We start from the raw sequence: 57,671 nt of genomic DNA, 5'->3' as shown, positions 1-57,671 counted from the left end.
ACGAGACGGCTTGCACTACCTCCTTGACCTGCGGGACCCGCCGACGGCGGTATTCTGCTTCTGTGACCGTACCGCGATCGGGGTTTATGCCGCAGCTGCCGAAGCGGGCCTACGCATTCCCGAAGACCTGTCGATCATCGGCTTCGACAACGAAGACTTCTCGGCCGATCTCGACCCGCCGCTTACCACCATGGAACTTCCGCACGCCGACATGGCACGCCACGCTGTCGAGGAATTGCACAGGCCTGTCAGCCTGCCCAAGTCGCGCCCGAGTCATCAGCGCATGAAGTTCGACTGCCCGCTCGTCAAACGTCGATCCGTGGCCTCTCGCCGTCAGGTGCTGGAACAGTCAGCCGCGGCCGCCGACCCCCGGTCCCGGAGCCAGCTCTAGCCCCCGGGCCCGAATCCGTGCGGCTTGGGCCATTCGACAGGGACATGTTCATGAAGGATCAAGTCTCGGCTGGTAACAACCGGACCGGACAAGGAGGGTACGGATGAACGACTTGCATGGTATAGGCTGCGCAGGCTGTCGCACCCCACTCGATTTCGACTTCACCATGGCGTTCCAGCCGATCCTGGACCTTTCGACCCAGACCGTCTTCGCGCATGAAGCGCTGGTCAGGGGGCTGCAAGGCGAAGGCGCGGCGACGATCCTGGGCCGCGTGGACGAAACCAACCGCTTCGCTTTTGATCAGCTCTGCCGGGTCAAGGCCGTGGAACTGGCCTTTGAACTGGGCCTGCCAGCCGTCAGCATCAATTTCATGCCCAACGCGGTCTATGATCCCGCCAATTGCCTGCGTACCACGCTCGACGCCGCGCGGCGGACGGGGACCCCGCTCAACCGCATCATCCTGGAAGTCACGGAAGGCGAGAAGGTGGAGGACGCCGGTCATCTTCGCCGCATCCTTGAAACCTACAAGCGCTCGGGCCTGGTGACTGCATTGGACGACTTCGGGGCAGGATATTCCGGGTTGAACCTCCTGGCAGATTTCCAGCCCGACATCCTCAAGCTCGACATGGCACTCACACGCGGGATCGACACCCACCGCCCGCGCCAGGCCATCGTGGCCGCCGCGGTAGGCCTCTGCCGCGCCTTGTCCATCACCCCCATAGCCGAAGGTGTTGAAACCGAAGACGAGATGCGGACACTGAGGGATATCGGGATCGATCACATGCAAGGATACCTGTTCGCCAAGCCCCGCATCGGGGCCCCGGCCCCGATTTCCTGGGCGGCGTTGCCCAGCGCCCAGGTGGCTTGAGGTTTGTTCGGCCCGGATGCGAGTTCTCCGGCCCGCAGGGGAGCTTCACGGCGGTGGATTGGCTCAGTGGGACCCGAAGACGGGCCGTCCCTTGCGGGGTGGGGCCGATCATCTGTTTCGACCCGGTCCAAGACCTCGGATCGGGCCCTTACGGGACGGCCATCCTGGTCGGCTTCGCTGTCGGAGAACGAGTAGGAAAGGCCGGGCATGATGTGGCGTACGGACATGAAATGGGCCGGTGTCATGGTCCTCCTGACGGCGCTCGTGATCGGCGCCCTGGTGCTCAGCTATAGGGAGCAGGCCGAGGGCGATCTGCGGGTTCAGGCTCGGGACGCGTCGGAGCAGCGGATCAGTTCGCTGAAAACGCTGCTGTCAATCATGCAGGATATCGAGTCGGGCCAGCGCGGCTTCGTCATCACCGGTCTCGACGAGTACCTTGAGCCCTATGACGCGGCCCTGTTGCGGCTGGCAGGAGCGATCGGGAGCCTGCGCCAGGGTTATGCCGGCCAGCCTCACCTGCGCCTGGAGATGGCCGCCATCTACCGGCTTGCGGACCAGAAGAAGGAAAGGGCTGCCTCGGTCATCGCGGTCCGTCGCACCCAGGGCTTTGAAGCCGCACGAGAGATGATGCTCGACCGTGTCGGCAAGCGGATCATGGACGCGCTGCGGAGCGAGATCGCGTTCATGACCTCGATCGAACATACGCATGTGCTGAAGTCCGAGCAGGACTATGCCGCCACCCTGATCCAGAGCCGAAGGGCGTTCCTCTTTCTGTCTGCCGTGACCTTTGTCAGCATGGGCATCCTTCTTTGGCTGGCCGCGCGGGAGATGCGGGCCTCACAGCAAGCCAACGCCAGGTTGAGCTACTTGGCGGATCATGATCCGTTGACCGGTCTTGCAAACCGCCGGTTCCTGCACGGCACTTTGGAACAGGCGCTGAGTGCCGGACCGCTTCCAGGACAGCGCCACGGCTTGTTCATCCTTGATCTCGACGGGTTCAAGGCGGTCAACGACCAACTCGGTCATGAGGCTGGCGATCGGTTACTGGTGGAGGTCGCCGACCGACTGAAAGCGGTCACCCGCGCCTCGGACGTTCTGGCGCGCCTCGGAGGAGACGAGTTTGCATTGTTCATGCCCGATCTTTCCTTTCAGAGCGAGGATCAAGAGATCACCGCGCGGCTTCGCTGTGCCATCGCCTTGATCGACCCTCCTCACCACGCGGCCCGGATCTCTGCGAGTATCGGCCTTGCCGTCTTCCCGGATGAGGTGCGCTCAAGTTCAGAGCTTCTTCGTCTGGCAGACGAGCGGATGTACCAGGACAAAAGAGGCGCAAAGAACCCGCTCGGTCAAACTGGTCCGCAACGCGCCGTGTCGTAGCGTTCATGAGAGGCCACTGCAGATCCCAGTCAGCCCCGGTGCGCTGGATCGGACCGACCTGATCGCACGCCGCATCAAACCGCCCGATCGACGGATCCACGTTCGGGGGGCACCCCGGATGATTGCCGAGGAGTTAAGCCTCTGACCGGTGTGCGGTGGCACTCAGTCTTCCGCTCCAGTTCGGGCTTGCGCCGATGTACGGCCTCCGCTGGCTGCGATCCGGTCCGATTGCCGCGCGGGGCGCCGGCTTTCTTGGGACGCGGCAATCATATTCGGCCTATGGAGGAACGCATGATCCTGCAGCCGCTACTCCGTTGGGTAGTCCTAAGGTTGGAGTCGTGGAGTTCCTGAGCGATAGCGAAGCGATTCGTGCCCAGCAGTGGCGAACCTGAGGCTGCCGGTTGATCCGTTCACCCATCGACTTCGCTACCCCTGTCCTGTTCCAGCTAGGTTGCCCGAGGCTGGGCAGCGGGAGCTCTGCGAGGCCCGGAGGCACTACGGCCGCAACGAAGATACCGTCAGCGCAGTAGGCCGGCCATTCAGGGGCTTTCATCACAGCACGCCGGCTCGCGGGCAGATTGCCCGAGCCTGGACCGTCGTGGCCAAGCCTTGAAGCAACGGTGAGCGCAGCGACGCGCCTTGCCCAACAGGCTGCTGGGTCAATCCCGGAAGGTTTGGAGGCGAACAGGTCATTGTACCTACAAACAACGGCTCAGGTCGTCGCCATCGCCGAAACCACGAGACCTGTGACGATCAGGGCCAATCCGACCGCGCGACCGAAGTTGACGGTTTCATACTCCATCAACACCCCGACCAGGGTCAGCGCGACCATCGCGGTCGCGGTGATGGCCGTATAGGTGAGGCTTAGCGGAAAGCTCCGGATCGCCGTCACGAAGGTTCCGATAAGGATCGTGCCACTCAGCACCGAGATCCAAACCCAGGGTGAGAGGAGAACGCTGGCCAGCATCTCGCGCGGTTGGCCAGGCGTGAAGGCCTTCGCGGTCTGCCTGAGGCTCAGGTTGAGGACGACATTCGCCGCCGCTGCCATGAGGATGAGGAACCAATGGGTCATCGGCTTAGGCCTCCGAAGGCTCGAAATCGGGTGACGGCCGGCCGAGTGGCCAATTGCGCCAGGGCTAGCCCGGCAAGTAGGGCCATGAACGGGACGGATGGCATATGGTACCGGTCCCCGGCAACAACGATGGCATGAATTGCCGTGAAGTAGGCCCAACCCGCGACAACGGGGTGGAAGAGCCCGCGAACACCCTCCCGGGAGAGCAGCATGACAAAACCCGCCAAGGCAAGGCCCAGGACGACGAACCAGTAGCCGGTCAGCAAGAGCTTGAGGGGCAGGAGAGCCGCCGCGCCGAGCCGGGACGTGATGCCCGGCTCGTTCCAAGCCACGCCGATGCTCTCCCAGGAGTGCATGAGCAACGCCTTCTCGATCGTGCGGCGCACGAAGGTGCCTGGCTCGGAGCGAATGTGGTTCTTGGCCTGTTCCAGCAGGGCGTCGGACCGCTCGACCTCTCCCATCCCCTCCGTCCAGGCCGGGAGCGGCATGTAGTCCCCCTCGCTTTCGGGGTTGTTCCCCATCCAGAAGTTGGCCCCGAAATTGGTGGACATCAGGACCGGCTCCCCGAAAACCTGAAAATTCCGGTATGTCCAAGGCGCCACGAGGGCCAGGATCACCGCCATGGCCACGGCGCAGTTCGCCCCAGCCCGCAGGAACCGCCTCGGTCCACCCGGAATTGCCGAGATCAGGAGCGCCACTGGAAACAGCAGGATGATCGGCCGCATGTAGCAGGCTGCCGCCCAGCAAACCCCAGCCAGAACGATATCCGTCCATCGAGTTTCATCACCTCGGCTCCAGAACCATAGCCCGGCCACGGTGAACAGGATGAAGTAGAGTTCGCTCGACAGGATGGTGGTGAACAGGATCAGGTTCGGCCACAGCGCAATCGTGCAGGCGGCGCAAAGACCCGCGATCCGCCCGAAGTATCGAGTGCCGAGCCGTTCGACGAAAGCCGCGGTGACTAGCGCCGCGACGATGTTCAGCGTCACGATGCCCCAATAGCTGTCGCCCAGGATCGTGTAGGTCGCAGCCGCCAACGCTGACGCGCCGACAGCCCAATAGGCACTTGGCTCGTCGGGACGGAAGCCGAAGACTCCATGCTCCACGATGTTGCGGGCCAGCGTGTCATAAGCGGCGCTGTCGGACACCGGCTCCACTGGGATCAGCAGGGCCCAAGCCAGCCTGAGCAAAAGCCCCAGGACAAGGATCGCCAGAAGAGGATCCTGCAGGCGCTGCGTCACAGCATCGTCCCCAGGACCGCGCAGGCGACGATGATCCCGGCGCAGGCCAGGCTGTTCGGGTCGCGGGCCGCGAATACCACGGGGTCGTCATGCATCCAGCCCCGATGGGTCACCATGACCATGCGGCTCAGCCAGTAGAGGAGGACGAGGCAAACCCCCGAAAGCACGGACGGCGTGGAGTAGAGAACCTGCACGTCATCGGATTCGAGGTAAAAAGCCAGGATGAGGACCGAGACATAGCCCGACGACACGGCCATGTTCGCCACGAATGGCAGGTCGCCGACGGTGTAGCCGCGACCATGCGCCTTGACCTCGCCCGACGCGGCGCCGCTGACGAGTTCGGCCTGCCGCTTCATCGCTGCCAAAGCGAAGAAGAAGAAGATCGAGAAGCCGAGGAGCCACATCGAAAGAGGTATGCCGGTCGCGACGGCCCCCGCGATGATCCGCAACGTGTAGAGACCTGCCAACACGCAGATGTCGATGACGATCCGTCGCTTGAGATCGAAGGAATAAAGGACGGTCGTGACGTAATAGCCCAGCATGACAAGGACGAAGGTCCACCCGAGAACGAGCGAGATCGCCAACCCAGCCACCAGCAACCCCGGAGCGAGGAGCGTTCCGTAGAAGAGCGGCAGCGCTCCCGATGCGAAGGGCCGTGCCCGCTTTCTGGGATGCGCCCGGTCCGAGGCGAGATCCAGAAGATCGTTCAGGATGTATACGCTTGACGCGATCAGGCTGAACGCGACGGCCGCCAGTAGGGCCTGCCCGATCGTGACGAGGTCGAACTGGTGGGCTGCCAGCATGGGCAGAAAGACCAGGACATTCTTGACCCACTGATGCGGCCGTAGAGCCCTGACGAGCGGACGGGCATGGCTACCCCGCGTGCGGAGGTGCTCGGCCTCACAGGTCAGATCCTCGACCCTCCGTCGCAGGGTGTCGGGCGCGTCCACGGTGACGGCGCGCGTGGCCCGTTGCCATATGGCGTAATCGGCATGGGTATCGCCCATGTAGGTGAAGCCCTGAGGAAAGCGCCTCACCAGGAAGTCGGCCTTTTGCGGACCTTTGAGGTTGGTGATCCCATCAGAGCCGTGGACTTCATCGAACAGGCCGAGATGCGCCGCCACCGCCGCCACCACGGCCTGATCCGAAGCCGATACCAGGGCCGTGCGCCCGCCACGCTGGCGCCAGCGTTGGATGTAGGAGACGACATCCTCGTTGTACGGCAAGGATTTGACGCTGAATGCGCTGAGTTCGAACAACTGGCGCTTGAGATGGGCTTTGCCGCCCATCAGGGCGCGGCACACCGGAATCACATTGCCCCAATGCTTTGACAGTGCAGTCCAGAATGTCTCGTAGAGGAGGTCTGATCGAGTCAGAGTGCCGTCCAGATCGACGACCAGAATGCCGGGATCATTGCTTTCGGGCGAACTTAGTGCCGGGGAAACGTCAAAGCCAACCATATACGCCATGTAACTCAACCCTCAGTAGAGAGAGGCAACGCAAAGCTTAATCCAGTGGGACCCCATTTTCAGGGTTGATCATCGCCCAAGCAGGCAAGTCAGGCAACAGCAATCGGCCTGCCGTTGCGGGCGCCAGATCTGCAATCGCGACCTGCTTCGATGACTGCTGGCGCGGTCCTGCTGGCTGCAGTCGTGTCCGATGCTTGCGACCGGGCTGTCGTTTCCATTTTGGGGAAGCTTGGCCCTTGAGCCTTGCCTTGACGTGCCAGGACCATGGATCTTCGTCCCCGTCCGGCTCGAGGCTCCTGACCCTCTGAGGCAGTCAGACGGCAAGGGTGGCCACCGGAAGAGCGCACTGAAGCCCGCGCTCCATGCTCCTTCGCCCGGGGGAGCGGTGAGCCTCCGATGGCCAAGAACAGGATGAAGCGGCCTAAAGCCCGCAAATAACCTCAAATGGAGGGATGAGCCACTTCTTTGCTGTATGGGCCGGGCTGCTTCGCTGCTGCGACTCGAGCGTGTGGAAAGGTTCGACCCGTGCACGGTTCGGCCAAGCCTACGGCACGATCGGACGACACTGACTAGGACGGGTCTGCGTTGCAGCGAGGCTAGAGCCCCATCAATGCGAGCGCCGCGCGGCCGTTCGGGCCATAGGGGTTGCCCAGCGTCTCCCACATGTCCTGGTGAAAGTAGTCACGTCCCACAACGAGCTGCACGGGCTTGCCGGCGGCCTTGAGCGCGTTGGCGAAATCTTGGGCCTGGCGCTGGAACTCGGGCGTTTCCAGGGTGCCGTGGGAGACCACCACCGGCGCGTTGATCCGGTCGAGATGGCGCTGCGGGCTCATGGCGTCCACCATCGCGTCGGTGAAGGCGATGTAGGCCTTTCGCCAGGACAGCCGGACAGGCTCCAGGTCGTAGATCCCGCTCATGAGGAGCCCGCCCTTCACGGCGTCCGAGGGCAATCCGAACTCTCTCCAGTCGGTCGTCATGGCCACGCCTGCCAAGTGCCCGCCCGAGGAGTGCCCCCCGATGAAGATCCGCGACGGGTCGCCTCCGAAGGTTGCGGCGTTCCGCGCCACCCAAGCGATACCGCGCTGCACCTGATCGGCCATCCGGCCCAGGTCACCGCCGAGTTCATTCACGGGCGAGAAGTCGAGCGCGATGAAATGCGCTCCTCGGTCCAGGAACATCTCGGCCGCGAACCCCGCCAGGCTGGCGTCCAGATAGAGCCAGATCCCGCCATGCAAGAAGACGAAGACGGGCCCGCCTGCCTGTGGTGCCTTGTAGATGTCCATGGCCTCGTCCGCGCCCTCGCCATAGGCCACGCGCTCCGGGTAGCCCCGCCGGACGCGCAGATCGAAGCTGAGCGCCGAGAGGCGCGAATTCACCGCCTCGGTATGGGGCTGGTAGAACTCCTGGTTATACGCCGCATCAAGCTCGTCCTGGTCATAGTCTCGCCAGACATGCGGACCCTCCACATGACCGGGCAGACCAAGGTCGCAGACAGGCTGCGCAAGAACCGGAGCCGCAAGGAGGCCTGCGCCAGCCGTGAGAGCGGCGCGACGGGTGATCGACGACTGGGCGGGATGCATCGAATAGTCCCTTTCTAGCTCCGAGGGCTGAGGCGACGGCTGCATCCGCCCCACATGTCCAGATCCGACCTCATCGCAGGCGGTCAGTCCCAACGGTCTAGGAGCCCCTCGCAGGACTGCCCGCCCCTGGCAGAAGGTGAACGCCGGTCGTCACAGCCCAATCCAGCACACCGGGCCAGCCAGCCTGGGGAGCCAACGGCTCCCCTTGCCGCAGCGGCCCGATGACCGTCTATGGATTCCGGGGCTTCTCAGGGCGTTCGAGTCGGCGCCATCCCGGTCCTCTGATCCGAGAGCCCCTCCTGCTGACAGCGGATGGCCAGGCTTGGCGAGGGCCGCGGTCGAGGGCTCAGGAGTCGCGGAACACCCGAACCAGGTAATCCGTGAAGGGCTTCGTGAGATAGCTCAGGGGGCTGCGCGTCTGCGTCGCGATAAAGGCCTCGACGGGCATGCCCGGAAGAATATGCATGTCTGGATCCAGCCGCTGAACCTCGCCGTCGTTCAGGGCGACCTCCGTGCGGTAGTAGGTGGTTCCCGAGGCCTCGTCGGCGAAGGCATCGGCGGACACCTGCACGACATGGCCGAACAACTCGGGCGTGCTGCGCTTGTCGAAGCTCGGAAACCGGAGCACCACCTCCTGGCCGACATGGACCTGATCGACATCGCGGGGCGGCACCTGGGCCGTGATGACCAGGGGGCGATCCTGAGGGACGATGTACAGGACGGCTTCGGCCGGCTGGAGCACCGACCGAGGCGCAAAGACCGTCATGCCATGAACAACGCCAGAGACCGACGCCCGGATCTCGAGATTGTCGAGCCGGGACATGAGCATCGACCGACGCTCGGTCAGCTCGATCTCGTTGAACTGAAGATCCCGCAAATAGGAGATCGCCTCCTCTCGGCGGACCGTCTCCAACCGGCGGACCTCGATGTCGAGCTCGATGATCCGGTTCCTCGTTTCGGCCGTCATGGCGGCCGCCTCGCCGATCCGGCCGGCAAGGCTCGCCTGCTCGCGGCGGAGAGCCAGGACGCGCGCGTTTTGGGTCAGGCCCTGGCTGAGCAGCAACTCCTGATTGGCGACCTCGTCGTCGATAAGGGCCTGCTGGCGCTCCAAGGCGGCCCGCTGCGCCTCGATCCCCTGTATCTGGCTTTCCAGCTGATCCCGCTGACGGTGCAACTGCTCGCGTTGCCAGGTCTCGGATTCCATGCGCGCCTCGTGCAGGCGCCGCTGGCCCTCCATGAGTTCGGCAGCAACCGGGTTGTCGCTCCGCGCCAGAATGTCGGGGAATGCGATCTCGCGGGCCGAGTCCCGTTCGGCCTCGGACCGGGCGCGACGGGCAAGGATCTCGAACAGCTGACCCTCGACGATGGACAGCTCGGAGCGGATCTCGTCGGAGTCGAGTCGGATCAGCAGATCGCCCGCTTCGACCCCGTCGCCTTCGCGAACGGCGATCTCGGCCACGACCCCGCCATCCGGATGCTGCACGACCTGCCGGTTCCGCTCCACCTCCATGCGGCCGCTCGCGACTACCGCGCCACTGATGTCGGCCATCACGGACCAACTGCCGAAGCCGCCCAGCAACAGTCCCAAGGCGAGGAGGCCGGCCAGGGCAGGGCCGCGCACCGGCCAGTCCCGCTTGATCTCGGCTGGCTGGCGCTGCGGCCGGGTGGGCGGCCGGTGAACCGGCAGGGATCGTGGCGGCGCAATCGGGCGAGGGGGCGTAAAGTCGCCCCGGCCTGGATTGGGAACGACGGTCATGAGAGTCCTCCTGTCCCGCTGGCCCGCAGGACGTCGGTGTGGTTGACGACCAGCTCGCGCATCACCTCGTCGCGCGGACCAAAGGCGCGGCGCGCGCCCTTGTCGAGCATCAGGATCAGGTCGCACTCGCGAAGCGCAGCGGGACGATGCGCCATGATGAGGACGCAGGCCCCTTCCGCCTTCATGGTACGGATCGCTCCGTTGAGCGCGGCGGAGCCGTCATTGTCGAGATTGGAATTGGGCTCGTCCAGGATCAGCAGGACAGGGTCGCCGTACAGGGCCCGCGCCAAGCCGATGCGCTGGATCTGCCCCCCCGAAAGGCGGCCGCCGCCAACCGTGATTCGTGTGTCATACCCCTGGGGCAGCCCGAGGATCATCTCGTGGGCCCCAGCCCGCTGCGCCGCCCGCACCACGAGAGCGTCGTCCGGCTCGGGCGAAAGGCGGGCGATGTTCTCCTTGATGGTGCCTTCGAACAGGGTCACCTGCTGGGGCAGGTACCCGACATAGTGGCCAAGCACGTCGGCATCGTACTGGTCCAGCGCAGCCCCATTGAGGCGGATCTTGCCCGCGGCAGGACGCCACGTCCCCGTCAGGGCCCGGGCCAGCGTCGACTTGCCTGCGCCCGAGGTGCCCACCACCCCGACCGCTTGGCCCGGCTCCACCGAGAAGCTGATCATCCGCAGCACCGCCGCCTGCTCCCCCGGGGGGATAACCGTCACCTGCTCGACCTCTAGGCGGCCCTTGGGGCGGGGCAGGGCGGTTCGCAGCGCTTCGGACGGAGCGGCGTCGAACAGCGTGGCCAGGTTGCCCCAGCCCTCGCGGGCCCGCTGGAGGACGGCGGACTGGCTGACGACCAGTTCGATGGGCGCCAACGCCCGCCCGAGCAGGATCGAGCCCGCCATCATCACGCCCGGCGTCAGATTGTCGTGCAACACGAGATAGGCCCCAAGGCCCAGCATGGCGGACTGCAGGAACAGCCGGAACGCCTTGATCAGCGCGTTTATGCTGCTGCTGACCTCGCCTGCCACGGCGCTGGTGCGGAGGGATCGGTCGCGCGCCGCGCGCCAGCGATCCACGGCGGCTCCGCGCATCCCAAGGGAATGCACAAGGTCGGATTCCTGCCGTATCTGGTTGCCTGCAGCCTCGGCCTTCATGGCGGCCGCCGTCGCATCGGCGAGCGGCTTGCGGGACATGGTCTGATTGAGCACGGCGAGCCCGAGGAGCATCACAGCGCCCCCAACGGCCAGAAGGCCCATCCAGGGATGGAACAGCATGATCGCCACGAAGAACAGCGGCGCGAAGGGCAGGTCGAACAGCGCCGATACGACCGGCGAGCCGATGAGGCGACGGACCGCTTCCAAATCCCTGAGCGCGCTGGCGGCTTCCTTTCGGCTGCGACCCATGGAGTTGGCGCGCAACGCGGCCACGAAGGTCCGTTCGGACAGCATGGCCTCGAACCGCGAGGCGATCCGGCTCAGGACGCGTCCGCGCACGACGTCGAGCAGGGCCATGATCCCGTACAGGAATGCTGCGATGCCCGTCAGAGCGACCAGCGTCTCGATCGACCGCGATCCCAGCACCCGGTCATACACGTTCATCATGTAAAGGGGGCCGGTAAGGACGAGCGCGTTGACGAAAACGCTGAACAGGGCAACAAGCCAAAACAGACCGCGGCTTTGCCGGAGCGTGGCGCGCAGTTCCTCGCTGCCGGATAAGACCGTTGACTCTGATTTCCGGAACATTCGAAAAACTCCTGGAATGGGGCGTTCGGGAAATGGAGAGGGATCGATGAATTGCAGTGAGCAGGCGATCAGCCTTGCTGAAGGAAACGCCGGGGCTGATCGCCGCTCATCATCATGGGTTGTTCCATTCCGGTCCTCGCGGTAATTCGCGAGGGTTTAGCCCCATTACAATCGGGCGACTCCGAAAGCGTGGTAGGGGGCGTCAGGGAAAGCGCCATGGCGACCAGCTGGCTTTGCCGCGACGCCCCCGTCTTGTCGAAGATGCTGCGCAGGTAGCTGCGCGCGGTGGACAGCTTCACGTTGATCTGCTCGGCCGCGTCGTCCAGGCAGTCCCCATGGATGAGGCGCGAGGCCAAGCGCTGCTCGGTCGGGGTCAGCCCCAGTTCGGACAGCATCATCTTGAGCGTCGCACCATCCTGGGGCCGGTTCGCGCAGACGACCAACGCCAGATCGCGCAGGGCTGGCACCGGGGTCACCACGACGGCTCTTTGCGGGAGCCGGCTTTCCTCGTCATCGCCGGAAAGCAGCACGACATGTGACCGGCGGGCCCCGCCGTCCGTGGCTGCCCGGACAGCTTGCTGAAGCCGTTTACCCACCTCTGCCGATCGGGCCACGATGCGGCCTTCATGAAGGGTCAGGATGCCACCGGATCCAAACTCCCGGTCGGCCGCGGAGTTGGCATAGACGGATCGGCCGTTCCGATCCACGAGAGCGATGGGGATGGTCAGGCGGTTCAGGATGGCATCGAGGATGTCCCGTTCCGGTGCCGTGCTTTGGGCTCCGGCCATCCGCTCGCTTTCCTGCATCAGCGTCAGGCGGGCCAACTCGCGTTGCCAGCGCGGAAAGGTTGCTCCGACTGCAGGGCCGACCAGGGTCACAAAGGGAGTGGTTCCCAGGAGAGGAAACCACGCGGCGATCAGACAACGGTCGGATTTGAGCCAGGCCAGCGTCCTGTCCGAATCTTCGACAGGCTCCAGTATGATCTCCGGATCGGCGCGGTCCCGCTCCGCTGCGGCCGAGGCGGCGACCAGCCGTTTCACCAAGGCTGCGATCTCGCCCGTGGGGATCTGCGTCGTCCGGTTCTCAAGAGGAAGCCCGATGCCAAACCTAAGCTTGATGTACCCTTGCTGACCGGGTGAAACGGACCCGATGGCGGCGAAGGGAAGCTTGGCCGCTTGGGCCAGGAGTTCTGCGTCCTTGTGCTGAAAAACCTCGTTCGTAGCGGGGATGGCAACCATCAAGAGGTTCCTTGTTGCGTGACCTGAACAGCAAGCGAGCCCAAGGTCGCGCCATGTCGGTCACACTTCTGCCCCTGTTTGGGTACAATTCAGGCAGAATGTTGCCCAAGTCGGGTTTGCCATACGTTGGAGGCCGCAAAGGCCGGGAGGCGCCCCGCCTCGGCTGATCTTTGATAAGTCCTCATTGAACCAGCCCTTATCCACGACCGGTCATCCAAGCACCCACTGGTCGTTAGGGGTTCCCACAGGGCTCGATGCTTCACCCGCTAGGCCAGTGCGCAGACGCTTGCTGCCACTGAATTGCCTTAGTTCTGTCTCTATTGGCCTTGACCGGAAGAGAAAAACGCCGCCCCGTTGCTGGGGCGGCGATGTGGTCGTGTGCGATCAGGGGCAGGCGGCCTGATCAGAGATCGGACTGCAGATCGATGTAAAGGTCGCCATTGCTGATGTAGACGTTGCTGTCGGTGTCGATCGCGGCACCGGCGAAGACGTCCTCTTCCGCAAAGATCAGCGTGTCGCCGAAGCGGCCTTCCAGATCGACCACGCAGACCTCATCGGGCTGCTCGGGCTCCTCGCAGTCCACACTCGGGGTGGGGATCTGCCAGTCGACGGGCGTGACGGCCACGTCCTCGAACTCGATGATGCCCTTGCCTTCGCCGTCGTCGGTCAGGAAGTCGATCAGGCTGGTGCCACCCGAGCTGCCGCCCGGAATGCCGCCACCGGCAAAGATGTCGAGGCCATCCAGTTCGTTGACCAAGTCCTCAATCCGCACGGTGCCGCCGCCGGCCGCCGTGATGACTACATCGTCCCCGTCGATGACGGCGCTCAGCTGTCCCTCGAAGACGGTGTGGAAGACGATGCTGTCGCCATTGTCCACATCGAAGTCGGTGACGGTGTCATCGCCGAAGCTCGGAATGGCCACGCCGTCCAGGACATAGCCGAAGACGAATTCGTCCGCGTCGCCGCCGCCGGTGAGGGTGTCGTCGCCTTGGCCGCCGATCAGGATGTCCGAGTGCTTGTTGCCGAACAGGGCGTCATTCCCGGTGCCACCAACCAGCACGTCCATACCAAGTCCGCCGGTGAGGACGTCGTTGCCCTCGTTCCCCAGCACGAGGTCCGCGCCATCCTGGCCGGCGAGGTTGTCGTTGCCGGCATTGCCTTCGAGCTGGTCGTTGCCGGTGCCGCCACGGACGAGGTCATTGTCATCACCGCCGCGCAAGTAGTCGTCCCCGGCGTCGCCGCAGACCGTGTCGCTGCCCGCGTTGCCTTCGACGTAATCGGTGCCGTCGCCGCCGCGGACCATATCGTCGCCCGTGCCTCCGGTGATCCGGTCCGTGCCCGCATCGCCGTAGACCGAGTCATCGCCCGAGTTGCCGCCGAGCAGGTCGTCGCCCGTGCCGCCCGAGATCACGTCGTTGCCCGCGCCGCCATCCACCTCGTCGGCATCCTCGCCGGCGTAGATGGTGTCGTTCCCGGTTCCGCCGTCGATCTCATCCGACGCGTTCCCTTCGGAGGCCTGCCCGTCGTCGTTGTCGCCCCAGATGGAGTCGTCGCCGGCGCCGCCTTCGATGCAGTCTTCGTTGTCGTTGCCGACGATCCGGTCGTCCCCGCTGTTGCCGAACAGCTCGTCGTCGTCGGCCCCGCCGCGGATGTTGTCGTTGCCGGTCCCGCCCACGATGGCGTCGTCGCCATTGCCGCCCTGCAGGAAGTCAGCCTCGGACCCGCCGAACAGGTCGTCGTTGCCGCTACCGCCATAGAGCGCGTCATGAGCGCCGCCGCCCACGAGGACGTCGTCACCCAAGCCGCCCGAGATGAAGTCCTGACCGGCGTTGCCGGCAATGACGTCGTTGCCGTCTTCGCCCCGAAGGTCGTCGTCGCCCGCGCCGCCGGTGATGTCATCGTCGCCCGTGCCACCGCGGATGGCGTCCTCGCCGGCCTGACCGGCCAGGCAGTCGTTGCCGGACCCACCGGCGATGAAGTCGTCGCCGCTGCCGCCCGCGATCGCGTCGGCCCCTTCGTCACCGGACAGGGAGTCGTCCCCGGATCCGCCGAAGATCAGGTCGTTTCCGAGTCCGCCCTCGACGACATCGTCTCCGGCGCCCCCGCTGGCTGCGTCGTGGCCGCTGCCCAGATCGATCTGGTCATTGCCAAGGCCGCCGTCGATGGCGTCATTGCCGGCGCCGCCGCTCAGCAGGTCGTCGCCGCCCAAGCCAACAATGAAGTCGGCTCCAGCCATGCCGAGAATGGCATTAGCGTTGTTGTTGCCGATAATGGTGTCGTTCTCGGCAAAGCCCTTGGCGCGATCAACGCCCGACCAACGGGGCTTGTTGAGATCGATCAGGTCCGAGTCCGCCGTGCCGGCCGCGATAGGACCGGGAATGGCATTAAAATTGATTGGCATTACTAAACCCCCATTAGAGCACCTGCCCGCCGTCCTGATCTCGGTGGATTTATGGATCCATGTCGTTCAAGCACGGGACAGGCAAAGATTTGCCTGCCGGGTCGGAATGCTGCTACCCTCATTTGGAGGGGATCGTCGAACGTTGAACCAAAGTCCAATTGGCTCGGGCGACCCATGATCGAGCGATGCAACGTGGCCCGATCGACCATCGGGAACCTGAAGGATGGGTTTTCCTGGCCATCTGCCGAGCATCGCGGAGCAGGGGCAGATCGAACGGACGAGTAACCGGGCCGGGCGAACCGGCTGAGGAGACGCCCAATCGATCCGGCCAGGCGCTTTTTGATCGCGCCGTGGCCTAGCGGATGCGCGTCACTGGCGCTCCGAGTTGCCGGAAATCGCGCTCGCGGCAGGTCAGGACCAGCACCTGCAGGTTCTCGGCCGCCTTATGGAGCACGAGATGCATCCGGGCGAGCCGCCCCTCGTCGGTGTTGACCAGCGCGTCGTCCAGGATCACCGCCGATGGCCGGTTCGAGCCGCGCAGGATGTCGGCCAGAGCCAGCCGTGTGATGACGGCAACCTGCTCCCGTGCGCCGATGCTGAGATCGTGGAAGGCTTCCTCGCGATCGCCGCGGCGAAAGCCTTCGATCTCGAGCGTCGTCTCGTTCAACACCACGTCCGCGTCGGGCTGAAGGATACGAAGATACGGCCGCACGCGCTCCCTCACGGGGCCGAGCCAGCGGTCCTTGCTCTCCCGTTGAGCGCCTGTCAGCGCCTCATGCAGCAGGCGCGATGCTTCAGCCTCGTGCCCACGCTCCAGCAGTTGCCTGCGCCTGAGTTCAAGCTTGCCTTCCGCCTCCGCTAGCGCCTCGCCAACGCCTTCCCGTCCCAGGGCGCTCAGTTCGACCTCCAGATCGCGCTTCCCGCGGGTCAGCCGGTCGATGTCGGCGCGGATCGCTTCCTCCGCCTTCTCGGCGCGGCGCAACTCCAAGCGCACGATCTCGGGGTCCGAGGCGTCCAGGGCGGCGCGAGCCCGCGCGACCTCGGCTTGGGCCTCGCGGAGCTCGGCTTCGGCCTGGCCCAAGACCCGGTCCAGCGCCTCGTCAGCCGCCGCGCTTCTGACCTCGATCAGTTCACGAGCCAGCGCCTCGTTGTCCCGCGCAAGTCCGGCTGCACGTCCTTCCAAGGTCGCAAGCTCCCGATCCGTCGCGACCCGTGTGGCTTCGGCTTGCCCCGCTTCGGCTTCTGCCGCTTCGACCGCCTGGGACGCCGACCGCTGCGTTAGCCGGGCCGCGTCCAGCGCCGCTTCGCTGCTTGCCTTTGTCGATAAGTTCGGATCGGCGTTGGGCTGCGCGAGAAGCGCACGCTGGCTTTCCACCTCCTGCCGCAGAGCATCAAGTCCCTGGGGGGCCAAGGCCTCGATAAGGCGCAGCTGGGCTTGGGCCTCCTGCTCGCCGGCAAGCCTGCGCTGAAGTTCGGACCGCGCCTGGGCCAGATCGGCCACGCCGTCGGCATGCAGGCGTTCCATGAGGACGCGCTCGGCTTCTTCGGACTGCTGGACCAGGTCACGCGCCCCACCGCCTGGGTGGACGCGCAGGCGTCCATAGCCCTCAAGCGTCAGGTCACTGTCCTGCGACAGCCAGACAGGTGTCGCCGGATCATGCGCCCTGCCATCGACCTGAGCTCTGCGGCCCTGCTCGGGCGTGAAGTCGATCCGTACGCTGGCGGCCTGCCGCTGCGCCGTCGCGCGGTCGAGCCTCTGCTGCAATCCCTCGATCTCGCGCAGGGTTGCAGGCGTGATGCGGATCGACCGCACCACGTTCAGGGCCTCGCGCCGAAGACGGTCGGCTTCCTCGGCTCCGGACAGCTGCGTTTCCAACCGGCGCAAGTCCTCTCGGGCCCGTCCGCGACGGAGAGCCTGCTCCAGATGGCCCACCTGCGCTCCAGCGCTGACCAGCTCCTCCCGAAGCCCGCGCAAGCGCTGCGCTTGTTTTTCAGACGCGGCTGCCTGCGCGGCAAGGAGGCCAGCCACGCTTCGACTCTCCACCTGGGCGTGGTTCCAGGCGCGGGCTGCCTCCTCGGCGCGGCGGATCAGCGCCAGTCGCGCATTCCGGCGGTCCAGGGCCGCATCGCGCGCCGCACTGGCCAGCTTGCCCCGGGTTTCTGCCTCGCGCAGACCCTGGTCGAGGCGCTCCGCCTCGGCCATGGCCCTCCGCGCCGCGCCCAGATCTCGCTGGGCCTGGCCCAACGAGTCCTCATGGGCATGGCGGGCCAGGGCGTCCTGCCGCGACGCCAGTTCGCTCACCTTGCCGTCATGAGCCTCGAAGCGGCGGACCAACTCAGCCCGTTCGGTCTCCAGCGCCTCCACCTCGTCTCGCAGGTCCTTCCAGGCCCCCCGTGGCTTGTCCAACTTCGTCCAGAAGTCCTGCCGTCGCTTTTCGGCGGCCGACAGTAGCGCGCGTCCGCGTTCCCCGCCAAGCACCTGCCCGACCTCGGTCTCCAGCGCCGAGGCGATGGAGTCGCGCCCCGCACCCACGCCCAGCGACTCGTGCGCGGTGCCCTGCTGGACCCAAAGGAGCCCGTAGGCCCCTTGGTGCTCGGCGGGCTTGGAGCCGCCCGCGCCCGGCGGCGTGAAGCCCAGGAGCTCGGCCAGCCGTTCTTCGACCGCATCGCCGGTCAGGCGCTCGCGCGAGCCTTCCAGCTCGGCTTCCGGCTTCTGGCAGAAGGCCTTGCGGAGCCGCCACCGTTCGCCGCCCAGGTCGAAGTCGAGCCGGATTTCGGGTCGGACGGTCTGGCCGAAGGGCATCATGCCCTGCGCCACCTTGCCGCCGATCCGATGGCGTTCGAACAGCACCGTGCGCAGGGCGGCGAGCAGGGTGGACTTCCCTGCCTCGTTGTCGCCCACCACGACGTTGAGCCCGTCCCGGAGATCCTCCACCACGACATGCTGGAGCTTGCGGAAGTCCCGCACCTCGATCCGCCGCAGCTGCATCGCTCAGCCCTCCCGATTGCGGAGGTGGTCGAGGTAGATCATGCGAAGCGCCATCCGCGCCGCGGCCTGTTCGGGGTCGGCCGGGTCCTGCGCCTTGGCCCGGAGGCGATCCACGGCAAGGCGCACGAACCCCGCCGTGTCCAGGGCGTCCAGGTCATCCGCCGACGGGTCATCCACAAGGCCGCTCATGTCCACGTCGAGGTGATGGAGCCGTGCCTCCCACTGTGCCAGCGCCCGTTCGAGCCGGTTGCGTTCCGACAGGGTCACGCTGCCCCTCAGACTGAGCGCAACCACGCAGGCGCGGGGGTCGGCCTCCAGCGACTCGAGCGCCTGGATCGCCTTGTCGCAGCGGCCCAGGAGTTCCACCGACAGCCGGGTCCAGGCGAAGTGGCCGACGGGAATCGTTTCGATCCGTTCGGGGGCGCCCAAACCGTCGATGGCCACGAGATGCACGTTCCCAGCGTCATTGGCCTTGTGGCGGTCAGGCTCGGGGGCTCCTGCGTACCAGGTGCGCGGCGCAATTCGGAGCGCCCCATGCCAGTCGCCCAAGGCGAGATAACAGAGCCGCGCCCGTTCGGCCCGATCATCGCGGATCTCGTTGGCCGAGTCGCCCTTGTCGGGAAGCCGTCCCGCGACGCTGCCGTGGGCCAGGCCGATCCGGCAGCTCCCGTCGGGCGAGGGGGCGTCGTCGAACCAGTCGGTCTGGTCCACGACCTCGCGGCGCCGGCGGAGAGGCGCGGGCAGCACGGTCGCGCGGCCGTCCCAGCGGTCGATGGGCTCGGGCCGGTCGGCGATCACGATGTTCGACGGCAGGCCCATGGTCCTGGCCCGCGTCCACACGCTGTGTGCCAAGGCCGCATCATGGTTGCCCGGCAGGAAGACCCAAGTGCCGCCAAACGGCTTGAGCGCCTCGACCGTGCGATAGATGGTCTTGTCCGCCACTTCGTTGCTGTCGAAGGCGTCCCCTGCCACAAGCACTGCATCGACGCCTTTGCGGGTCGCGAGTTCGGCGATGCGCTGAACCGTCCTGATCCGCTGGCTCCGCAACTCGGCTCCCGAGTCGCCCGCGACATGGGCGAAGGGTTTGCCGACCTGCCAGTCGGCCGTGTGGATGAAGCGAAAGGACAAGCGCGGCTCCTCGAGACTCGGGGCACGATAGTCGGCTTGGGTCCGTCATGACAGAGTTGGAACAGGGGTGGAACGATCACGGACCCGAGATCGCCCACTCCGCGCTGGGGACGACCAATTCATCCTGCGCCCGTAAACAGGTGGAGGGGAGAGACGACTGCCCCGGCTAGCCCGAGCGTGATGTTGCCTCAGTAAAGCTCGACCCGAGCCACGCGGGAGTAGTAGGACACCAGCGTCGGCGCGCGGACGCCGGGGTTGGCTTCGTCCCAGGCCTCCATGCCCGACCGATAGACGCCGTGCTTCCAATACAGGTAGTCGGCGTCATCCTCGATAAGCGAGATGTTCGTCATCTCTGCCACCAGCACGCCGTTATGCGACAGCCGGAAGGCCGCTGCGTTCTCGCCGGGACGCGGCAGAACATCGAGTGCGTACCAGTTCCAGGCATTCACGACGAACGGCACGGGCAGCCGCACCCCGGCCGGACCGTCCTTGTACTTGGAATTGACCAGGATCTCCTGCACGCCGTTCTCTCGGCGCATGAACAGGATGGGATAGCGGTTCTTCTCGTCGAAGACCTGCCCATGGGTCTGCTTGGGCGACATCTCCGTATATTCGGCGGAGTGGATCAGAATATCCCACGACTGCCGGAACCAGTCTGCCCGGCGCGACACCCGGACCATCGTCTCGTCGCGGAACTCCACCCGTTCGCGGTTCTTCCTCGCATCCGATGAGCGAGGCCCCTGCCAATGGTCGCCGGCGCGCAGTTCGAAGCGCTCGGCCTGCCGCCCGAAGAAGACGCCACGCTGGTACCGGCCCTGCGTGTCGTCGTCCTCGGTCGCGGCGACCTGGATGTAGCCCGCCATGCCGGGATAGGAGATGTCTTTGATCTTCACGGTTCGGGTTCCTTGTCTTTGACGGACGGTCGATGCGGCACCGAAGGGCATGCCGACAAAGGCGGTCGGGCCTTGGGCGACCGTCGCCTGGTTGGACCAGAGGTCTGCTGCGCTGCAGTGGATTTCAAGTCGGGCATCTCCCGCAGGAGCGGGGAACCCTGCCGACAGGCGGCCGTGCCAAGGCTGCAACGGCCCTGACGCCCTGAGTTCGGCGGCACTTGGCTGAGTCCCGGACCGGTTCGGGTAACCGCGATGGCCGGGCCGGTTTCCATCCGGCCCATTCCCGAGGCGTCGGCGCCCCTGTTGCGGCAACCCCGCCCATGACCGCGGCAAGGTGAAGGCCACCCGGACTTGACCCAAGGCAGGCCACCCGCCGACAGTGCCGAAGGCCAGCAGAAGGAGAGCAGGGCATGACGAACGTACTTCAGGTCATCCCGGCCCGGCAAGGGCGGGCGGTTCGTCTGCAGGCGGGGCAGGCGATCCGGATCGTCAACACGCATGGCACGCAGGTCGTGGACACCTGGTGCTTCAATGCCGCGGACATGGGCGAGTTCATGTCGATGGAGCACCTGCATGCTACCTTGGGGAGCATCTTCCCGGTCCGGGGCGAGCCGCTTTTCACCAACCGCCGCCGTCCGATCCTCATTCTGGAGGAGGACACGTCGCCTGGCCGCCACGACACGGTGATCGCCGCTTGCGACGTGCATCGCTACGCTCTTCTGGGCTGTCGGGACTATCACGACAACTGCACGGACAACCTGCATGCCGCCCTGCGCCAGATCGGCCTCCGCTCTGACGAGTGTCCATCGCCGCTGAATTTGTGGATGAACATCCCGGTGGCCCCCGATGGCCGGATCACCTGGGGCGAGCCGCTGAGCAAGCCCGGTGATGCTGTCGTGCTGAGAGCCGTGATGGACTGCGTCGTGGCAATGTCCGCCTGCCCGCAGGACATGATACCCATCAATGGCGCGGACTGCCGCCCGGTCGAGGCGCATTATGAGGTGCTGACCTGACCGCACGGGACAACCTGGCCCGACACGCAGGGTTACTGGCGCCCATCTCGGGTGAACCCTTGAGGTCCGCTGGCGTTGCCGTTCTGATGGAGAGCGCAACGAACCCGGAGACGTGACGATGAGAAAGCTTTGCCTCGCCTCGGCCTTGGCGCTCGCCGCTGGCGGTGCGGTCGCCCAGGACGTGGTCCGCTTGGGGACCGAAGGCGGCTACCCCCCCTACAACTTCATCAATGACCAGGGCGAGGTCGATGGCTTCGAGATCGAGCTTGGGAACGAGCTCTGCGTCCGCGCCCAGCTCACCTGCGAGTGGGTCACGAACGAGTGGGACTCCATCATCCCCAACCTCGCATCGGGCAACTACGACACGATTCTGGCCGGCATGAGCATCACGCCGGAGCGCGACGAGGTCATCGACTTCACACAGGATTACATTCCGCCTACCCCGTCGAGCTATATCGGCCTGTCAGCCGACATCGACGTGACGGCCGCGACGGTCGCGGCGCAATCCACCACGCTCCAGGCGAGCTTTGTGGCTGAATCTGGGGCCACGCTCCTTGAGTTCGCGACTCAGGACGAGACCATCGCCGCCGTCCGCAGCGGCGAGGCGGATGCGGCCTTCGGCGACACCGACTACCTCGCGCCGATTGTCGAGGCCTCCGGGGGCGAGCTCACCTTCATCGGCGAGCCGGTCCCGCTCGGCGGCGGCATCGGCATGGGTGTTCGCGAAAGCGACCAGGAGCTCAAGCAGACCTTCGACGACGCCATCACGGCCATGAAGCAGGACGGCTCGCTGAACGCGCTTCTCGCCAAATGGTTCGGCGAAGGGGCCCCGAGCTACTGATCCGTGCGAGGGCGGGGCTGCACAGCCCCGCCCATCCGATCAGGTTGCGAACCGCTCCGGCCCGAAGGGGGCGATGATCGGGTCGCGGCGCCCCCTCAGGATCTCCTCTGCCACGGTCCGGCCGATCACGGGGGCGAGGGTCACGCCCGAATGGGTCACCGCCACATGCAACCCCGGCGCGACGGAACCCACGATGGGTAGGCCGTCGCGCGGCACCGGACGATGACCGATGGTGTAGCTGTGCATGCGCAGGCTATCCCCGCCCTTTACCCCGTTCCGGATGGCCTGGAGGAGATCCGCCGCGACAGCGTCGGGGTCGGTGCCCGGATCGCTTCCCGCATAGTGGCCCGAGCCCAGGAGGCGCCCGTCCCGGAGTTGGCGCAATTCCAGCCCCGGCCCGACTACCAGACCATTCAGGAGGGGCGGCACGGCTTCTGTGGAGACGAGGAGGCCCGCCGGATCATCCACCGGCACATCGGCGCCGACCTGCGCAGCCAATTGCACGGTCGCCGTTCCGGCAGCCAGAACCACCCGATCCGCGCCGATCTTGCTCCCGTCCGCAAGCTGCACGCCCACGACATCACCGCCAGTCGTCAGGAGACGGTCGACAGGCTGGCCTACGGCCAGGGTGGCTCCACGCCGCTCCGCATCGTCCAGGATGCTCCGGGTCGCTTCCAGAGGCTCGATGGCACCTTCGGCGGGGGAGTGGGCCGCGAGCGCTGGCGGCCTGGCGAGCGCGGGCTCCAACGCGGCGGCCTCGGCCCCGTCTACGAGGCGGATGTCGTAGCCCTGCGCCTGCCGCTCGGCTACAAAGGCCCGAAGCTCGTCGTCGGCCAGGTCCCAGACGAGCCCACCGCACCAGTCGACCTCCAGTCCTGGAACGATCCCATCGAGACGCCGCCAGTCCTCCATGGACTGCATGCGGAGGCGGACGTAGTCCTCTGGGTGGCCCCAACTCGCGTTGATCCAGGCCCAGGATCTGGGCGTGGCCAAGCCGCCTGTCTCGCCTCCCTCGACGATGGTCACCCGTGCACCGCCCCGCACGAGATGCCACGCGACGGAGGCGCCAATGATTCCACCGCCCACTACGATCACTTCGGGACCCGTTGGCATTGCCGTGCTCCTGTCGCCGATGCCGGTCCGGCTTCATGCCTGCGCGACTGGCCGGGATCAAGGGTTCCGAGATCTGCCTGGACCCCTAGATCCACCAAGCCTCATGCCGTGGCGTCACGATCCCGGAGCCAGAGGAACCTGCCTATTCCTTGGGCGTTTTACCCTTGAGGGATCCGGCTGGCTCCGCCGCCGGGTGGGAGGGAAGGCCCGCATGGCACGAAGTTGCCGCAGGTGTCGCGACGTGGCGCCCCCGAGGCGTCGATGACCGCCGCCATCACGCTCGATGACAAGTATCGCGCCGAGGACGGCCGGGTCTTCTTGACAGGAACCCAGGCGCTTGTGCGTCTGCCCATGGCCCAGATGCGGCGCGACCGTGCGGCAGGGCTCTGCACCGCCACCTTCATCTCGGGCTACCGGGGCTCACCCCTGGGCGGCTATGACCAGCAACTTCTGGCAGCGCGCCGCTTCCTCGATCCGCTGGACATCACCTTTCAGCCCGGACTGAACGAGGACCTTGCCGCCACTGCCGTCTGGGGCAGCCAGCAGGTACCGCTGTCGCGGAAGGCCAACAAGGACGGCGTGCTTGGCCTTTGGTACGGCAAGGGGCCGGGGGTGGACCGCTCGGGTGACGTGTTCAAGCACGCCAACGCCGCCGGAACCTCTCGGCATGGCGGCGTCCTCGCCATCGCGGGGGACGACCACACGGCCAAGTCGTCCTCGATCCCGCATCAGTCGGACCACGCCTTCATTTCGGCGATCATGCCGGTCCTGTATCCCTCCTCGGTGCACGAGTTCCTTGGACTGGGCCTCCTCGGCATCGCCATGTCGCGGTATTCGGGCTGCTGGGTCGGCTTCAAGGTCATCTCCGAAACCGTGGAAACCACCGCCGTCGTGGACCTTGCGCAGGAACGGCGCGAATTCGTGCTGCCAGACTTCCATGTTCCGCAGGGCGGGCTCAACATCCGCTGGCCTGACCCCCCGCTCGTCCAAGACGAACGCCTTCAGGAGCACAAGGGGTACGCGGCCCGCGCTTTTGCCCGCGCCAACCGGGTCGACGAAGTGACCTTTGATACGCCGGGCGCGCGTTTCGGCATCGTGGCCTCGGGCAAGGCCTACGAGGATGTGGGACAGGCCCTTCAAGAGTTGGGCTTGGCAGAGCGGGAGTTGCACCGCATCGGCGTCCGCATCTACAAGGTCCGCATGCCTTGGCCTCTCGAACCCGAGGGGATCCGCGACTTCTCCAAGGGCCTCGAGGAGGTGCTGGTCGTCGAGGAACGGCGCGAGATCATCGAGCACCAGATAAAGCAGCAGCTCTTCAACTGGCGGGCGGACGTAAGGCCCCGGATCGTGGGCAAGTTCGACCACATGGACCGGCCCTTCTTGCACCTGTCGGCGGGGCTGACGGTCGCCGAGGTGGCCCGAGCCATCGTGGACCGCCTTGTGGCAAACGGAGTGCCGGACGACTTGAAGGCACGGATCCTCGAGCGCGTCGAGCGGCTGGAGGGGATCGAGCGGGCGATGACCGCGCACCAGCCCCCAGTGCTCCGTACGCCCTACTACTGCGCGGGCTGTCCTCACAACACCTCGACCAAGGTGCCCGAGGGCTCGGTGGCTCTGGCGGGGGTCGGCTGTCATTACATGGTCCAGTGGATGGACCGCAGCACCGAGACCTTCACCCAGATGGGCGGGGAGGGGGTCCCCTGGACCGCGCTGTCCCGCTACACCGACGAAGGGCACCGCTTCGTCAACCTGGGCGACGGCACCTTCTTTCATTCGGGGCACCTCGCGATCCGGCAGTCGGTCGCGGCGGCCGCGAACATCACGTACAAGCTCCTTTACAACGACGCGGTGGCAATGACCGGGGGGCAGAAGGTCGATGGGCTGCTGACGCCCGAGTTGATGACCCGGATGCTCCACGACGAAGGCATCCGCGACATCCGCCTGCTGTCCGATCACCCGGAAGCCTACCTGCCCGAAACCCTTGCACCCGGCACGTCGGTTCAGCATCGCGACCGGCTGGACGACGTCATGCGCGATCTGCGCGAGGTGCCGGGCGTGACCGCCATCGTCTATGTCCAGACCTGCGCGGCCGAGAAGCGGCGACGCCGCAAGCGCGGGACCCTGGATGACCCCGACATGCGCCTCTGGATCAGCCCGGAGGTTTGCGAGGGCTGCGGGGATTGCTCGGTGCAATCGAACTGCGTCGCGGTCGAGCCGCTGGAAACCGAGATGGGCCGCAAGCGACGCATCAATCAGTCGTCCTGCAACAAGGATTATTCCTGCCTCAAGGGATTTTGTCCTTCGTTCGTCACCGTGCGCGGTGGCCAGCCCCGCCGCCTTGCGGCCAGGGAGCGCCCCGACACCAGCCACCTGCCCGAACCCGCTCGACCGTCGATCGACCGGCCCTGGAACATCGCCGTTGCGGGTGTGGGTGGCACGGGCGTCCTCACCATCGGGGCGATCCTGGGCATGGCGGCGCATATCGAAGGGTTGAGCCCCATGGTGCTCGACATGGCGGGGCTGGCGCAGAAGGGCGGTGCGGTACTCAGTCACATCCGGATCGGCCCCCCCGCGGCTGCGCCGACCGAACCACGCATCGTCACCGGAGGCGCGGACGTGCTGCTGGCCGCGGATGCGGTGGTCGCAGTCTCCAAAGAGGCTGCCGTGCTCTGTGATCCGGAACGGACGGCGGGCGTGGTGAACACCCACATGACTCCTGTGGCCTACTTTGTCCGCCAGCGCGATTTCGACTTCCGCACGCAGGAGGTGGGGGCAATGCTCGCGAGCCACCTGCGCGAGCCGCCTCACGTCCACGACTTCACGGCGGCGGGCCTTGCCGTAGCAGGGGACGAAATCGCGTCCAACATCCTGATGTTGGGCTATGCTTGGCAGATGGGCCTGCTGCCGGTCAGCCATGACGCCATCGAGGCCGCGATCCGGCTCAACGGAGTGGCGGTGCAGGCCAACCTTGATGCCTTCGCCTGGGGCCGCGTTATGGCTCATGACCCCGCGCGGCTCCCGCAGGCCAAGCCCTCGGGACGCGCCATGGAGGAGATGAGCCTGCGCGAGCTGGTCGCGCACCGTCAGGCGCATCTGACGGCCTACCAAGGCAAGGGGCTGGCCCGGCGCTACGCGGAGTTGATGGGCCGCGTGCAGGCGGCAGCTGGGCGTCTCTCGGACAGCGACATCGCGCGCAGGATCGCCCGGTCGGTCGCCACCGGCTACGCCCGCCTGCTCGCCCCCAAGGACGAATACGAGGTCGCCCGGCTGCTGACCGATCCCTCCTTCCGCAAGGGACTCGATGAGGCGTTCGAGGGCGACTACCGGATCGCCCTGAACCTCGCGCCACCCGGCCTTGCCAAGCCCGGCGCCGGAGGCCGGCCCGAGAAGCGGGAGTTCGGTCCGCGCATCCTTCCGGTCCTTCGGGCTCTGGCGCAGATGCGACGTCTGCGCGGCACACCGTTTGACCCTTTCGGCCGTACCAGCGAACGCCGCGCCGAACGCGCTTTCCTGCGCGACTACGAAGGGGATGTGGAGCGGGTGCTGGCCCGGCTGGACGACCGCAACGCGCCCGCGGCCTTGGCGCTTCTTGACCTTGCCAATGAGGTCCGGGGCTACGGCCCGGTCAGGGCCGCCGCGATGAAGGCCGCCGCGCAGCGCCGTGCGCAGCTTCTGACGACATGGGAGCGCGGGGCCGAGCCGCCGACCACCACGCAGGCCATGGCGGCGGAATGACCAGATGAACGCACCCGCCCTTCAGTTCGAGCAGGACGGCGACCTTGCCGCGCTGCGCGACCTTGTCCACCGCTGGGCTCAGGAACGCCTCAGGCCCATGGCGGCCGGGATCGACCGCCGGAACATCTTCCCGTCCGAGCTTTGGTCCGAGATGGGCAGCCTCGGCCTCTTGGGCCTCACGGTGTCCGATGAGTACGGCGGCACGGGCTTGGGCTACCTTGCCCATGTCGTCGCCGTGGAGGAGATCGCCCGCGCCTCGGCCTCGGTCGCCTTGTCCTACGGGGCGCATTCCAACCTTTGCGTGAACCAGATCGCGTTGAACGGCTCGCCCGCGCAGAAGGCGCGCTTTCTTCCCGACCTGGTGGCCGGGAGCAAGGTCGGCGCGCTCGCCATGTCTGAAACCGGGGCGGGCTCTGACGTCCTGGGCATGACGACGCGGGCCGAACGGCGTGGCGACGTCTTCGTCCTCAATGGGGCGAAATACTGGATCACCAATGGCCCCGAGGCCGATGTGGTGATCGTCTATGCCAAGACCGACCCCGATGCGGGCTCCAAGGGCATCACCGCCTTCCTGGTGGAACGGGGCACCCCCGGCTTCGTCCAGGGTCCGCATCTCGACAAGCTCGGCATGCGCGGCTCCAACACCGGAGAACTGGGATTTAAGGATTGCGAGGTTCCCGCCGCCAATGTCTTGGGCGAGGTGAACTGGGGCGTGCGCGTCCTGATGTCGGGCCTCGACTATGAGCGGGTGGTCCTGGCGGGCATCGGGCTCGGCATCATGCAGGCCTGCCTTGATGAGGTGATCCCTTATGTGCGCGAACGCCACCAGTTCGGCCAGCCCATCGGGTCGTTCCAACTCGTGCAGGCCAAGGTGGCGGACATGCACGTCGCGCTGTCCACTGCCCGTGCCTACACCTACCAGGTCGCCCGCGCCTGCGACCAGGGCCGCGTGACCCGAGCCGACGCCGCCGCCTGCGTGCTCTACTCCTCCGAGCAAGCGATGGTGCAGGCCCATCAGGCGGTGCAGGCCCTGGGCGGGGCGGGGTTCCTCGGCGACTCGGTCGTGAGCCGTCTCTTCCGGGACGCCAAGCTCATGGAGATCGGCGCGGGCACGAGCGAGATCCGCCGCATGCTGATCGGACGCGAGCTGATCGGGACCTGAATGCGCCTCACCACCAAGGTCCAGCCCTCGTCCGACAGCTTCAAGGTCAACCGTGCGGCCCATCTGGCACTGCTGGAACAGGCCCGCCAAGCGGCCGAGTTCGCCGCGCAAGGGGGTGGTGAACCGGCGCGGCAGCGTCATGCGTCTCGCGGCAAGCTCCTCCCCCGTGACCGCATCGCCAACCTTCTCGATGCCGGAAGCCCGTTCCTTGAAGTCGGCGCGACGGCCGCGCATGGCATGTACGACAACGCCGCCCCCGGCGCCGGCCTGATCGCCGGGGTCGGCCGGGTCCATGGCACCGAGGTCATGGTCGTCGCCAACGACGCCACCGTGAAAGGCGGCACCTACTACCCGATGACCGTCAAGAAGCACCTCCGCGCCCAGGAGATCGCGGAGGAGTGTCACCTGCCGTGCGTCTATCTCGTGGACAGCGGCGGCGCGAATCTGCCCAATCAGGACGAGGTCTTTCCCGACCGCGATCATTTCGGACGGATCTTCTACAATCAATCCCGCATGAGCGCGAAGGGCATTCCCCAGATCGCCGCGGTCATGGGCTCCTGCACGGCGGGCGGGGCCTACGTTCCCGCCATGGCGGACGTGTCCATCATCGTCCGCGGCCAAGGGACCATCTTCCTTGCCGGGCCGCCCCTGGTGCGCGCCGCGACCGGCGAGGTCGTCACGGCTGAGGACCTGGGCGGCGCCGACGTCCATACCCGCCTGTCGGGCGTCGCGGACTATCTGGCCGAGGATGACCTGCACGCCCTCGCGCTCGCCCGCCGCGCCGTCCGCAGCCTCAATCGTCCGGCGCGCCCCTTGCCGACAGGCGAGGCCCCCGCCCATGATCCCGAGGACATCCTGGGCATCGTCCCCGCCGACCTCCGCACGCCCTACGACATCCGCGAGGTGATCGCCCGGATCGTGGACGGCTCGCGGCTCGACGAGTTCAAGGCCCGCTTCGGCGAAACGTTGGTGACGGGCTTCGCAGAGGTCATGGGCCAGCCGGTGGGCGTCGTCGCGAACAACGGCGTGCTCTTCTCCGAAGCTGCGCAGAAGGGCGCGCACTTCATCGAACTCTGCTCCCAACGGCAAATCCCGCTCGTTTTCCTTCAGAACATCACTGGCTTCATGGTGGGCCGCCGCACCGAGAACGAGGGCATCGCGCGCCATGGGGCCAAGATGGTGACGGCCGTGGCCACCACGTCCGTCCCGAAAGTCACCGTCATCGTCGGGAGCTCCTTCGGAGCAGGCAACTACGGCATGGCGGGGCGGGCCTATTCGCCCCGCTTCCTGTGGACCTGGCCCAACTCCCGCGTCTCCGTGATGGGAGGCGAGCAGGCCGCGACCGTGCTGGCCACCGTGCGGCGCGAGGGGATCGAACGTGCGGGTGGGCAGTGGTCCCCGGAGGAGGAGGTCGAGTTCAAGCGACCGACGCAGGAGATGTTCGACCGCCAGAGCCACCCCCTCTACGCCTCCGCCCGGCTTTGGGACGACGGCATCATCGACCCGCGAAAGACCCGCGAGGTGCTGGCCCTGTCTCTCCATGCCGCGCTCCATGCCCCGATTGAACCGACGCGGTTCGGCGTGTTCCGGATGTGAGCGCATGTTCAGCCGCATCCTGATCGCCAACCGAGGCGAGATCGCCTGCCGGATCATCGACACGGCCCGACGGCTAGGGGTCGAGACGGTCGCGATCTTCTCCGATGCCGACGCGAGCGCCCGTCATGTCGCCATGGCCGACCATGCCATCCGCATCGGCCCCCCGCCTGCGCTCGACAGCTATCTGAACTCGCCAGCCATCCTCGCCGCCGCAAGGGCGACAGGTTCGCAGGCGATCCATCCCGGCTATGGCTTCCTGTCCGAGAACCCCGATTTCGCAGAGGCCGTCGCGCAGGCGGGCCTCGTCTTCATCGGCCCTGGGGCCACCGCGATCCGCGCGATGGGTCTCAAGGACGCGGCCAAGGCGCTCATGGAACAGGCAGGCGTCCCGGTCGTGCCCGGTTATCACGGCGGGGACCAATCGCCCGAGCGCCTCGCGCGGGAGGCCGGGCGGATCGGCTACCCGGTGCTGATCAAGGCCGTGGCGGGCGGTGGCGGCAAGGGGATGCGCCGCGTGGCCGACCCAGCGCAGTTCTCCGAGGCGCTCGCTTCGGCCAGACGCGAAGCGCAGAACGCCTTCGGCAATGACGCCGTGCTGGTCGAGAGGTATGTCGCGACCCCCCGTCACGTCGAGGTGCAGATCTTTGGCGACGGCACCCGAGCCATCCACCTCTTCGAGCGCGACTGCTCCCTCCAGCGCCGCCATCAGAAGGTCATCGAGGAGGCTCCCGCGCCGGGAATGACCGAGGCGATGCGGCAGGCTATGGGACAGGCGGCGGTGCGCGCCGCCGAGGCGATCGCCTACGTCGGGGCAGGCACCGTGGAGTTCATCGTGGACGCCTCGGACGGGCTGCACCCGGACAGGTTCTGGTTCATGGAGATGAACACTCGCCTGCAGGTCGAACATCCCGTCACCGAGGCGATCACCGGGCTCGACCTCGTGGAATGGCAGCTCCGCGTGGCCGCCGGCGAGCCGCTTCCCCTTCGGCAGGAGGATCTTTCGATCCGCGGCCACGCCGTCGAGGCGCGCCTTTACGCGGAGAATGTGCCTGCGGGTTTCCTGCCCGCCACCGGCCGGCTGACGCGGCTGATGTTCCCTCAGGGCATCCGGGTCGAGACGGGCGTACGCGAGGGGGACGCGATCAGCCCCTGGTACGACCCGTTGATCGCCAAGCTCATCGCCCATGGCCCTACGCGCCAATCCGCCCTCGAACGACTCGCCGCCGCTCTCGCCCGGACCCAGGTCGTGGGCTGCGAAACGAACCTCGCTTTTCTTTCGGCTCTCCTGCGCCACGAGGCGTTCCGCGCGGGGCACCCCGACACTGGCCTGATCGAGCGGGATCTGTCCGCTCTCACCCTTGCCGCCCCGCCACCCCCCGAGGTCGCGGCGCAGGCCGTGCTCGTAGCTGCAAGCCCGGTGGAGGGGGTGCTGGCCGGCTTCCATCTCTGGTCGCCTCTTGCCCAAAGGATCGAACTTCGTTGGTCGGGGAACCCGGTCTCCTGCGGGCTCGTGGTGGACGGGCCTGACTGGGCGAGCATTGCCGTAGACGGCCGCGCGTTCACCGCCACCCGGAGCGCCGGCATCTGGCGCGTGGACGGATCGCCGGTCTTCGACACCTTGGCCGTACTCGGTGAGATCACTGTATTCGCGGGCGTGCTGGGCACCTTCACGTTCCAGATCCCCGACCCGCTGGACAGGCAAATCCCAGGGACCGGAGCAGAGGTCACGCTGTCGCCGATGCCGGGGCTTGTGAGGGCGGTGCTCGTCGCGCCCTGCCAAGACGTGACTCAGGACGCCCCCCTGATCGTCCTTGAGGCCATGAAGATGGAGCATACCCTGACCGCCGCGCGCAACGGCCGCGTGGCCGAGGTCCTCGCGAGCGAAGGCGCCCAGGTCGAGGCGGGCGTTCCCTTGGTCCGCCTGGAGCCTGCGGATGACTGACGTGGAGATCGTCGAGGTCGGCCCCCGCGACGGGCTTCAAAACGAACCCCGGCTCATCCCGACCCCTCACAAGACAGCCCTCGTCGATGCTCTGGCCGTCGCAGGGTTCCGGCGGATCGAGGCCGCATCCTTCGTGAGCCCCCGACGCGTCCCGCAGATGGAGGACGGGGCCGCGGTGCTGGCCGCGATCCGCCGCCCTGAACGAACCGGGTTCGTCGCCTTGGTCCCGAACCTCAGAGGCTACGAGGCCGCCCATGCGGCGCGCGTCGACGAAATCGCCGTGTTCACCGCCGCCTCGGAGGGCTTTGCCAAGGCCAACCTGAATTGCACGATCGCCGAAAGCCTGGATCGGCTGGCCCCGGTGGTAAGGGCGGCGCATGGCGACGGCCTGCCCGTGCGGGGCTATGTCTCGGTCGTGACGGACTGCCCCTTCGACGGTCCGACGGCACCCTCGGCCGTCGGCCGCGTCGCCGCTGCCCTGCGCGACATGGGCTGCGACGAGATCAGCTTGGGAGAGACCCTGGGGCGCGGAACCCCCGAGCGGGTGGAGGCCATGCTGCGCGCGGTGCTGGAGGAGCTTTCCCCCGACCGCCTCGCCGGGCACTTCCACGACACGGGGGGCCGCGCACTCGACAATGTTGAGGTGGCTCTCCAGCATGGTCTCCGGATCTTTGATGCGTCCATCGCGGGTCTGGGCGGTTGTCCTTTTGCTCCGGGTGCAGCAGGCAACGTCGCGACCGAAGCTCTCCATGACCGGTTGGTGGCGCTTGGCTACCACACCGGCCTTGACCCGGTGGCCCTGGCACGCGCCGCCACCTTCGCCCGATCCCTTCGGGAGCCGTGATGTTCCAGACCGTCACCTTGCAGTCCGACCCGACGGGCGTTGGGCGCCTGACCTTGAACCGTCCGGAGCACCATCATGCCGTCGACGCGCGCATGATGGACGAGATCACCGAGGCCGCTCGTCTGGCTGCGCGCGATCCTGCCATCCGGGTCCTGATCCTGTCATCGTCCGGCCCGACCTTTTGCGCGGGTGGCGACCTTGGCTGGATGCGCGACCAAATCGAGGCGGATGGCCCCAGCCGGGCGACCGAGGCCCGCCGCCTGGCAGGGATGCTGGAGGCCCTCGACAGACTGCCCAAACCGTTGGTGGCCCAAGTCCAGGGCTCTGCCTTCGGCGGCGGAGTGGGGCTGCTCTCGGTCTGCGATATCGTGGTGGCCGTCGATACGGCCGTTTTCGCCCTGACCGAGACACGGCTGGGCCTCATCCCCGCAACCATCGCCCCGTACGTCCTGGCCCGCATTGGCGAGCCCGCAGCCCGTCGCCTCATGCTATCGGCCCGCCGCATCACGGCGTCCGAGGCAGCATCCCTGTCACTCGTGGCCCGCGCTGTCCCCCCCGAGCGGCTGGCCGACGCGGTGGAGGAGGAGGTCGCGCTGCTGCTCGCCTGTGCGCCGGGTGCGGTGGCCGAGACCAAGGCGCTGCTGCGATCGCTTCGCCATCCGGTGCCGGACGCTGTCGAGCGCTCGGTCGCCGCGCTGGTCGCACGCTGGGAGAGCGACGAAGCTCGGGAGGGAGTCTCGGCCTTCTTTGCCCGCCGCGACCCGCCCTGGCGCTCGGGCTAATGGAGGCCCTGGACCGTTGGTGCGAAGAATGCGACGCAGGGCACCAGCCAGGAGAGGAGATGCCGCATGATCCTTGAGACCGCCGAGTTGTCCGTCACGCCCGGCCACGAGGCCGAGTTCGAGGCCGCCGTGCGACAGGCGATCCCGCTTTTTCTGGCATCTCAAGGTTGCCGGGGCGTGCGCCTGCACCGCGTGACCGAGACGCCCGGCGTTTATCGACTGCTTGTCGACTGGGAGACGCTGGAGGATCACACTGTTCATTTCCGCGGGTCGGACGCCTTTGCCCAATGGCGATCGCTCGTCAGTCCGCATTTCGCCGCGGCCCCGCACGTCACCCACTCCGAGGAGGCGTTGTCCTCGGCCGGTTGACACTGCGCCGGCCCCGCCGGAAGGTCGCGCCTGACCCAGCGCAGGAGGCATCGCATGGCCGTCGAGGAGTTCGGACGCATCGGGCATGAGCCCGTGCATGCGGTCACACTGGCCAACGCTCATGGCCTGACGGCACGGCTCATCAGCTATGGCGCGCGCCTGACAGAGCTGCACGTCCCTGACCGTGAAGGGCGGCTTGACGACGTCGTGCTCGGCTTCGACACGCTCGACGAATACCGGGCCACGACGACCTACTTCGGCGCGACCTGTGGGCGATATGCCAACCGCATACGCCGCGGACGTTTCACCCTGGACGGCGAGGAGGTTCAGCTCGACACCAACGAGGGCGCGAACCACCTTCATGGCGGTCACGAGGGCTTCGACCGCAAGATCTGGACACTGGACGAGGCTACGGATCGGCGCGCGAGCTTCCGCACGACCTCCGAGGACGGCGAGATGGGTTATCCTGGCCGCCTCGACGTCACCGCGACCTACGAACTGACGGACGAGAACCAACTCCTCATCACCATGACGGCCACGACCAGCCGGGTCACGCCCCTCAACGTCGTCCACCATTCCTACTTCAACCTCGCGGGGCAGGGATCGGGCAACGTGCTGGGCCAGGAGATGCGCCTTGCCGCGCCCTTCTACACCCCTGTGGACGGTGAGCTTCTGGCGACTGGAGAGATTCGTTCGGTCGCGGGTACCCCCTTCGACTTCACCTCCGCCAAGCCCATCGGCCAAGACTTCGCTGGCCTGGGCTCGGTCGGCTCCGGCGTGTTCGAGGCCGGGGGAGGCTACGACCACAACTGGGTGCTAGCTGGCGCGGGGCAGACCTTGCGAGACTGCGCCGAGATCCGCGACCCCGTCTCGGGCCGGCGCATGACGCTGTTCACCGACCAGCCCGGCGTACAGGTCTACACCGGCGGTTACCTGGACGATTCGATCATGGGCAAGCGTGGCCGGCAGCTTTGCCAGTTCGCGGGCTTCACCCTTGAAACCCAGCGCTTCCCCGGCTCCCCCAACCACGCGCATTTCCCGAACAGCCTCCTTCATCCTGGCGAGACCTACCTGCATCGCATGATCCTTGGCTTCGGCACCGACGCATGACGGGATCCATGGTCGCCGGGCGCACGCAACGCGCGGTGGCCTAAGCGGCCGTCCAACTCTCCCGGTTAGCCTGCGGGCAGATCAGGAGGGTTTCCATGTCCGACAACTTCCAAAGCCACCAGCGCGGCCTCGAAAGCCCCGCCGACTGCCACGTCGCGATCACGCCATCCGACAACGCGTTCATCAACCCGCGTCCGCGAGCCCTGTGGTGCCAGACGGCCGGGAACCTCGCTCTCGAGGACCGCGAGGGCAACGTTCTCAACTACAGCGTGACCGCCGGCCAGATCCTGCCATTCCGCGCCGTCCGCGTGCTGGCCACCGGGACGACCGCCACCGTATACGGGTGGGAATGATGCTGGGTCTTGGCCTCGGTCCCGCACCCGTCGCGATCCGCCAGCTGCCGGGCTGGTGGCTGATGTTCATGATCACTCCAACGACCGTGATCACGCCAACCTCTTCCGTCCGAGGAGCCTGACATGACCCTTGCCAACCTTCCCGGGCCCAACTTCACCGGAGCCGACCTCTCGGCGCGCCTCAACGCCGTAATGACCGAACTGCGCTCAGCCCGGTCCTTTCCCATAGTGGCCGCGCTGCTGGCGGATACGAGCATGTCCTACTCGGGTGGCGCGCGCCGCGTGAAAGCCGGCGACGGTGTCCGCACGATCCAGCAGAACTTCGGCTATCAGGTTGCGGCCCCAAGTGCCACTAACCACCACCTGACCACGGCCGGCGGCGTCAAGCTTTACGCCCTTCCCTCGGCGACCGGGGCCTTCACGGTCCGGCAGTTCGGCGGAGCCGAGGGCTCCGACATCACCCAAGCCCTGCAACTTGCCATCAATGCCGCCGCTTACGGTCTCGCACCAGGAACCCAGGCCACCACCGGCGAGGTGCTGATCGATCTCCGCGCGGGCCTCGTCAGCGGCACGATCCAGGTGGGCTACGGGATTTCGGGCGGCAGCGCCGAGTTCCGGCGCGTGGCCGTGCGGGGATTAGGCCGCAGCTACTCGAACGACCCGCACCATATGGGGACGCGGATCACCTCGACCGTGACCGACGGCCCTACCTTCGCCATCTCGGCCGGGCGCTTTTCCTCCATCTCGGACCTGAGCATCGTGGGCGTGGCCTTCGCGGCCTTCCAGGGGATCGGCGCGGCGGGCCTCGCGCCGACGCAGGCGGCCACCTGGGACGCTGCCCTGACCGCCTCGGGCGTGACGCCGGGTCGCCGCTTCGCGCCCCATGCGGCCATCGCCATCGACCCCTACTGCGGCACCGCACCCGCCGGGGCCTACCCCGTCGTGACGCTTCCAAGCTTCATAACCAACACATCGCAGTACGGCCGTCAGGGCTCGTCCATGACCCGCATCGAGCGCGTGGGCATTTACGGCTTCGAGGTGGGCGTGGTGCAGACCCCCGCCGACCACGACAACAATGGGGACTTCCTGACACTGCGGGACTGCGACATGCAGTACCTGAAATGGGCGGTGTCGGTCGGCAACAACCAAGCCCGCGCGGTGTCCGGGCAGAACTGCACCTTCCTGTTCTGCTTCGCCCATCTGACCAACAACCAGCACGGACGCCAGAGGGGCACCGTCTCGGGCGTCTGGGCGGGCTGCGGCTTCGCGGGGTTCTTGGGCAAGCTGATCGAACTGGGCGACCTCTTCTTCGGCGGCGGGCTTCGCTACGAGGATTGCGACGTGGAGTCGCTCCATCGTATCGGCGACATCGTCGGCAGTTCCTCGAACGAGAAGGAGGTGATGTTCACCAACTGCACGGTGAACTTCCGTCACAACGACATGAATGTCGTGCCCGCAAACGTGCTGGCGGGGCCCACCAAGGGACAGGTCCGCTTCATCGGCGGCGACATCGCGGGCTTTCCGTCCATGCTGTCCTTCCGCGTGGACCAGATCGTGCTCGAAGGGACGACCCTCATCTCTGCGGAGGCGCACGCCAAGGATTACGAGAAGATCGCACACAATGCGACAATGGGCGGGCTCGTCGTTCCGTTGCTGAACCACCAAACGCAGACGGTCCGGTTCGAGCCCTACAACCTCGCCACCGGGAACCCGCTGCTCACGCGGGTCGCGGTCAACTCGGGCTACCGCTTCACGGGCCGGGATTTCCTTTGCCCGCTCTACGCTGGGCCGGTGCTGCGGCAGGACGACTATCTCACCCGCTCCATGGTCGGCCATCGGCCGTACTTCTATCGGTCGGATGCGATCGGCGCGCAGATTACGGGGGCCACGCGCAACCAACGCACGATCACCTTCACCAGCACGCGCCTGGGCAACATCAACGACCGCCAGCAGTGGGGCTACATGCCCGGCGACATCATCCGCGACGCCGCGACGGGAACGGTCATGGTGATCCGCTCCACGGATACGGCAACGGGTGTGATCGACGCCGAACTCCAGACCAACTATGTCCTGAACGGCGGCGGATACGACCTCCTGGACTCGGCCTTCTCGCTGACGTCGGGCACCTGGGAATTCGTCTGCTCCCGTGTCTATGCCTCGCCCCGCCCTATCCTGGGCAGCACGAGCACGGCAGCGGCAACGATCTCGGGTATCCTGGGCAGCGGGGCAACCACGGCCAACTACGGCTTGGCGGTCGGCGACTTCCTCTTCGAAGACGCCGAGCGGGTGCAGACCTTCAGCACCACCGGCCGGCTCGAGATCATGGCCATCGCGACCGCCTCGGGGACCATCACCATGAATGGGGTGGCCAACCGCACGTTGACCGACTGGATGTTTGATTGGTGGATCAAGGCGCCGCCCGCGAATAGCGCCACCCGCTAGAGGCTGCGACCCCGCGTCGCCGTGGCGTAGCGGCGGCGCGGGTCCATATCTGGACTGGGTTCGGCACCAATGTCGCGTGCCCCTCGGTGTGAACGTCGTGTTCCAACGCAGGATACGCGCGACAGCTCTTGGACCGCAGTCGAGGTTGCCATGAGACATATCCTATTCGCTGCCGCAGGGCTGTCGTTTGTCGCTTCCCAAGCCTCCGCGCATGTGAAGTGGTTTGCCCCTTACATCGTCGGGGCTCCGCCCCAACCCCTCGGCGCCACGCTCGGCAATGTATGGTTCTGGACGGGTATCGTGCTCGTCCTGCTGTTTTTCCTGGCCACGCGCGTCGCCGAGGAGCGCCCTTTGGGGGAGAGAGTGCTGTCAGGGTTCGACCGGGCCTTCAGCAGCCTGTGGGCTAGGGCCGACGACTTCATGCACTGGGTCATCGCGGGCTTTTTCGTGGCCATCTTTGCGGTGGGAGGAGTCTATCTCACCCCTGATCTCCAGACGCCGAACGACTGGGTGTCGTGGTCTCAACTGGTGATCGCGGCGCTGGTCTTCTCGCGTCGCACGCAGCCGATCGCGGCTTTGGGCATCCTTGCCTTGTGGGTCTTGGCGCTACGCGATTACGACTTCTTCCACCTGCTCGACTATCTCGCGCTTGGCATCGCAGTGTCGGGCTACCTGCTCCTGGGGGCGTCGAGCAACGAGGAATGGCGGCGGCACCGCTTCGAGGTGCTGCGCTGGGGCGTGGCCATCGCGCTGATGTGGTCCTCGCTCGAGAAGTTCGCTTATCCCGACTGGTTCCACCCCCTCGTGGAGGAGCGTCCTTTCCTCACCTTCGGCCTGCCGCGCGACGTGTTCATTCCCATGGCTGGCGTGGCCGAGTTCACCATGGGGTTCGGCCTGATCTGGACCCCCCTGGTGCGCCGCCTGTCGGCCGTCGCCCTATTCGTGATCTTCACGGCGGCGGTCTGGCCCTTTGGCCGTGTAGACCTTGTAGGGCATGCGCTCATCATGGCGACCATCGTCATCATCGCCGCCGACCCCGAGCGGGTGTCGCATTTCTTGCCGGCCATCCGACGGCGGATCGCTACGGTGCCCCCCAGCCTTGCCGCCGCGCTCATCATCTTCGTGACAGGCTACTGGGGTACGCACCGCGTCATCTATGGGCCTGACGGGTCCGAGGAGGCGCAACTGCAGACGCTATCCACCCACGGCCCCGACCCAGAGCATCCGCACCCGGTCAGCGTGCCCACGGCAGCTCCGGACCCCTCGGAACGATCTTCGTCGGATTGAGGGCCTTGATCGAGTAGTAACCGCGCTTGATGTGGCTGAGGCTGAGCGTCTTCCGGACACCCAGCATGGCCATTACGCGCAGCAGGTGTTGGTGAAGCGCCCGATGGTCCGCCATCCGGCGCTAGTTGTACTTGAAAAGCCCTGCAAGGCTGCGTCAAAGCGGACCAGGGTTACGAACAGGCGGATGTCCGTCTCGATCAAGTGCTCCCCGAACAGGAGTTACCGTCCAGCCGAAGATGGCCCTCCAATTCGTCGAGCTGGGCAAAGACGTCGTCGAACGCGTCCTCGTAGGCGACCTGGGTAGCGGCAGAACCGCCCGGTACACACAACTGTGGAAGCGTGCATGGATCCTGTCGTTCAGCGCTCGATCTTGAGCTGAAGGTCTTCGGCCCAAAGATCTGGGCCCGAGGCCAAGGGACCGAAGCCCACCTTTAGCATTCGAAGAGTGACGGCGGACTCGTTCGACACCGCCGCTCCAAGGCGATGTCGTACATACAAGGCACCGTGCCCCAACTGGTAAAAGCGGACCTACCGCCGTGTGGATCTGGTGCATGTAGCGCATGCCGGTGACCGGGTCGCCTCTTCCCGGAAGCGCCAGCCTGATCGCTCAGTTCCGGCTTCACCACGGAGACAGAGATAGCATCGCCCAAGTCCTCGACGGCGTGCCCGGTCAGTGTCCGGGAGGCTCAGGGGCGAAGCAGCCACCTAAAGAAGATCCTGCCCCTGCTCGGCCGCAAAGCCGGCCATCCCTGCCGGACCGGGTGGGCCATTCGTGTCATCCATTGCGGAAGGACGAGATCTGAAGGACAAAGCCGCCCTTCTCATCTCGGCCTCAACCGGTTGTCAGTTCCCGGTCCATTTTCCGATCACCAGCATCTTAGGCCGCCTTTCGCGTGAGCGTGACCGTTGTTCCCCAAGGGTCCGTCAGATGGCGCTGACCCTTGGTGCGGGTCAGGATAGAGTCGAGATCGGTCGGCTCGGCCAGGATCTCCAGATCGGCCAGTCCGGTTGAAGGGAACGAGCGCCGCTGTGCCCCCTGGCTGTTCCAGATGTTCGTGCCGAGATGATGGTGGTAGCCACCCGAACCCAGGAAGCTCGCGCCCAGATAATGGGTCACGACATCAAAGCCCAAAGTGCCTTGGTAGAAGTCTTCGGCTTCGGCCAGCCCGCCCACCTGAAGGTGCACATGCCCGATCACGGTGCCTTCGGGCGCGCCGGTCCAACGGCCTCCGGCCGACTGCGCCAAGTCCCGAAGGTCCAATGGCTCGGTGGCCATCCGGATTCTGCCGTTCTCCTTGGGCCAAGCGTCGCGCGGGCGGTCGGCATAGACCTCGATTCCGTTTCCTTCCGGATCGGCGAGATAGATGGCCTCGCTCACGAGGTGGTCCGAGGCGCCCTGCAGCCGCACCTTGCTGTCCGCTGCATGGACCAGCCACTGGCCCAGAGCGGCACGAGAAGGCAGGAGGAACGCAGTGTGGAACAGCCCGGCCTCGCGGACGGAGCGGCGACGGGCGGCGCGATCCTCGCGCAATTCGAGAAGCGGACGGCCGCCTGCCCCCAGGAGAGCGATCCCGGGATCGCTCCCCATCCGGTCAAGTCCGAGCGCGCTTTGGTAGAAATCCTGCACTGCTGCAAGATCGTTCACGGTCAGCGCGACGCGACCGATCTCGAGGGGGGCAGAGGCGGTGGACATGAGGTTACTCCCGATCAGGCGGCCTTAGCGGGCCACGCGGTTGCCAAGCGAATAGGCGCCGTCGCCCAGAAGGGCTTGGACCAGCAGTGCGACGGTCCAGAATGCGGGGTACTCCCAGCCTCCGTTGGCATTCGAGAAGAAGAAGCCGTTGCCGCCATGGCCGAAATACGCAGCCCCGATCATGATCGGCACAAGCAGCAGCGACACCCAGCGGGTGGCGATCCCCGCGATCAGGGCAAGGCCGCCCAGCAGTTCAACAGCGATGGTGACATAGGCGAGTACGGCCGGAAGTCCGATGGACACGAAGTAGCCGGCGGTGCCTGAAGGCGTGAAGATCGCGATCTTCATCCAGGCATGCAGAACGAACAGGACACCCATGGCGACACGCAGGAGGAGTGCGGCAAGTTCGACCTGCGAAGCCTGTTCACGTGCGGGGGTGAAAGTGGCGGAGGTCATGGAGAAGCTTCCTTGCTGAGGTGGCCGGTCAGGGCTGGCCCTGGAGATATGCACCATAAGCAATTCGGGGATAATCCGCCCGCCTGGAAGAACATTCCGCCCTATGCGGAAGGAGTTCAATCGTTCCGCAGCCCTTTGACCAGAGCCTCGACCAGCATGCGCACCTTGGCCGCCGGATGCCGCCCCGATGGAATCATGGCAAAGATCCCGAGCGGCGTGTCCTCGTGGCCCATCAGGACACGCTCGACCCGGCCCGCGCGGAGGGACTCCTGCGCCACGAAATCCGGCATGCAGGCCACGCCCAATCCAGCCTCGGCCGCCGCAAGGCAGACCGCCGCGTTGGAAAAGGTTAGCCGTCCGGCAACCGCGACCTGCACTCCGCCGGCAAAGTGCCAGCGATGGGGGTCGCGAAAGTTCGTGTCGAGAACACACTCATGCCGGGTCAGCTCCTCAGGAACGCTGGGCCTGCCGCGTGCGGCCAGATAGGCGGGGGCCGCCACAGTCAGCATGCGTGCCTCCGCCAGCTTGCGGGCCACCAACGTGGAGTCGCCTGGCCGTCCTACCCGAACCGCGAGGTCGAACCCTTCGTCGACCAGGCGAACGATCCGGTCGGTGAAGTCGACCTCCAGCCCGACCTCCGGATAGGTTTGCGCGAACTCTGCCAGCAGCGGTCCGAGACGAAGGGTGCCGAGCGTCAGGGGGGCCGTGAGCCGCACGCGACCGCGTGGAGTGGTGCCCGTGCTCCGCACATCGGCATCCAAAACGTCCAACTCGTCCAGAAGATGCCGGAGCCGGTCGTAGTAGGTCTGGCCCGCCTCGGTTGGTTGAAGCGCCCGCGTAGTCCGGTGAAGCAGGCGGACGCCGAGTTCGGCCTCCAACCGCGCAACCAGCTTGCTTGCCTGTCCCGAACTGGTGCCAAGGCGCTGCGCGGCGGCAGCGAAGCTGCCCCCTTCCATGACGGCAACGAACATCCGGTCCGAGGCGAGGCGATCCATGCGAAAAGGCTCCGGGCAGCGCTGCCCGGAGCCTATATCGACGGTGTGCCACCCGAAAGGGCAGGGTCAGGCGGCTGCCTGTTCCTCGGCAGCTGCGTTGATGACGGACTCGGCCAACTCGGTCAGGAGCTGGTCGGTCTTCTCCTCCTCGGCCAGGGTCTCGCGCAGGAGGGCCTCGGCATCCGTGTTGCCCAGTTGCTTGGCCCAGGACGCCAGAGTGCCGTAGCGGCAGATTTCATAGTGCTCGATGGCTTGCGCAGCGGCGAGCAGGCCCGCATCGGCCGCCGGTGAGCCCTTGTACTCTTCCATGATCTCCTCGCCTTCCTCGGCAAGGCCGTCCATGGCGGCGCAGGTCTTGCCTTGCGGACGCTTGCCGATTGTCTCGAAGACGCGCTGGAGGCGTTCAATCTGGCCTTCGGTTTCGTCGCGGTGCTGTTCGAACGCCTGCTTCAGTTCGGCGTGCTGGGCGGCGCGGACATGTTTCTTCAAGGCCTGCAAGGCCTTGCGCTCGGCATAGTAGACGTCGCGCAGTCCGTCATGAAACAGCTTTTCCAAATTTGCAGCGGGCATCGGGATCTCCATCCGGTCAATCGTGAGCCTGACGAACGCAGCGCCCCTTCGACTGTTCCGCCCCATCATCATCCGAAGACGCTTTGCCGCCGATGCCTTGGCGCGAGGCAAATTTCGTAGGAACCAGCCAGAAGCCGCCCCGTTGCCCCCGCGCCATCAGATGGAGGGCCCTTCTATGTTCCTGCGTGTCGACCGGCTCCAAGTGGAGCTACCTCCCCCCAAGAAGCAGGACCCCAACGCGGGTGCCGCCCTTCAGGAGCTGCTTGGCGGCAAGTACGGCGAGATGTCCACGCTCGGCAACTACATGTTCCAGAGCTTCAACTTCCGCTCCAAGTCCAAGTTGAAGCCCTTCTACGAGCTGGTGGCCGCCATCACCGCCGAAGAACTGGGGCATGTCGAACTGGTCTCGAACGGCGTGGCCATGCTCAACAACGGCCCGGACTCTGCGGCCGATGACTCGGGCAATGGCGGCGACATCTCCATGGCTCCCTTCGAGGCCATGCAAGAGATCCGCTCGGCCGCGAGCTTCTTTTCGCATGGCGGCGGCGCGGTGCCGGTGAACTCGAACTCCATGTCCTGGAACGTGGACATGGTGACGACCACGGGCAACGTGGTGTTCGACCTCCTGCACAACTTCCACCTCGAATGCGGCGCGCGGCTTCACAAGCTGCGGGTCTACGAGACGCTGTCCGATCCCACGGGCCGCGAGGTCTGTGGCTATCTCCTCGTTCGTGGCAGCGTCCACGCCCATGCTTACGGCCTGGCCCTGAAAAAGCTGACCGGCGTCAGCATCGAGCAGATGCTCCCCACTCCGAACATCCCGCTCGACAAGATCCCCGAATGCCAAAAGTACCTGGCCGAAGGCTCGCACCGGCGGCTCTACACCTTCTCGCCCGGCGACTACCAGTCGATCCGCGGCATCTGGGAAGGCGAGATGGCCCTGCCGACCGACCCCCCGGGCGAGCTTGAGGTTGTCGAAGGCATGCCAGACGGCGGACGAATCCACGACCTCGTGGGTCAGCCCTCGGCCTTTTCGCCCGATTATGCCCCTGAGGAGTTCTACGAGATCGCCCAGCGGCTGACCAAGGCCGCTCATCAGGGCGCCGGCTCGCTCTAGGCCCTCTCGCCTCCTTGCAAGGCAGTGCTAAGGTCCCTCCGTCACGACGGAGGGACCATGTCCATCTACGAAACGTACGACCCGCGCTTCGGCGCGTTGATCCAGTCCTCGGCGCATCTCGACCATCTGGGCACCGGCCTGCGCTGGGCCGAGGGGCCGGTCTGGTTCCCTGCCCATCAGGCACTCTATCTCAGCGACATCCCCAACGACCGGATCATGCGCTGGACCGAAGGGACGGGCCTCTCCGTCTTCCGCTCGCCCGCGGGCTATACCAACGGTCATACCCGCGACCGCGAAGGGCGGCTGGTGAGCTGTTCCCACGGGACGCGTTCGCTGATCCGCACCGAACATGACGGGACGCTTACTACCTTGGCCGAAAGTTATGGTGGCCGCTGGCTCAACTCCCCCAACGATGTGGTGGTGACGCGGGACGGGGCTGTGTGGTTCAGCGATCCGACCTACGGCATTCTGTCGGACTACGAGGGCTACGAGTCCGTGCCCGAGCAGGACACCAACGCCGTCTATCGTCTTGCTCCGGGCGGTAGGGAGCCCGAGCGCATGATCGCCGGGTTCGTCCAGCCCAACGGCCTGGCCTTCTCGCCCGACGAGTCGCGCCTCTACGTCGCCGAGAGCGGGTCGAGCCACGACGCTTCGGTGCCCTCCGTTCTCCGGGTTTTCGAGATCCGGGATGGGCAAGTGGACCAGGGGCGGGTCTTCGCCCAAGTGGAGCCCGGGCCGCCCGACGGGCTGCGCATCGATGCGCGCGGCCATGTCTGGTGCTCGGCCGCGGATGGGGTCCAGGTCTTCCACCCGGATGGCACGCTGCTGGGTAAGATCCTAGTGCCCGAGCGGGTGGCGAATCTTTGCTTCGGTGGTCCGCGGGGCAACCGCCTGTTCCTGGCTGCCACGACCTCGCTTTATGCGGTGTTCGTCAACGCGCGCGGCGCAGCATAGGCCGCCGTCGCTGCATCACCTATCTACCGGAAATTGGAGCGGGCGATGAGATTCGAACTCACGACCCTAACCTTGGCAAGGTTATGCTCTACCCCTGAGCTACGCCCGCCCGCTCCGTGACGGGCTCTTTACAGAGGGGAAAAGGGGGCTGCAAGGGGCAACCGAAGTGGAGGAAGTCCGGTCTCGGAAAACAGAAAGGGCGGCCGAAGCCGCCCTTGTCTGCCTTGCGGATTGGAGCGGGCGATGAGATTCGAACTCACGACCCTAACCTTGGCAAGGTTATGCTCTACCCCTGAGCTACGCCCGCCCGATCCGTGAGGGCGTATCTACCGAGGGGTGGGCAGGGCCGCAAGAGGGAAAAACGCGACCTTGCCGTCAGGTTCTCAGGCCGTCGGGGTTCCCCGGTCGGCTTGGGCCGCGAGTCGCCGGCTGCGCTTCTGCTTCCAAAGGTTCAAGGCTTCCACCGCCCCGGCAAACACCATCGCGGCATAAATGAACCCGCGCTCGAAGTGGTAGTGGAACCCGTCCGCCACGAGGGCCATCCCGACCATCACGAGGAAGGCCAGCGCCAGCATCTTGGTCGAGGGATGGTTCTCGATGAAGTTGGCGATGGGATTGGCGGCGACCATCATCACCAGGATTGCCAAGACGATCGCGGCGACCATGACGGGGATGTGGTCCGCGATCCCCACGGCGGTGATGACACTGTCCAAAGAGAAGACGAGGTCCAAGACCACGATCTGTGCGATGACCGCGGCAAAGGACGCATGGACCACCGTCTCGGCCCCATGGTGACCGCCGTTGCCTTCCACGTCCTGAAAGATCTCGGTAGCCCCCTTGTAGAGCAGGAAGAGTCCCCCTCCGATCAGGATCACGTCACGCCAGCTCAGCTCGAACCCCGCGATGGTGACGAAGGGTTCGGTGAGGCCGATGATCCAAGCGATCGACAGCAGCAGCAGCACCCGCATGACGAGCGCGAGCATCAGGCCGATGAAGCGGGCTCTGGCGCGCTGATGCTCAGGCAGGCGTGCCGAGATGATGGACAGGAAAATGACGTTGTCCACGCCCAGCACGATCTCCAGGACCGACAGCGTGAGGAACGAGGCCCAGGCGGCTGGGTCATAAAGAAGTTCGATCATGGTAGGCCCTTATTGCCAGCAGGGTCATTGTTAAGGCTCGCTTGCCGCCACAATGACCTTAAGAGCGGCCGGTTCCTACGGCCATAGCGCCTGGTCCCCTCAGACGCACCCAGAGTTGTGTCCCGTCCGACCCCCTCGACGGGAGGACGGGTACGCAGCGCCGCGGACACGCACGGGACAGTGGGATGCATGGCCCGCCCTAGGCACACAGCAGCCACGGAGCCCTCGCTTGCTCTCCCAAAGGACAGGCCCGGAAGAGAACCTATGGGACGACCTTGCGCTGCTTGATCATCGTTCGTGTCATGGCCGTACGCGTCAACCAGGCCAGGAGGCCCAGTCGCGCCTACTGATCAGAGGCAGGGAAGGTGTCGGGGGCCGCCTGTTCCGAGTCGGCTGCGCCCTGTTCCTATGACAACTCCACCAGCAGGTCCTTGGCATCGACCTGCGCGCCAGGCTGGACATGGACGGCCTTGATCGTGCCGTCGCGGTCTGCGTGGATGCCGGTTTCCATCTTCATGGCCTCAATGGTGAGGAGAAGGTCCCCAGCCTTGACCGGCTTGCCGGCCTGCGCGGCCACGGTCGCCACGACGCCCGGCATCGGTGCGCCGATATGGAGGGAGTTCCCAGCCTCGGCCTTGGGTCGGCGGCTTGCGGTGGCGGCAGCGGAACGGTCAGGCACCCGGATCGTCCGCGGCAAACCGTTCAGTTCGAAGAAGACGCGGACGTCCCCTTCGGGCGTCGTGTCGCCCACAGCCTGAAGCCGGATCTCCAGGGTCTTGCCGGGACCGATCTCGGCGCTGATCTCCTCCCCCGGCTCCATGCCGTAGAAGAACGTCCGGGTCGGCAGGACGCGGACCGGGCCGTAGGTCTTGTGGCGGCCCATGTAGTCCGAAAACACCTTGGGATACATGAGATAGCCGTTCAGGTCCTCATCATCCAGCGACGGCATCCCGAGATCCCTGGAGACCTTCTCGCGCATCGCCTCCAGGTCCACCGGGGGCATATGCGCGCCGGGACGTTCCGTCGAAGCAGGCTCGCCTTTGAGCACCTTTCTTTGGATGCCCTCCGGCCAGCCACCGGGGGGCTGGCCGAGATTGCCCCTGAGCATGTCCACGACGGAGTCGGGGAACGCCACCTCGACGGCCGGGTCCTCCACCTGCGCGCGACTCAGGCCTTGGGCGACCATCATCAGCGCCATATCCCCCACCACCTTGGAGGAGGGGGTCACCTTGACGATGTCACCGAACATCATGTTGGCGTCGGCATAAGCCTGGGCGACCTCGTGCCACCGCTCCTCCAGGCCCAGGCTGCGTGCCTGCGCCTTGAGGTTCGTGAACTGCCCGCCTGGCATCTCGTGAAGGTAGACCTCTGACGCGGGAGCCTGCAGGCTGGACTCGAACGCGCAGTACTGGCCGCGCACGGCCTCCCAGTAGTTGCTGATCCGGCGGATCGCCGCGATGTCGAGCCCGGTGTCACGCTCCGTATGACGCAGCGCTTCCACGACCGATCCCAGACAGGCCTGCGAGGTCCCGCCCGAGAAGGCGTCCATGGCCGCGTCCACCGCATCCACGCCGGCATCCGATGCGGCCAAGATGGTCGCCGCAGCCGCGCCCGAAGTGTCGTGAGTGTGGAAATGGATCGGAAGATCGACCTCTTCCTTGAGTGCCTTGACCAGCACGCGCGCCGCCGGGGCCTTGAGAAGCCCGGCCATGTCCTTGAGGCCCAGGACATGAGCTCCGGCTGCCTCCAACTCCTTGGCCATCGCCACATAGTACCTGAGATCGTACTTGGCGCGGTCAGGGTCGAGGATGTCGCCCGTGTAGCAGATCGCCGCCTCGCAGATCTTGTTGGCCTCGACCACGGCGTCCATCGCGACACGCATGTTCGGGACCCAATTGAGCGAGTCGAAGACGCGGAACACGTCCACGCCCGACTTGGCCGCCTGGGCCACGAAAGCACGAACGACGTTGTCAGGGTAGTTGGTGTAACCCACCCCGTTCGAGGCCCGCAGCAGCATCTGCGTCAGGATGTTGGGCATCCGCTCGCGAATGTCGCGCAGCCGCTGCCACGGGCATTCCTGCAGGAAGCGGTATGCCACGTCAAAGGTGGCGCCCCCCCAGCATTCGACGCTGAAGAGCCCCGGCATCAACTGAGCATAAGCCGGCGCCGCGTTGATCATGTCGATCGACCGCATCCGGGTGGCCAGCAGCGACTGGTGCCCGTCCCGCATCGTGGTGTCGGTGATCAGGAGCCGGGTCTGAGCTTTCATCCAGTCCGCGACGGCTTTGGGGCCCTGTTCGTCCAGCAGTTGCCGTGTCCCGGCCTGCCAGGTCCCCAGCGCCTGCACCGGAGGCCGCGCTTTTCGGGCATCGGCGGAAGGCTTGGCGCGGCCCGCCGTCTCGGGGTGGCCGTTCACCGTGATGTCGGCGATGTAGGTCAGGATCTTGGTCGCCCGGTCCTGCCTATGGGCGAACTGGAACAACTCGGACGTCGTGTCGATGAACTTGGTCGTATACTGGTTCGACAGGAAGGTCGGGTGCTTGAGCAGGTTGATGACGAAATCGATGTTCGTCGACACGCCCCGGATGCGGAACTCGCGCAGGGCGCGGTCCATTCGGGCGATGGCCATCTCGGGCGTGGGGGCCCGCGCCGTCACCTTGGTGAGGAGCGAGTCGTAGTAGCGCGTGATGACCGCGCCCGAATAGGCCGTGCCGCCGTCGAGCCGGATACCTGGACCGGTAGCGGACCGGTACATCTGGATGCGGCCGTAGTCGGGGATGAAGTTGTTGAGCGGGTCTTCGGTCGTGACCCGGCACTGGAGCGCGTGGCCGTCGAGCTTCACATCCTCCTGCCGTGCGACGCCGGTCGCTTCAGCCAGCGACTTGCCTTCCTCGATCAGGATCTGCGCGCGGACGATGTCGATGCCGGTGACTTCCTCGGTCACCGTGTGCTCGACCTGAACCCGCGGGTTGACCTCGATGAAGTAGAACTTCTCCGAGTCCATATCCATCAGGAACTCGACGGTTCCCGCGCATTCGTAGTTTACCGCGCGGGTCAGGCGGACGGCCAGTTCGCAGACCTCGTCCCGTTGAGCTTGGGTCAGGTATGGGGCAGGGGCCCGCTCCACAACCTTCTGGTTGCGCCGCTGGACCGAGCAGTCCCGCTCCCACAGGTGGTAGATGTTGCCCTGCTTGTCGCCCAGGATCTGCACCTCCACGTGGCGGGCGCGCAGGATCATCTTTTCAAGGTATCCCTCGCCGTTGCCGAAGGCGGCCTCGGCCTCGCGACGGCCTTCGAGAACCTTGGTTGCCAACTCCTCCTCCGAGAGGATCGGGCGCATGCCACGTCCGCCGCCGCCCCAGGACGCCTTGAGCATAAGAGGGTAGCCGGTCTGGGCCGCCTGGCGCTTGATCACCGCCATGTCGTCGCCCAGGACCTCGGTCGCGGGGATCACGGGAACGCCGGCCTGGATGGCCACGCGCCGTGCGCTGGCCTTGTCGCCCAGCGCCCGCATCGTCGCGGCGGTCGGGCCGATGAAGACGATGCCCTCGGCCTCGCAGGCGTCCACGAGGTCTGGGTTCTCGGATAGCAGGCCGTAGCCCGGGTGGATTGCGTCCGCGCCCGACATTCTGGCCACGCGAATGATCTCGGGGATCGACAGATAGGCCTGCACGGGCCCCAGCCCCTCGCCGATGCGGTAGGCTTCATCCGCCTTGAAGCGGTGGAGGCCCAGCTTGTCCTCCTCCGCATAGACCGCGACCGTTCTCTTGCCCATTTCGTTGGCGGCCCGCATGACGCGGATGGCGATCTCGCCGCGGTTGGCGATCAGGATCTTCTTGAACTCGGGCATGGTCGGGCTCCGCTAAAGGCGTGGGCACCTTAGGCGTGCCGCGCTGCGGCGCAAGGTCCGGCAAGCGACATGGATCGTTTCGACCCGCGCGCCTGCATCGACCTTCGCCAGGGCAGGGGCGCCCGGTCCTCAGGCGATCAGGCGATCAGCCGCGGGGCACCAACGGACAGCGTCGCCGTGTTGTCCGCCAGGTGGTCCATCGTCCAAGCAGCGGCCTCGCCCGTTCCCGAGGCAGCGGCCATCACCCGATCGCCTCCGTGCGCCCTTGCGGCATGCAAGGCATCGCTGGCCGCGCGGATCGCCTCGACCGGACGGATGCCATGGTGAGGAAGTTGCGCCACTCCGACCGACACCACGACTCCCTGAAGCGTCACGGGACCAAGCCGCATGGCCAAGGCGGCCAGCTCCTTCCGGATCTGCTCGGCCTGGTTCATGGCTTCGGCTTCGCCGACTTTGGGCAGCACCAAAGTCAGCTCTGCGCCTCCGGCCCGGGCGGCGATCGCATCCCCTTCAGCATGACGTCGCAGCACTCCGGCCACGGCCCGCAGGATCATGTCGCCGGCGTCGTGGCCATGCTCCTCGTTGAGACGGTCGAGCTGGTCCACGGCTATCGCCAAGACGCTTGCCTCCCGGTACAGGCGCATGTCGAGGGCGCGACGGACGGTTTCGAGAAGGTGGCGGCGGTTGAACAGCCCGGTCAACGGGTCCCGGATCGCCTGCTGCTGGAGAGCGTCCCGCATCCTTGCGTTCGCGATCGCCATGCTGATCTGGTCCGCGCCGGCCTGCGCCACGCGCCGCTGCGTGGCCAAGGTCGCCTCGTCCAGTTCGCCTTCCGCAGCCAGGTTCAGGAGCCCGACCGTCTCGCCCTGAGCGCGAATGGGGATGCAAAGGGACGCGCGCCCGGCCTGGAGTTCGGGCTCGGAGGAGGGCGCATTGGTCACGTCCGAAGCGCATGCGCGTCCCTGAGAGATCAACGTAAAGTCCGCCGCGCGCAAATGGCCCAGATGCGTGCCGCCGTTCCAGCTGACGACCCCGTCCAGCACGTCGCCCGACACCGAAAGGACGTAAAGACTTCCAGACCAGCTAGGCAGCACATGCTCCATGAAGCGTGCCACCGCCTGGAACAACTCCCCCTGCGAGCGGGTCGAGCCGGGCCATTCGTTGATCTGGCCAAGCAGGTGAACCTCGCGCGTCAGCCGGATCTGTTCGGCCATGACGACCTTGAGCTGCCGGGCGCGGGCATCGGCCTCGAGGGTGCGGTTCCGGCTGGAGCGGAGCAGGGCCAAGGCGCCCAGCAATGCCCCGAAGGCCAGGACTGACCCGGCGATCAGAGCAAGTCGGATACGCAGGATGCTAGTGGCCCGGATCAGCGTGATGTCGTGATGCAACTCCAGCCAGCCCACGACTCCGCCCCTGGCCTCGGTGACGGGAACTTCGATCTCGGCCACGGCGCGGGGCGATCCGGCGACAGCCCCGAAAGGAATGCTGTCCGGGTCCGGATCCACGAACCTGACGGCATAGTTCACATGATCCGGGCTGGCAGCCGTCCCGACCTGCGACACCTTCTGGTGCTGTCCGATCAGTTCGTCCCGTGTGGCCCAGAAGATACGACCCTCGGTGTCGATCAAGTCGATCTGCTGGATCTCGGACGTTTGGGAGATCAGTTCCAGTACCTCGCGGTCGGCCAAGGTCAGGCTGGACAGGGCAAAAGTTTCTGGCCCTTTGGAGAGCTGTCCGACCACGCGCTGCCGCCAGTCATGAGCGGCATTGCGCAGGTCGCTTTCGATGATCCGGTCGGATAGGGAGGCGGGCAGAAGGATGACGGCTCCGGTCATGGCGGCTGCGGCAGCGACAAGGATGGCGGCCCGCAGTCCCCGGCGTCCGTTCGTCCGTCCAGTGTCGATAAGGTTCCCACGTTCCAGCATTTCAAGCTCCGCGACGGCAGGACAGGTCTGAACCGACTTGGACCGGAGGGTCTGAGAACGAAGTTAAGGTCTGGAGTGTCGGGCAGCCGCAACGTGTAAAATGCTCCCTTTCCGGAAGCGTCCCTGGGTACCGCTCCTCCCCGCGAGCATCACAAGTCATTCACGGAACATAACGCGAACGAGAGCTTCCATCGAGCCATCCTTCACGCTAAGGTCTCCGGTCATGAGCCTGAGCCCCGATCCCGACCTGCCCTTGTCCCGCCGCGCGATGGCGGGGGCGATCCCGCGTGCACCGTACCTCGACGGCCTCAATCCCGCGCAGCGCGCGGCGGTCGAGGCGCTGGACGGGCCGGTTCTGATGCTGGCCGGTGCTGGAACAGGCAAGACCAAGGCACTGACGGCGCGGATCGCGCATTTGCTGACCACAGGCCGCGCCCGCCCGAACGAGATTCTGGCCGTCACCTTCACCAATAAGGCCGCTCGCGAGATGCGTAACCGCATCGGTGCCATGGTGGGCGAGGCGGTGGAGGGGATGCCTTGGCTCGGCACCTTTCATGCGATCTGTGTGAAGCTCCTCCGGCGGCACGCCGAACTGGTGGGGCTGCGGTCAAATTTCACGATTCTTGACACCGACGATCAGGTCCGGCTGCTCAAGCAGCTAATCCAGGCCAGCGACATCGACGAAAAGCGTTGGCCCGCGCGCCAGCTCGCCCATGTCATCGACGCCTGGAAGAACCGCGCGGTCACTCCGGTCAACATTCCTGCGGCCGACGTGTCGGCCTTCGACCACAAGGGCGTGGACCTTTACGCCGCCTACCAGCGTCGCCTGCGCGACCTGAACGCCGTCGATTTCGGCGACCTGCTTCTCCATATGATCACCATCTTCAAGACTCATGAGGACGTGCTGTCTCAGTATCAGCGCTGGTTCCGCTATATCCTGGTGGACGAATATCAGGACACCAACATCGCGCAGTACATGTGGCTGCGGCTCCTGGCGCAAGGACACCGAAACGTCTGCTGCGTGGGCGATGATGACCAGTCGATCTATGGCTGGCGCGGGGCCGAGGTCGGCAACATCCTGCGGTTCGAGACGGACTTTCCGGGCGCCGCCGTAATCCGGCTGGAGCAGAACTACCGCTCCACTCCGCATATCCTTGCCGCTGCCTCTGCGGTGATTGCAGGGAACAAGGGGCGTCTTGGCAAGACGCTCTGGACGAGCCTGGGCGAGGGGGAGAAAGTCCGCCTGATCGGTCACTGGGACGGCGAGGAGGAAGCCCGCTGGATCGGTGAGGAGATCGAGGCGATGCAGCGCGGCACGCGCGGCATGGACCCGGTTCCGTTGGACGGCATCGCGATCCTCGTGCGCGCGTCCCACCAGATGCGGAGCTTCGAGGATCGGTTCCTGACCATCGGCCTCCCGTACCGCGTCATCGGCGGCCCCCGCTTCTACGAAAGGCAGGAGATCCGCGACGCCATGGCCTACTTTCGGCTGGCCGTGTCCCCCGACGACGACCTCGCCTTCGAGCGGATCGTGAACACGCCCAAACGGGGCCTGGGCGACAAGGCGATTCAGACGGTGCAGGTTTGCGCCCGTCAAAATGGAGTGGGTCTTCTGGACGGGGCGCGCATCGCAGCCGAATCCAAGCTGGTTGCCGGCAAGGGTGGGAACGAGCTGCGGATCTTTGTCCAAGCGATGGAGCGCTGGCACGATCAGGTCGTCCGCGAAGGCGACACGCATGTCGAGCTCGCCCAGATGATTCTGGATGAATCCGGCTACACGGCGATGTGGCAGAACGACAAGTCGCCCGAGGCATCGGGTCGGCTCGAGAACCTGAAGGAACTGGTCAAGGCGCTCGAACAATTCGACTCGCTCCAAGGTTTCCTCGAGCACGTGGCGCTTGTCATGGACAACGCCAGCGAGGACGGTGAGGAGAAGGTCTCGATCATGACCCTCCACGCCGCCAAGGGGCTGGAGTTTCCGGCCGTCTTCCTGCCGGGCTGGGAAGATGGACTTTTCCCGTCCCAGCGCAGCCTTGACGAGGGCGGCCTCAAGGGCCTGGAGGAGGAGCGGCGGTTAGCCTATGTCGGCATCACGCGTGCCGAGCAGCTGGCGACCATCTCCTTTGCCGGGAACCGACGGGTTCACGGACAGTGGCAGTCTTCGCTTCCCTCCCGCTTCATCGACGAACTGCCCAAGGATCACGTGGAGGTGCTGACACCGCCGGGGCTTTACGGCGGCGGCTATGGCGCGGCGGGCATGGCGATGAGCGCGTCCCCGGTCCTGCAGGCTGCCTCTGAATCCCAGCTGGCCGACCGGGCGGCGCGGGCGGATGTCTATGCCTCGCCCGGATGGCGGCGCATGCAGGCCCGTTCACAGGTCCGGCCCCAGCGCGAGCCGCAGGAAACCCGCGGCCTGACCATCGACGTCGCGGCCGACTCGTCCTTCACCATTGGCGACCGTGTGTTCCATCAGAAGTTCGGCTACGGCCGGATCACTGGTGCGGAGGGTGACAAGCTCGACATCGCCTTTGAAAAGGCGGGCGAGAAGAAGGTGGTCGCGAAGTTCGTGGTGCCTGCCCCGAACGGCGGCGACGATGACGTGCCGTTCTGACGGACAACCCTGCCGGGCGTTCTAGAACGCCCGCAGGATCGGCCAGAGCGTTCCCACCAAGAGAAGTGCCATGGTCACGTTGAAGGCCCGCATCCGCGCCGGGGACGTGAGGATGCGCCGCATCTCCTGACCCAGCACGGTCCAGACCGAAATGCAGGGCAGGTTGATCGCGCCGAACACCGCAGCCACGAGCAGCACGGTCCCAAGGCTCTGGTCCGCCGCATAGAAGGTCAGGGCCGACACGACCATCATCCAGCCCTTGGGGTTCACCCACTGGAATGCGGCCGCCTGCAGGAAGGTGAGCGGCCGCCCCGATTGCGGCGCGTCAGGCGTGGTCGGCGCAGCAGTGCCGATCTTCCAGGCCAGCCAGAGCAGATACACGACGGCAAACACCTCAAGCGCCGTGTGGGTCCAGGGCAGGGCCTCGAACAGACCGTTCAGGCCCAGGCCAACCGCCACGATCATCGCGGTGAAGCCGATCCCGACCCCCAGCATGTGAGGTAGCGACCGGCGGACGCCGAAGTTCGCCCCCGACGCCATCAGCATGAGGTTGTTCGGCCCCGGAGTGATCGAGGACACAAAGGCGAAGCCCGCGAGGGCAGGGAGGAGGTCGATTGCGGTCATGATGTGCAATCGTACAGCGCCCAAGGGGGCATCGGATTGCAAAATGGCCTGTCTGGCTGCTAATGCTGCAATCCATGACCACGCTGGACAGCATAGACCAACGCATATTGCGCGAACTGCGCCGGGACGGGCGCCTGTCGAATCTCGCCTTGTCGGATCGGGTCGGGCTGTCGCCCTCGGCCACGCTCCGGCGCGTGCAGGAGTTGGAGCGGCGGGGCGTGATCCAGGGCTTCAGGGCGGTGCTTGACCCCCATCAGGTCGGGCGCGGCTATGTGGTCTATGTCGCCGTCGGGCTGAGCGAGCACGGGAAGGCAGCCCAGAAGACCTTCGAAGCCGCCATGCAGGCCGCCCCCGAGGTGGTGGAGTGCCACAACATCGCAGGTGCGTTCGAGTACCTGCTGCGGGTCGAGGCGCGCGACCTTGCCGCCTACAAGGCCTTCCATACCGACGTGCTGGGAACGGTGCCCGCCGTGCGGTCGATCACCAGCTACATCGTCATGGAGAGCCCGAAGGACGAGCGCGCCTGATGGCGACCGAGTCGATTCCGTGGAAGGCCAGACCTGCCACGAGTCCCCAGAACGCCGCGCCGATCCCGAATGCCGCCACCCCCGAGGCCGTCACGGCCAGCGTGACCACGGCTGGCGTCCGGGTCGTCATCGGACCCATGGCTCCGGCCAGTGCCCCTGTGAGAGGACCCAGCAGCGCGATTCCCACGATCCCGGCTACCAAGGCCGGTGGCAGCGCCGCGATGGCTCCGATCACCACCGGAGAGGCCAAGCCCAGGATGACCCAGACAGCCGCATAAACCAGCCCCACCATCCATCGCCGTGCCCGGTCAGGGTGCACGTCATCCCCCAGGCAAATCGCTGCCGTAATCGCGGCCATGCTGATCGGATGGGCCCCGAACAGCCCTGCGCCTGCCGACAGCAGGCCCGTCGTGGTCAATGCAGCGCTCACCGGCGGCTCGTATCCGGCAGCTCGCAGCGTCGCAAAGCCCGGCAGGTTCTGCGACGCCATGGTGACCAGAGCAAGCGGCAGCGCCAAGCCGACGGCCACGTTCGCGTCGAAATGCGGGCGCACCAGCACCAAGCCGGGCAGGCCTGCGACCTCTGGCGCATGAGCGGCTCCGGTCACGAAGGCCAGGACAAGACCCACGGCCAGCGCCGCCAAGACGGCCCATGCCGGATTGCGAAGCCGCACGACCGCGAAGGTCACGACCATGGGTCCGAGCAGGGCCGGTGCCTCGACAGCCGCCGGAGCCAGCTTGAGGCAGAACGGAAGGAGGACGCCTGCCAGCATGCCAGCCGCGATCGCATCGGGGATCAGGGCCACCAGTCGTCCCAAAGGCCGCACTAGCCCAAGCGTCGCGATCATCAGCCCGGCTAGGACGAAGGCCCCGACTGCCTGTTCCATGCTCAGGCCGCTTGTCGCCGCGACCAGCGCCGCGCCGGGCGTGGACCAGGCCAGCACCACGGGCATGCGCGCCCAGAAGGACAGGCCTGCGCTTCCCGCAGCCTTGGCCAGCGCCACGGCGAGCACCCAGGACGCAGTCTGCGTGGGCGTTGCGTCCACGGCCGCTGCCGCGGCGAGCACGAGCGCAATGGTCGAGCCGAAGCCCACCAGCGCTGCCACCAGCGCCGCTGAAACCAGAGATGCCCGCATCAGTCTCGCCTTGCTGCCCGCAGAGACCATGGCCTGTCGAGTGATGAGTCGGAAGGGAAAGTTGGTCACTGCCCGACCACGCTGGTTGGGGGTGACCGCAAAAAAAACGGCGGCCGACTCTGGGAGGAGGGTCGCCGCCGTCCGGTACGGGCTGTCTAGGGAGGAGGAAAGGACCGCCATTCCGATGAAGTGTGCGGCGGGACCAGGGAGGAGGAGAGGTCCCGCCGCATTTCCGCGCGTTGCCCAGGGAGGAGGAGAGGGCACCGGCGAAGTCGTCAAACCCGTGCGGCGGAGCCAGGGAGGAGGAAGGCCCCGCCGCGAGACACCGGACCCCAGGGAGGAGAAGGGGCACCGGCGTAGACCGGCGGCGGAACCAGGGAGGAGGTTGGTCCCGCCGCATCCTGCGCAGAGGCCCCGGGGCGATGGGGCTTGTCATGCGGAGGTGTCCGGACCCAGGGAGGAAACGGGCCTGGCGAATGCTCTCAGAAGCCGTAGGCCGCCTTGTGCGCGACGCCACGGATCTCGGCGCTGCTCAGGCCCAAGTCGTTCAGCTCGCGATCGGTGAGCGTGGACAACTCGGCCAGCGTTTCACGGTACAGGCGATACCGCCCGATCCGCTCGCCCAGCGCCACGCGCAGATCGCTGAAGCGCTGCCCGAGCGAAACACCGGAAGTGGCGTGGCGGGTGTCGTGTGCGTAGGCCATGTCATCGTCTCTTTCGTTCGATCATCCTCCGGATCCCCTGATCCTTGGAGGGAAGCGCCGTTAGCGCTGTCATGAGCAGAAATAGCTAATTGCTGCGTCTGCACAATGTGGGACCGTCGCAATGCCGCTATGCAGCAAGTGCATGATGAAATGTGACTTTTTCTGGGCAATAGCACGGAGCGCGGGGTCTGCCCGCACAGCTCGGGCTGTCCTGTCCCCCTGCTGCCCGGGCCTAGGCCGTCAATTGAGGGTCATTGCACGGCGATTGAGCGGGGTGCGAAAGAAAACCGCCTTGACCCGTCAAGGGTGCCGCTTCACAGCAACCCGGCAGGGTACGGCAAAAATGCTACAGGAGTGTGACTGATGGCCCCGACCAAGGACGAGGTGATGGCGGCGCTCGGGCGCGTGGCGATTCCCGGAAGGGGCGATCTTGCCCAAAGCGGCTTCGTCCGCGCCCTGGCCGTCGCCGAGGGAACGGTGCGTTTCGTGCTCGAAGCCGCCAGCCCGGAGGAGGCGCGATCCCTGGAACCGGTCCGCGCGGCGGCCGAGGTGGCGGTCCGGGCGCTCCCCGGCGTTACCGGCGTGTCCATCGTAGTGACCGCCCATGGCCCGGCGACTCGCCCGTCGGCCCCGCCAG

Annotated in this window: 43 protein-coding genes and 2 tRNA genes (2 of these 45 cut by a window edge); 21 read left to right on the top strand and 24 right to left on the bottom strand. The window is 66.2% G+C overall.

The features are described from left to right. The 3 genes from FHG66_RS01620 to FHG66_RS01610 form a co-directional block, all read left to right on the top strand. Nucleotides 1-391, top strand: partial view of a LacI family DNA-binding transcriptional regulator gene (locus FHG66_RS01620; RefSeq protein ID WP_218013767.1) — the end only. Its footprint begins 656 nt before the window's first position; 391 of the gene's 1,047 nt are visible here — the last part of the coding sequence; the start codon falls outside the window, past its left edge; the stop codon is at nucleotides 389-391. Between the two features lie 103 nt (nucleotides 392-494). Next, entirely contained in the window at nucleotides 495-1,259 is a 765-nt protein-coding gene (locus FHG66_RS01615) for an EAL domain-containing protein (RefSeq protein WP_139074935.1), read from the top strand. Nucleotides 1,260-1,466: 207 nt separating this feature from the next. Continuing rightward, complete coding sequence (locus FHG66_RS01610) at nucleotides 1,467-2,636, top strand: diguanylate cyclase domain-containing protein (protein ID WP_139074934.1); 1,170 nt, start codon at nucleotides 1,467-1,469, stop codon at nucleotides 2,634-2,636. 712 nt (nucleotides 2,637-3,348) lie between these two features. Here FHG66_RS01610 and FHG66_RS01605 read toward each other — a convergent pair. The 11 genes from FHG66_RS01605 to FHG66_RS01555 form a co-directional block, all read right to left on the bottom strand. Next, nucleotides 3,349-3,708: a hypothetical protein gene (locus tag FHG66_RS01605; protein WP_139074933.1), complete on the bottom strand. Its 360-nt coding sequence runs from the start codon at nucleotides 3,706-3,708 to the stop codon at nucleotides 3,349-3,351. Beyond that, nucleotides 3,705-4,949 (bottom strand): ArnT family glycosyltransferase, encoded by a 1,245-nt coding sequence (locus tag FHG66_RS01600; protein ID WP_176556077.1) that lies wholly within the window; start codon nucleotides 4,947-4,949, stop codon nucleotides 3,705-3,707. Before FHG66_RS01600 ends, FHG66_RS01605 begins: the two co-directional genes overlap by 4 nt. Then, a complete protein-coding gene (locus FHG66_RS01595; RefSeq protein ID WP_246082414.1) occupies nucleotides 4,946-6,418 on the bottom strand; it encodes a UbiA family prenyltransferase in 1,473 nt (490 codons plus the stop codon). The genes FHG66_RS01600 and FHG66_RS01595 overlap by 4 nt, the downstream gene beginning before the upstream one ends. A gap of 596 nt (nucleotides 6,419-7,014) precedes the next feature. Beyond that, nucleotides 7,015-7,998, bottom strand: coding sequence for an alpha/beta hydrolase (locus FHG66_RS01590; protein ID WP_176556076.1), 984 nt, complete (start codon nucleotides 7,996-7,998; stop codon nucleotides 7,015-7,017). A gap of 346 nt (nucleotides 7,999-8,344) precedes the next feature. Continuing rightward, nucleotides 8,345-9,754, bottom strand: coding sequence for an HlyD family type I secretion periplasmic adaptor subunit (locus FHG66_RS01585; RefSeq protein ID WP_139074930.1), 1,410 nt, complete (start codon nucleotides 9,752-9,754; stop codon nucleotides 8,345-8,347). Continuing rightward, on the bottom strand, nucleotides 9,751-11,496 hold the full coding sequence (locus FHG66_RS01580) for a type I secretion system permease/ATPase (protein WP_139074929.1): 1,746 nt from the start codon (nucleotides 11,494-11,496) through the stop codon (nucleotides 9,751-9,753). Before FHG66_RS01580 ends, FHG66_RS01585 begins: the two co-directional genes overlap by 4 nt. A gap of 68 nt (nucleotides 11,497-11,564) precedes the next feature. Next, nucleotides 11,565-12,734, bottom strand: a complete 1,170-nt coding sequence (locus FHG66_RS01575; protein ID WP_139074928.1) for a helix-turn-helix transcriptional regulator — start codon at nucleotides 12,732-12,734, stop codon at nucleotides 11,565-11,567. Nucleotides 12,735-13,137: 403 nt separating this feature from the next. Further along, nucleotides 13,138-15,135 carry a calcium-binding protein gene (locus FHG66_RS01570; RefSeq protein WP_139074927.1) on the bottom strand — a complete coding sequence of 666 codons (1,998 nt, stop codon included), beginning with the start codon at nucleotides 15,133-15,135 and terminating at the stop codon, nucleotides 13,138-13,140. Nucleotides 15,136-15,490: 355 nt separating this feature from the next. After that, nucleotides 15,491-18,124: an AAA family ATPase gene (locus FHG66_RS01565; RefSeq protein ID WP_139074926.1), complete on the bottom strand. Its 2,634-nt coding sequence runs from the start codon at nucleotides 18,122-18,124 to the stop codon at nucleotides 15,491-15,493. A gap of 3 nt (nucleotides 18,125-18,127) precedes the next feature. Next, entirely contained in the window at nucleotides 18,128-19,252 is a 1,125-nt protein-coding gene (locus tag FHG66_RS01560; RefSeq protein ID WP_139074925.1) for a metallophosphoesterase family protein, read from the bottom strand. Between the two features lie 188 nt (nucleotides 19,253-19,440). Then, nucleotides 19,441-20,145, bottom strand: coding sequence for a heparin lyase I family protein (locus FHG66_RS01555; RefSeq protein ID WP_176556075.1), 705 nt, complete (start codon nucleotides 20,143-20,145; stop codon nucleotides 19,441-19,443). 410 nt (nucleotides 20,146-20,555) lie between these two features. On the opposite strand from FHG66_RS01555, the gene FHG66_RS01550 reads away from it, so the two are divergent. Further along, the gene (locus FHG66_RS01550; RefSeq protein ID WP_139074923.1) at nucleotides 20,556-21,158 is read left to right on the top strand and encodes a DUF1989 domain-containing protein; all 603 of its coding nucleotides are present in this window, start codon (nucleotides 20,556-20,558) and stop codon (nucleotides 21,156-21,158) included. 118 nt (nucleotides 21,159-21,276) lie between these two features. Further along, nucleotides 21,277-21,999, top strand: a complete 723-nt coding sequence (locus tag FHG66_RS01545; protein WP_139074922.1) for a transporter substrate-binding domain-containing protein — start codon at nucleotides 21,277-21,279, stop codon at nucleotides 21,997-21,999. Nucleotides 22,000-22,038: 39 nt separating this feature from the next. Here the strand turns inward: FHG66_RS01545 and FHG66_RS01540 are convergent, their stop codons facing one another. After that, complete coding sequence (locus tag FHG66_RS01540) at nucleotides 22,039-23,112, bottom strand: NAD(P)/FAD-dependent oxidoreductase (RefSeq protein ID WP_139074921.1); 1,074 nt, start codon at nucleotides 23,110-23,112, stop codon at nucleotides 22,039-22,041. 261 nt (nucleotides 23,113-23,373) lie between these two features. Between FHG66_RS01540 and FHG66_RS01535 the strand changes: the two genes are divergently transcribed. From FHG66_RS01535 to FHG66_RS01485, 11 genes are all read left to right on the top strand, one after another. Further along, nucleotides 23,374-26,847 (top strand): indolepyruvate ferredoxin oxidoreductase family protein, encoded by a 3,474-nt coding sequence (locus FHG66_RS01535; protein WP_139074920.1) that lies wholly within the window; start codon nucleotides 23,374-23,376, stop codon nucleotides 26,845-26,847. Nucleotides 26,848-26,851: 4 nt separating this feature from the next. Further along, nucleotides 26,852-28,009 carry an acyl-CoA dehydrogenase family protein gene (locus tag FHG66_RS01530; RefSeq protein WP_139074919.1) on the top strand — a complete coding sequence of 386 codons (1,158 nt, stop codon included), beginning with the start codon at nucleotides 26,852-26,854 and terminating at the stop codon, nucleotides 28,007-28,009. Continuing rightward, nucleotides 28,010-29,605: a carboxyl transferase domain-containing protein gene (locus FHG66_RS01525; RefSeq protein WP_139074918.1), complete on the top strand. Its 1,596-nt coding sequence runs from the start codon at nucleotides 28,010-28,012 to the stop codon at nucleotides 29,603-29,605. 4 nt (nucleotides 29,606-29,609) lie between these two features. Then, nucleotides 29,610-31,547: an acetyl/propionyl/methylcrotonyl-CoA carboxylase subunit alpha gene (locus tag FHG66_RS01520; RefSeq protein WP_139074917.1), complete on the top strand. Its 1,938-nt coding sequence runs from the start codon at nucleotides 29,610-29,612 to the stop codon at nucleotides 31,545-31,547. Then, a complete protein-coding gene (locus tag FHG66_RS01515; RefSeq protein ID WP_139074916.1) occupies nucleotides 31,540-32,391 on the top strand; it encodes a hydroxymethylglutaryl-CoA lyase in 852 nt (283 codons plus the stop codon). The genes FHG66_RS01520 and FHG66_RS01515 overlap by 8 nt, the downstream gene beginning before the upstream one ends. Continuing rightward, nucleotides 32,391-33,173: a crotonase/enoyl-CoA hydratase family protein gene (locus FHG66_RS01510; RefSeq protein ID WP_139074915.1), complete on the top strand. Its 783-nt coding sequence runs from the start codon at nucleotides 32,391-32,393 to the stop codon at nucleotides 33,171-33,173. The genes FHG66_RS01515 and FHG66_RS01510 overlap by 1 nt, the downstream gene beginning before the upstream one ends. 66 nt (nucleotides 33,174-33,239) lie before the next feature. Further along, complete coding sequence (locus FHG66_RS01505) at nucleotides 33,240-33,542, top strand: antibiotic biosynthesis monooxygenase family protein (protein WP_139074914.1); 303 nt, start codon at nucleotides 33,240-33,242, stop codon at nucleotides 33,540-33,542. Nucleotides 33,543-33,596: 54 nt separating this feature from the next. Beyond that, complete coding sequence (locus tag FHG66_RS01500; protein WP_139074913.1) at nucleotides 33,597-34,652, top strand: aldose epimerase family protein; 1,056 nt, start codon at nucleotides 33,597-33,599, stop codon at nucleotides 34,650-34,652. A 95-nt stretch (nucleotides 34,653-34,747) separates the two neighbouring features. Then, entirely contained in the window at nucleotides 34,748-35,005 is a 258-nt protein-coding gene (locus FHG66_RS01495) for a spike base protein, RCAP_Rcc01079 family (protein ID WP_139074912.1), read from the top strand. Nucleotides 35,006-35,128: 123 nt separating this feature from the next. Continuing rightward, nucleotides 35,129-37,447 carry a hypothetical protein gene (locus FHG66_RS01490; protein WP_139074911.1) on the top strand — a complete coding sequence of 773 codons (2,319 nt, stop codon included), beginning with the start codon at nucleotides 35,129-35,131 and terminating at the stop codon, nucleotides 37,445-37,447. Between the two features lie 150 nt (nucleotides 37,448-37,597). After that, nucleotides 37,598-38,734 (top strand): DUF305 domain-containing protein, encoded by a 1,137-nt coding sequence (locus FHG66_RS01485; RefSeq protein ID WP_218013766.1) that lies wholly within the window; start codon nucleotides 37,598-37,600, stop codon nucleotides 38,732-38,734. 877 nt (nucleotides 38,735-39,611) lie between these two features. Here FHG66_RS01485 and FHG66_RS01475 read toward each other — a convergent pair. The 4 genes from FHG66_RS01475 to FHG66_RS01460 all read right to left on the bottom strand — a co-directional run bounded on the left by FHG66_RS01475 (nucleotide 39,612) and on the right by FHG66_RS01460 (nucleotide 42,448). Beyond that, a complete protein-coding gene (locus tag FHG66_RS01475; RefSeq protein ID WP_139074910.1) occupies nucleotides 39,612-40,427 on the bottom strand; it encodes a VOC family protein in 816 nt (271 codons plus the stop codon). 24 nt (nucleotides 40,428-40,451) lie between these two features. Further along, on the bottom strand, nucleotides 40,452-40,883 hold the full coding sequence (locus tag FHG66_RS01470; RefSeq protein ID WP_139074909.1) for a DoxX family protein: 432 nt from the start codon (nucleotides 40,881-40,883) through the stop codon (nucleotides 40,452-40,454). A 116-nt stretch (nucleotides 40,884-40,999) separates the two neighbouring features. Then, nucleotides 41,000-41,878, bottom strand: coding sequence for a LysR family transcriptional regulator (locus FHG66_RS01465; RefSeq protein ID WP_139074908.1), 879 nt, complete (start codon nucleotides 41,876-41,878; stop codon nucleotides 41,000-41,002). A 66-nt stretch (nucleotides 41,879-41,944) separates the two neighbouring features. Then, on the bottom strand, nucleotides 41,945-42,448 hold the full coding sequence (locus FHG66_RS01460; protein ID WP_139074907.1) for a YciE/YciF ferroxidase family protein: 504 nt from the start codon (nucleotides 42,446-42,448) through the stop codon (nucleotides 41,945-41,947). A 175-nt stretch (nucleotides 42,449-42,623) separates the two neighbouring features. On the opposite strand from FHG66_RS01460, the gene FHG66_RS01455 reads away from it, so the two are divergent. Together FHG66_RS01455 and FHG66_RS01450 are read left to right on the top strand one after the other, a co-directional pair. After that, on the top strand, nucleotides 42,624-43,565 hold the full coding sequence (locus FHG66_RS01455; RefSeq protein ID WP_139074906.1) for a manganese catalase family protein: 942 nt from the start codon (nucleotides 42,624-42,626) through the stop codon (nucleotides 43,563-43,565). Between the two features lie 57 nt (nucleotides 43,566-43,622). Continuing rightward, nucleotides 43,623-44,519, top strand: a complete 897-nt coding sequence (locus FHG66_RS01450; protein WP_139074905.1) for an SMP-30/gluconolactonase/LRE family protein — start codon at nucleotides 43,623-43,625, stop codon at nucleotides 44,517-44,519. A gap of 34 nt (nucleotides 44,520-44,553) precedes the next feature. Here the strand turns inward: FHG66_RS01450 and FHG66_RS01445 are convergent. From FHG66_RS01445 to FHG66_RS01425, 5 genes are all read right to left on the bottom strand, one after another. Then, a tRNA-Gly gene (locus FHG66_RS01445) sits at nucleotides 44,554-44,628 on the bottom strand. A gap of 123 nt (nucleotides 44,629-44,751) precedes the next feature. Then, nucleotides 44,752-44,826 (bottom strand) — tRNA-Gly (locus FHG66_RS01440). Between the two features lie 76 nt (nucleotides 44,827-44,902). After that, entirely contained in the window at nucleotides 44,903-45,658 is a 756-nt protein-coding gene (locus tag FHG66_RS01435) for a TerC family protein (protein ID WP_139074904.1), read from the bottom strand. A gap of 406 nt (nucleotides 45,659-46,064) precedes the next feature. Beyond that, nucleotides 46,065-49,508: a pyruvate carboxylase gene (locus tag FHG66_RS01430; RefSeq protein ID WP_139074903.1), complete on the bottom strand. Its 3,444-nt coding sequence runs from the start codon at nucleotides 49,506-49,508 to the stop codon at nucleotides 46,065-46,067. A 137-nt stretch (nucleotides 49,509-49,645) separates the two neighbouring features. Continuing rightward, entirely contained in the window at nucleotides 49,646-51,433 is a 1,788-nt protein-coding gene (locus FHG66_RS01425; protein ID WP_139074902.1) for a GGDEF domain-containing protein, read from the bottom strand. Between the two features lie 223 nt (nucleotides 51,434-51,656). On the opposite strand from FHG66_RS01425, the gene FHG66_RS01420 reads away from it, so the two are divergent. Continuing rightward, nucleotides 51,657-54,044, top strand: coding sequence for an ATP-dependent helicase (locus tag FHG66_RS01420; protein ID WP_139074900.1), 2,388 nt, complete (start codon nucleotides 51,657-51,659; stop codon nucleotides 54,042-54,044). 21 nt (nucleotides 54,045-54,065) lie between these two features. Here the strand turns inward: FHG66_RS01420 and FHG66_RS01415 are convergent, their stop codons facing one another. After that, complete coding sequence (locus FHG66_RS01415; protein WP_139074898.1) at nucleotides 54,066-54,668, bottom strand: LysE family translocator; 603 nt, start codon at nucleotides 54,666-54,668, stop codon at nucleotides 54,066-54,068. 74 nt (nucleotides 54,669-54,742) lie between these two features. Between FHG66_RS01415 and FHG66_RS01410 the strand changes: the two genes are divergently transcribed. Next, nucleotides 54,743-55,195: an Lrp/AsnC family transcriptional regulator gene (locus FHG66_RS01410; protein ID WP_139074896.1), complete on the top strand. Its 453-nt coding sequence runs from the start codon at nucleotides 54,743-54,745 to the stop codon at nucleotides 55,193-55,195. Here FHG66_RS01410 and FHG66_RS01405 read toward each other — a convergent pair. Both FHG66_RS01405 and FHG66_RS01400 read right to left on the bottom strand, forming a co-directional pair. Beyond that, nucleotides 55,164-56,330, bottom strand: coding sequence for a benzoate/H(+) symporter BenE family transporter (locus FHG66_RS01405; RefSeq protein ID WP_139074894.1), 1,167 nt, complete (start codon nucleotides 56,328-56,330; stop codon nucleotides 55,164-55,166). The genes FHG66_RS01410 and FHG66_RS01405 overlap by 32 nt on opposite strands. Nucleotides 56,331-56,812: 482 nt before the next feature. After that, the gene (locus FHG66_RS01400; RefSeq protein ID WP_139074892.1) at nucleotides 56,813-57,034 is read right to left on the bottom strand and encodes a DUF1127 domain-containing protein; all 222 of its coding nucleotides are present in this window, start codon (nucleotides 57,032-57,034) and stop codon (nucleotides 56,813-56,815) included. Between the two features lie 363 nt (nucleotides 57,035-57,397). Here FHG66_RS01400 and FHG66_RS01395 point away from each other — a divergent pair, with 363 nt between their 5' ends. Then, on the top strand, nucleotides 57,398-57,671 hold the 5' end (the start) of the coding sequence (locus FHG66_RS01395) for an Mrp/NBP35 family ATP-binding protein (protein ID WP_139074890.1). It continues 830 nt past the right edge of the window; 274 of the gene's 1,104 nt are visible here — the first part of the coding sequence; the start codon lies at nucleotides 57,398-57,400; the stop codon falls past the right edge of the window.

It is taken from the genome of Rubellimicrobium rubrum (assembly GCF_006152115.1).
Classification (GTDB): Bacteria; Pseudomonadota; Alphaproteobacteria; order Rhodobacterales; family Rhodobacteraceae; genus Rubellimicrobium; species Rubellimicrobium rubrum.
The sequence above is the reverse complement of the archived record's forward strand: the minus strand, read 5'-3'. Positions and strand labels throughout refer to the sequence as shown.

Excerpts from the sequence above, each read along its gene's own strand:
- FHG66_RS01575 (WP_139074928.1), bottom strand. The coding sequence starts at position 12,734 with ATGGTTGCCATCCCCGCTACGAACGAGGTTTTTCAGCACAAGGACGCA.
- FHG66_RS01490 (WP_139074911.1), top strand. The coding sequence starts at position 35,129 with ATGACCCTTGCCAACCTTCCCGGGCCCAACTTCACCGGAGCCGACCTC.
- FHG66_RS01505 (WP_139074914.1), top strand. The coding sequence starts at position 33,240 with ATGATCCTTGAGACCGCCGAGTTGTCCGTCACGCCCGGCCACGAGGCC.
- FHG66_RS01565 (WP_139074926.1), bottom strand. The coding sequence starts at position 18,124 with ATGCAGCTGCGGCGGATCGAGGTGCGGGACTTCCGCAAGCTCCAGCAT.
- FHG66_RS01585 (WP_139074930.1), bottom strand. The coding sequence starts at position 9,754 with ATGACCGTCGTTCCCAATCCAGGCCGGGGCGACTTTACGCCCCCTCGC.
- FHG66_RS01540 (WP_139074921.1), bottom strand. The coding sequence starts at position 23,112 with ATGCCAACGGGTCCCGAAGTGATCGTAGTGGGCGGTGGAATCATTGGC.
- FHG66_RS01510 (WP_139074915.1), top strand. The coding sequence starts at position 32,391 with ATGTTCCAGACCGTCACCTTGCAGTCCGACCCGACGGGCGTTGGGCGC.
- FHG66_RS01455 (WP_139074906.1), top strand. The coding sequence starts at position 42,624 with ATGTTCCTGCGTGTCGACCGGCTCCAAGTGGAGCTACCTCCCCCCAAG.
- FHG66_RS01615 (WP_139074935.1), top strand. The coding sequence starts at position 495 with ATGAACGACTTGCATGGTATAGGCTGCGCAGGCTGTCGCACCCCACTC.
- FHG66_RS01610 (WP_139074934.1), top strand. The coding sequence starts at position 1,467 with ATGATGTGGCGTACGGACATGAAATGGGCCGGTGTCATGGTCCTCCTG.
- FHG66_RS01415 (WP_139074898.1), bottom strand. The coding sequence starts at position 54,668 with ATGACCGCAATCGACCTCCTCCCTGCCCTCGCGGGCTTCGCCTTTGTG.
- FHG66_RS01475 (WP_139074910.1), bottom strand. The coding sequence starts at position 40,427 with ATGTCCACCGCCTCTGCCCCCCTCGAGATCGGTCGCGTCGCGCTGACC.
- FHG66_RS01465 (WP_139074908.1), bottom strand. The coding sequence starts at position 41,878 with ATGGATCGCCTCGCCTCGGACCGGATGTTCGTTGCCGTCATGGAAGGG.
- FHG66_RS01535 (WP_139074920.1), top strand. The coding sequence starts at position 23,374 with ATGACCGCCGCCATCACGCTCGATGACAAGTATCGCGCCGAGGACGGC.
- FHG66_RS01590 (WP_176556076.1), bottom strand. The coding sequence starts at position 7,998 with ATGCATCCCGCCCAGTCGTCGATCACCCGTCGCGCCGCTCTCACGGCT.
- FHG66_RS01450 (WP_139074905.1), top strand. The coding sequence starts at position 43,623 with ATGTCCATCTACGAAACGTACGACCCGCGCTTCGGCGCGTTGATCCAG.
- FHG66_RS01515 (WP_139074916.1), top strand. The coding sequence starts at position 31,540 with ATGACTGACGTGGAGATCGTCGAGGTCGGCCCCCGCGACGGGCTTCAA.
- FHG66_RS01530 (WP_139074919.1), top strand. The coding sequence starts at position 26,852 with ATGAACGCACCCGCCCTTCAGTTCGAGCAGGACGGCGACCTTGCCGCG.
- FHG66_RS01570 (WP_139074927.1), bottom strand. The coding sequence starts at position 15,135 with ATGCCAATCAATTTTAATGCCATTCCCGGTCCTATCGCGGCCGGCACG.
- FHG66_RS01410 (WP_139074896.1), top strand. The coding sequence starts at position 54,743 with ATGACCACGCTGGACAGCATAGACCAACGCATATTGCGCGAACTGCGC.
- FHG66_RS01605 (WP_139074933.1), bottom strand. The coding sequence starts at position 3,708 with ATGACCCATTGGTTCCTCATCCTCATGGCAGCGGCGGCGAATGTCGTC.
- FHG66_RS01520 (WP_139074917.1), top strand. The coding sequence starts at position 29,610 with ATGTTCAGCCGCATCCTGATCGCCAACCGAGGCGAGATCGCCTGCCGG.
- FHG66_RS01405 (WP_139074894.1), bottom strand. The coding sequence starts at position 56,330 with ATGCGGGCATCTCTGGTTTCAGCGGCGCTGGTGGCAGCGCTGGTGGGC.
- FHG66_RS01495 (WP_139074912.1), top strand. The coding sequence starts at position 34,748 with ATGTCCGACAACTTCCAAAGCCACCAGCGCGGCCTCGAAAGCCCCGCC.
- FHG66_RS01525 (WP_139074918.1), top strand. The coding sequence starts at position 28,010 with ATGCGCCTCACCACCAAGGTCCAGCCCTCGTCCGACAGCTTCAAGGTC.
- FHG66_RS01470 (WP_139074909.1), bottom strand. The coding sequence starts at position 40,883 with ATGACCTCCGCCACTTTCACCCCCGCACGTGAACAGGCTTCGCAGGTC.
- FHG66_RS01420 (WP_139074900.1), top strand. The coding sequence starts at position 51,657 with ATGAGCCTGAGCCCCGATCCCGACCTGCCCTTGTCCCGCCGCGCGATG.
- FHG66_RS01430 (WP_139074903.1), bottom strand. The coding sequence starts at position 49,508 with ATGCCCGAGTTCAAGAAGATCCTGATCGCCAACCGCGGCGAGATCGCC.
- FHG66_RS01550 (WP_139074923.1), top strand. The coding sequence starts at position 20,556 with ATGACGAACGTACTTCAGGTCATCCCGGCCCGGCAAGGGCGGGCGGTT.
- FHG66_RS01485 (WP_218013766.1), top strand. The coding sequence starts at position 37,598 with ATGAGACATATCCTATTCGCTGCCGCAGGGCTGTCGTTTGTCGCTTCC.
- FHG66_RS01545 (WP_139074922.1), top strand. The coding sequence starts at position 21,277 with ATGAGAAAGCTTTGCCTCGCCTCGGCCTTGGCGCTCGCCGCTGGCGGT.
- FHG66_RS01435 (WP_139074904.1), bottom strand. The coding sequence starts at position 45,658 with ATGATCGAACTTCTTTATGACCCAGCCGCCTGGGCCTCGTTCCTCACG.
- FHG66_RS01425 (WP_139074902.1), bottom strand. The coding sequence starts at position 51,433 with ATGCTGGAACGTGGGAACCTTATCGACACTGGACGGACGAACGGACGC.
- FHG66_RS01400 (WP_139074892.1), bottom strand. The coding sequence starts at position 57,034 with ATGGCCTACGCACACGACACCCGCCACGCCACTTCCGGTGTTTCGCTC.
- FHG66_RS01500 (WP_139074913.1), top strand. The coding sequence starts at position 33,597 with ATGGCCGTCGAGGAGTTCGGACGCATCGGGCATGAGCCCGTGCATGCG.
- FHG66_RS01595 (WP_246082414.1), bottom strand. The coding sequence starts at position 6,418 with ATGGCGTATATGGTTGGCTTTGACGTTTCCCCGGCACTAAGTTCGCCC.
- FHG66_RS01460 (WP_139074907.1), bottom strand. The coding sequence starts at position 42,448 with ATGCCCGCTGCAAATTTGGAAAAGCTGTTTCATGACGGACTGCGCGAC.
- FHG66_RS01580 (WP_139074929.1), bottom strand. The coding sequence starts at position 11,496 with ATGTTCCGGAAATCAGAGTCAACGGTCTTATCCGGCAGCGAGGAACTG.